51 protein-coding genes and 3 pseudogenes (1 of these 54 running past the window's edge) are annotated in these 57,091 nt (G+C 69.8%); 21 read left to right on the plus strand and 33 right to left on the minus strand.

Features of this window, described 5'->3' with window-relative positions:
- Positions 1-60 precede the first annotated feature (60 nt).
- The 5 genes from OG844_RS34140 (at position 61) to OG844_RS34160 (ending at position 3,038) form a co-directional block, all read left to right on the plus strand.
- Positions 61-267: a hypothetical protein gene (locus OG844_RS34140; protein ID WP_383789889.1), complete on the plus strand. Its 207-nt coding sequence runs from the start codon at positions 61-63 to the stop codon at positions 265-267.
- Positions 268-1,236: 969 nt separating this feature from the next.
- Positions 1,237-1,500, plus strand: a complete 264-nt coding sequence (locus tag OG844_RS34145; RefSeq protein ID WP_406395587.1) for a hypothetical protein — start codon at positions 1,237-1,239, stop codon at positions 1,498-1,500.
- 65 nt (positions 1,501-1,565) lie between these two features.
- On the plus strand, positions 1,566-1,943 hold the full coding sequence (locus tag OG844_RS34150; protein ID WP_406395588.1) for a hypothetical protein: 378 nt from the start codon (positions 1,566-1,568) through the stop codon (positions 1,941-1,943).
- 220 nt (positions 1,944-2,163) lie between these two features.
- The gene (locus OG844_RS34155; RefSeq protein ID WP_406395589.1) at positions 2,164-2,475 is read left to right on the plus strand and encodes a hypothetical protein; all 312 of its coding nucleotides are present in this window, start codon (positions 2,164-2,166) and stop codon (positions 2,473-2,475) included.
- Positions 2,433-3,038, plus strand: coding sequence for an alpha/beta fold hydrolase (locus tag OG844_RS34160; protein ID WP_406395590.1), 606 nt, complete (start codon positions 2,433-2,435; stop codon positions 3,036-3,038). The genes OG844_RS34155 and OG844_RS34160 overlap by 43 nt, the downstream gene beginning before the upstream one ends.
- Positions 3,039-3,742: 704 nt before the next feature.
- Here OG844_RS34160 and OG844_RS34165 read toward each other — a convergent pair.
- Positions 3,743-5,728 carry a galactose oxidase-like domain-containing protein gene (locus tag OG844_RS34165; protein WP_406395592.1) on the minus strand — a complete coding sequence of 662 codons (1,986 nt, stop codon included), beginning with the start codon at positions 5,726-5,728 and terminating at the stop codon, positions 3,743-3,745.
- A 343-nt stretch (positions 5,729-6,071) separates the two neighbouring features.
- On the opposite strand from OG844_RS34165, the gene OG844_RS34170 reads away from it, so the two are divergent.
- Entirely contained in the window at positions 6,072-8,336 is a 2,265-nt protein-coding gene (locus tag OG844_RS34170; RefSeq protein WP_406395593.1) for a Dyp-type peroxidase, read from the plus strand.
- A 117-nt stretch (positions 8,337-8,453) separates the two neighbouring features.
- Positions 8,454-8,927 (plus strand): Dps family protein, encoded by a 474-nt coding sequence (locus tag OG844_RS34175; protein WP_406395594.1) that lies wholly within the window; start codon positions 8,454-8,456, stop codon positions 8,925-8,927.
- Positions 8,928-9,576: 649 nt separating this feature from the next.
- On the opposite strand, the gene OG844_RS34180 is transcribed toward OG844_RS34175, so the two are convergent.
- Positions 9,577-10,806 (minus strand): amidohydrolase family protein, encoded by a 1,230-nt coding sequence (locus OG844_RS34180; RefSeq protein ID WP_406395596.1) that lies wholly within the window; start codon positions 10,804-10,806, stop codon positions 9,577-9,579.
- Positions 10,807-10,939: 133 nt separating this feature from the next.
- Here OG844_RS34180 and OG844_RS34185 point away from each other — a divergent pair, with 133 nt between their 5' ends.
- Entirely contained in the window at positions 10,940-11,410 is a 471-nt protein-coding gene (locus OG844_RS34185; RefSeq protein WP_406395598.1) for a MarR family winged helix-turn-helix transcriptional regulator, read from the plus strand.
- A gap of 82 nt (positions 11,411-11,492) precedes the next feature.
- Positions 11,493-11,989, plus strand: a pseudogene (locus OG844_RS34190) (transposase family protein); the annotation flags it as partial.
- A gap of 108 nt (positions 11,990-12,097) precedes the next feature.
- Here the strand turns inward: OG844_RS34190 and OG844_RS34195 are convergent.
- Positions 12,098-12,430 (minus strand): beta/gamma crystallin domain-containing protein, encoded by a 333-nt coding sequence (locus OG844_RS34195; protein ID WP_406395599.1) that lies wholly within the window; start codon positions 12,428-12,430, stop codon positions 12,098-12,100.
- A 579-nt stretch (positions 12,431-13,009) separates the two neighbouring features.
- Between OG844_RS34195 and OG844_RS34200 the strand changes: the two are divergent.
- Positions 13,010-13,129 (plus strand): annotated as a pseudogene (locus OG844_RS34200) (hypothetical protein); the annotation flags it as partial.
- Between the two features lie 133 nt (positions 13,130-13,262).
- Here OG844_RS34200 and OG844_RS34205 read toward each other — a convergent pair.
- The 5 genes from OG844_RS34205 to OG844_RS34225 form a co-directional block, all read right to left on the minus strand.
- Positions 13,263-13,796 (minus strand): hypothetical protein, encoded by a 534-nt coding sequence (locus OG844_RS34205; protein ID WP_406395600.1) that lies wholly within the window; start codon positions 13,794-13,796, stop codon positions 13,263-13,265.
- Between the two features lie 95 nt (positions 13,797-13,891).
- Positions 13,892-15,874 (minus strand): hypothetical protein, encoded by a 1,983-nt coding sequence (locus OG844_RS34210; RefSeq protein ID WP_406395602.1) that lies wholly within the window; start codon positions 15,872-15,874, stop codon positions 13,892-13,894.
- Positions 15,871-17,034 carry a purine phosphorylase gene (locus tag OG844_RS34215; protein ID WP_406395604.1) on the minus strand — a complete coding sequence of 388 codons (1,164 nt, stop codon included), beginning with the start codon at positions 17,032-17,034 and terminating at the stop codon, positions 15,871-15,873. The genes OG844_RS34210 and OG844_RS34215 overlap by 4 nt, the downstream gene beginning before the upstream one ends.
- Positions 17,035-17,778 carry an NUDIX hydrolase gene (locus OG844_RS34220; protein WP_406395606.1) on the minus strand — a complete coding sequence of 248 codons (744 nt, stop codon included), beginning with the start codon at positions 17,776-17,778 and terminating at the stop codon, positions 17,035-17,037. It abuts the gene before it with no gap.
- A 680-nt stretch (positions 17,779-18,458) separates the two neighbouring features.
- Positions 18,459-19,202 (minus strand): TetR/AcrR family transcriptional regulator, encoded by a 744-nt coding sequence (locus OG844_RS34225; protein ID WP_406395607.1) that lies wholly within the window; start codon positions 19,200-19,202, stop codon positions 18,459-18,461.
- A 128-nt stretch (positions 19,203-19,330) separates the two neighbouring features.
- On the opposite strand from OG844_RS34225, the gene OG844_RS34230 reads away from it, so the two are divergent.
- Positions 19,331-20,554 (plus strand): saccharopine dehydrogenase family protein, encoded by a 1,224-nt coding sequence (locus tag OG844_RS34230; RefSeq protein WP_406395608.1) that lies wholly within the window; start codon positions 19,331-19,333, stop codon positions 20,552-20,554.
- Between the two features lie 74 nt (positions 20,555-20,628).
- Here OG844_RS34230 and OG844_RS34235 read toward each other — a convergent pair whose 3' ends face one another.
- Positions 20,629-20,997 (minus strand): cupin domain-containing protein, encoded by a 369-nt coding sequence (locus OG844_RS34235; protein WP_406395609.1) that lies wholly within the window; start codon positions 20,995-20,997, stop codon positions 20,629-20,631.
- 163 nt (positions 20,998-21,160) lie between these two features.
- Between OG844_RS34235 and OG844_RS34240 the strand changes: the two genes are divergently transcribed.
- Positions 21,161-22,429: an MFS transporter gene (locus OG844_RS34240; protein WP_406395611.1), complete on the plus strand. Its 1,269-nt coding sequence runs from the start codon at positions 21,161-21,163 to the stop codon at positions 22,427-22,429.
- 30 nt (positions 22,430-22,459) lie between these two features.
- On the opposite strand, the gene OG844_RS34245 is transcribed toward OG844_RS34240, so the two are convergent.
- From OG844_RS34245 to OG844_RS34255, 3 genes are all read right to left on the minus strand, one after another.
- Positions 22,460-23,809 (minus strand): carboxyl transferase domain-containing protein, encoded by a 1,350-nt coding sequence (locus tag OG844_RS34245; protein WP_406396356.1) that lies wholly within the window; start codon positions 23,807-23,809, stop codon positions 22,460-22,462.
- A 19-nt stretch (positions 23,810-23,828) separates the two neighbouring features.
- On the minus strand, positions 23,829-25,286 hold the full coding sequence (locus OG844_RS34250) for an acyl-CoA synthetase (RefSeq protein ID WP_406395612.1): 1,458 nt from the start codon (positions 25,284-25,286) through the stop codon (positions 23,829-23,831).
- 117 nt (positions 25,287-25,403) lie between these two features.
- On the minus strand, positions 25,404-26,615 hold the full coding sequence (locus tag OG844_RS34255) for a nitrate/nitrite transporter (protein ID WP_406395614.1): 1,212 nt from the start codon (positions 26,613-26,615) through the stop codon (positions 25,404-25,406).
- Positions 26,616-26,775: 160 nt separating this feature from the next.
- On the opposite strand from OG844_RS34255, the gene OG844_RS34260 reads away from it, so the two are divergent.
- On the plus strand, positions 26,776-27,207 hold the full coding sequence (locus OG844_RS34260; protein ID WP_329211339.1) for an Lrp/AsnC family transcriptional regulator: 432 nt from the start codon (positions 26,776-26,778) through the stop codon (positions 27,205-27,207).
- On the opposite strand, the gene OG844_RS34265 is transcribed toward OG844_RS34260, so the two are convergent.
- The 3 genes from OG844_RS34265 to OG844_RS34275 form a co-directional block, all read right to left on the minus strand.
- A complete protein-coding gene (locus tag OG844_RS34265) occupies positions 27,185-28,690 on the minus strand; it encodes a GAF domain-containing protein (RefSeq protein WP_406395615.1) in 1,506 nt (501 codons plus the stop codon). The two genes, OG844_RS34260 and OG844_RS34265, sit on opposite strands and share 23 nt — an antisense overlap.
- Positions 28,691-28,708: 18 nt before the next feature.
- Positions 28,709-29,746, minus strand: a complete 1,038-nt coding sequence (locus OG844_RS34270; RefSeq protein ID WP_329211342.1) for a rod shape-determining protein — start codon at positions 29,744-29,746, stop codon at positions 28,709-28,711.
- Between the two features lie 132 nt (positions 29,747-29,878).
- Positions 29,879-30,451 carry a hypothetical protein gene (locus tag OG844_RS34275; protein WP_406395617.1) on the minus strand — a complete coding sequence of 191 codons (573 nt, stop codon included), beginning with the start codon at positions 30,449-30,451 and terminating at the stop codon, positions 29,879-29,881.
- 123 nt (positions 30,452-30,574) lie between these two features.
- Here OG844_RS34275 and OG844_RS34280 point away from each other — a divergent pair, with 123 nt between their 5' ends.
- On the plus strand, positions 30,575-31,270 hold the full coding sequence (locus tag OG844_RS34280; RefSeq protein ID WP_406395618.1) for a hypothetical protein: 696 nt from the start codon (positions 30,575-30,577) through the stop codon (positions 31,268-31,270).
- 36 nt (positions 31,271-31,306) lie between these two features.
- Here OG844_RS34280 and OG844_RS34285 read toward each other — a convergent pair whose 3' ends face one another.
- The gene (locus tag OG844_RS34285) at positions 31,307-31,789 is read right to left on the minus strand and encodes a MarR family winged helix-turn-helix transcriptional regulator (RefSeq protein ID WP_406395620.1); all 483 of its coding nucleotides are present in this window, start codon (positions 31,787-31,789) and stop codon (positions 31,307-31,309) included.
- A 114-nt stretch (positions 31,790-31,903) separates the two neighbouring features.
- On the opposite strand from OG844_RS34285, the gene OG844_RS34290 reads away from it, so the two are divergent.
- The 3 genes and pseudogenes from OG844_RS34290 to OG844_RS34300 all read left to right on the plus strand — a co-directional run bounded on the left by OG844_RS34290 (position 31,904) and on the right by OG844_RS34300 (position 35,176).
- Positions 31,904-32,932: an NADP-dependent oxidoreductase gene (locus OG844_RS34290; protein ID WP_406395622.1), complete on the plus strand. Its 1,029-nt coding sequence runs from the start codon at positions 31,904-31,906 to the stop codon at positions 32,930-32,932.
- A gap of 24 nt (positions 32,933-32,956) precedes the next feature.
- A pseudogene (locus tag OG844_RS34295) lies at positions 32,957-33,424 on the plus strand (organic hydroperoxide resistance protein).
- 234 nt (positions 33,425-33,658) lie between these two features.
- A complete protein-coding gene (locus OG844_RS34300) occupies positions 33,659-35,176 on the plus strand; it encodes an alpha-N-arabinofuranosidase (RefSeq protein ID WP_406395624.1) in 1,518 nt (505 codons plus the stop codon).
- Positions 35,177-35,299: 123 nt separating this feature from the next.
- On the opposite strand, the gene mmsB is transcribed toward OG844_RS34300, so the two are convergent.
- From mmsB to OG844_RS34330, 6 genes are all read right to left on the minus strand, one after another.
- Positions 35,300-36,541, minus strand: coding sequence for a multiple monosaccharide ABC transporter permease (gene mmsB / locus OG844_RS34305; protein ID WP_384606739.1), 1,242 nt, complete (start codon positions 36,539-36,541; stop codon positions 35,300-35,302).
- Between the two features lie 6 nt (positions 36,542-36,547).
- Positions 36,548-38,068 (minus strand): multiple monosaccharide ABC transporter ATP-binding protein, encoded by a 1,521-nt coding sequence (gene mmsA, locus OG844_RS34310; protein WP_351168349.1) that lies wholly within the window; start codon positions 38,066-38,068, stop codon positions 36,548-36,550.
- A gap of 35 nt (positions 38,069-38,103) precedes the next feature.
- Positions 38,104-39,210, minus strand: coding sequence for a multiple monosaccharide ABC transporter substrate-binding protein (gene chvE, locus OG844_RS34315; protein WP_356414538.1), 1,107 nt, complete (start codon positions 39,208-39,210; stop codon positions 38,104-38,106).
- Between the two features lie 2 nt (positions 39,211-39,212).
- A complete protein-coding gene (locus OG844_RS34320) occupies positions 39,213-40,202 on the minus strand; it encodes a hypothetical protein (protein WP_406395627.1) in 990 nt (329 codons plus the stop codon).
- A 91-nt stretch (positions 40,203-40,293) separates the two neighbouring features.
- Positions 40,294-41,313 carry a zinc-binding dehydrogenase gene (locus tag OG844_RS34325; RefSeq protein WP_406395629.1) on the minus strand — a complete coding sequence of 340 codons (1,020 nt, stop codon included), beginning with the start codon at positions 41,311-41,313 and terminating at the stop codon, positions 40,294-40,296.
- Positions 41,310-42,464 carry a mandelate racemase/muconate lactonizing enzyme family protein gene (locus tag OG844_RS34330; RefSeq protein WP_406395631.1) on the minus strand — a complete coding sequence of 385 codons (1,155 nt, stop codon included), beginning with the start codon at positions 42,462-42,464 and terminating at the stop codon, positions 41,310-41,312. Before OG844_RS34330 ends, OG844_RS34325 begins: the two co-directional genes overlap by 4 nt.
- Positions 42,465-42,575: 111 nt before the next feature.
- Between OG844_RS34330 and OG844_RS34335 the strand changes: the two genes are divergently transcribed.
- Both OG844_RS34335 and OG844_RS34340 read left to right on the plus strand, forming a co-directional pair.
- Positions 42,576-43,358, plus strand: coding sequence for an EI24 domain-containing protein (locus OG844_RS34335; protein WP_406395633.1), 783 nt, complete (start codon positions 42,576-42,578; stop codon positions 43,356-43,358).
- A gap of 13 nt (positions 43,359-43,371) precedes the next feature.
- The gene (locus OG844_RS34340) at positions 43,372-43,980 is read left to right on the plus strand and encodes a LysE family translocator (protein WP_406395635.1); all 609 of its coding nucleotides are present in this window, start codon (positions 43,372-43,374) and stop codon (positions 43,978-43,980) included.
- 15 nt (positions 43,981-43,995) lie between these two features.
- Here OG844_RS34340 and OG844_RS34345 read toward each other — a convergent pair whose 3' ends face one another.
- The 3 genes from OG844_RS34345 to OG844_RS34355 form a co-directional block, all read right to left on the minus strand.
- Positions 43,996-45,918, minus strand: a complete 1,923-nt coding sequence (locus OG844_RS34345) for a flavin monoamine oxidase family protein (RefSeq protein WP_406395637.1) — start codon at positions 45,916-45,918, stop codon at positions 43,996-43,998.
- Between the two features lie 125 nt (positions 45,919-46,043).
- Complete coding sequence (locus tag OG844_RS34350; protein ID WP_406395639.1) at positions 46,044-47,036, minus strand: aldose epimerase family protein; 993 nt, start codon at positions 47,034-47,036, stop codon at positions 46,044-46,046.
- A gap of 11 nt (positions 47,037-47,047) precedes the next feature.
- Positions 47,048-47,959, minus strand: a complete 912-nt coding sequence (locus OG844_RS34355; RefSeq protein ID WP_406395641.1) for an SGNH/GDSL hydrolase family protein — start codon at positions 47,957-47,959, stop codon at positions 47,048-47,050.
- Positions 47,960-48,320: 361 nt separating this feature from the next.
- Between OG844_RS34355 and OG844_RS34360 the strand changes: the two genes are divergently transcribed.
- Positions 48,321-48,815 (plus strand): DUF3145 domain-containing protein, encoded by a 495-nt coding sequence (locus OG844_RS34360; protein WP_351168275.1) that lies wholly within the window; start codon positions 48,321-48,323, stop codon positions 48,813-48,815.
- A gap of 86 nt (positions 48,816-48,901) precedes the next feature.
- On the opposite strand, the gene OG844_RS34365 is transcribed toward OG844_RS34360, so the two are convergent.
- The 6 genes from OG844_RS34365 to OG844_RS34390 form a co-directional block, all read right to left on the minus strand.
- Positions 48,902-49,297: a hypothetical protein gene (locus OG844_RS34365; protein ID WP_406395643.1), complete on the minus strand. Its 396-nt coding sequence runs from the start codon at positions 49,295-49,297 to the stop codon at positions 48,902-48,904.
- A 338-nt stretch (positions 49,298-49,635) separates the two neighbouring features.
- Entirely contained in the window at positions 49,636-50,898 is a 1,263-nt protein-coding gene (gene fabF / locus OG844_RS34370) for a beta-ketoacyl-ACP synthase II (protein WP_406395645.1), read from the minus strand.
- A 79-nt stretch (positions 50,899-50,977) separates the two neighbouring features.
- Positions 50,978-51,226: an acyl carrier protein gene (locus OG844_RS34375; protein ID WP_014045780.1), complete on the minus strand. Its 249-nt coding sequence runs from the start codon at positions 51,224-51,226 to the stop codon at positions 50,978-50,980.
- Between the two features lie 63 nt (positions 51,227-51,289).
- Positions 51,290-52,291: a ketoacyl-ACP synthase III gene (locus OG844_RS34380; RefSeq protein WP_406395646.1), complete on the minus strand. Its 1,002-nt coding sequence runs from the start codon at positions 52,289-52,291 to the stop codon at positions 51,290-51,292.
- 13 nt (positions 52,292-52,304) lie between these two features.
- On the minus strand, positions 52,305-53,219 hold the full coding sequence (locus OG844_RS34385) for an ACP S-malonyltransferase (RefSeq protein ID WP_406396358.1): 915 nt from the start codon (positions 53,217-53,219) through the stop codon (positions 52,305-52,307).
- An 89-nt stretch (positions 53,220-53,308) separates the two neighbouring features.
- Complete coding sequence (locus OG844_RS34390; RefSeq protein ID WP_406395648.1) at positions 53,309-54,508, minus strand: PucR family transcriptional regulator; 1,200 nt, start codon at positions 54,506-54,508, stop codon at positions 53,309-53,311.
- A gap of 81 nt (positions 54,509-54,589) precedes the next feature.
- Between OG844_RS34390 and OG844_RS34395 the strand changes: the two genes are divergently transcribed.
- Positions 54,590-55,258 (plus strand): pirin family protein, encoded by a 669-nt coding sequence (locus OG844_RS34395; protein WP_406396360.1) that lies wholly within the window; start codon positions 54,590-54,592, stop codon positions 55,256-55,258.
- Between the two features lie 12 nt (positions 55,259-55,270).
- On the opposite strand, the gene OG844_RS34400 is transcribed toward OG844_RS34395, so the two are convergent.
- Both OG844_RS34400 and OG844_RS34405 read right to left on the minus strand, forming a co-directional pair.
- Positions 55,271-55,927 carry a response regulator gene (locus OG844_RS34400; protein WP_406395650.1) on the minus strand — a complete coding sequence of 219 codons (657 nt, stop codon included), beginning with the start codon at positions 55,925-55,927 and terminating at the stop codon, positions 55,271-55,273.
- Between the two features lies 1 nt (position 55,928).
- Positions 55,929-57,091, minus strand: partial view of a sensor histidine kinase gene (locus OG844_RS34405; RefSeq protein ID WP_406395652.1) — the 3' portion only. 22 nt of this gene lie beyond the right edge of the window; 1,163 of the gene's 1,185 nt are visible here — the last part of the coding sequence; its start codon lies beyond the right edge, outside the window; its stop codon occupies positions 55,929-55,931.

The raw sequence follows: 57,091 nt of genomic DNA on the forward strand, positions 1-57,091 counted from the left end.
ACTGGCTGGCTTGCCCCTGCCTGGGGGCGAGCACCTGAAACGAAGGAAAGGGATTCATCCATGGCCAGGAACGCTGATCTCCGCGAGCTGCGCACGCTACTGGTACTGCTAGCCACGGCGGTGGGACTGCTCACCGCCGGAGCCGTCGTCTTCGTCACGTTTGCCTATCCGAGGCTGGCCGAACCACTTGCCGCAAGCGCTGCTGTCCTGACCTGCCTGGCGGGCTTCGTACGGTTGATCGTCAACGGGGCCGGGGATCGTCGCTGACTGCGATGCCCGGGAGTGCCGGTGCGGTGCCGCGTGCGGATCAGGCCTAGGGTGCCCGGGTGAACGACGAAACCTTGCTGGCCGAGTTGATCGCCAGCGATCGATGAAACTCGCCGGAGCTCTGCTGGCCCAGGGGGAGCTCGGCGATCGGACGTTGGGGTTGCTGAGGGACGCGCAGCGGATCCTCTCTGGAATCGGCGGCCTGGTACGGCCCGGCGAACTCGCGGAGGCGTGCACAGCGCGGCCGACGCGTTGCTGCTGCGGCTGCCCGGCGCGCTAGACGAGAGGAAACTGTCACTTCCCAGTGACCCTGCCAAGATCAACTACGGTTCAGGGCGCGCCTTCGATGCTCGGCCTCCAGGCGCCTGAGTCACACGGAGTGTGACTGACACGGGTAAGGGAGAGGGGTGGTGACCGAGTGCCCGGAGTGCACTCCGGGCAGGCCGTGACTCGCCCCTAAGCAGCAGATGCGTTTAAGCGAATCTCCTTCCCCTCCTGGCGCAAGGCCGACCTGCGGCCGTGCGGTACGTACCGCACGGCAGTGCCGTTTCCAGGGATCGAGGCGGACGCAGCGGGATCCAGCAGGATGTGAATGTCCGTCTCTGTGGTGTTTCCGCAGGTGAGGCGCGTCACTCGTTTGGGTTCGAGTCCCACCCGCCCCACCCAGCGTCCCCGGGCAGAATCGTTCTGACCTGGGGAAACGTGTTTTTCGAGGGCATTTTGCGTGTGGCGTTCGCCTCGCGGTAGCGCGGCGACCGCGGTTCCTCACCCTTTGAAGGCGAGCTCTGGGCGGCTTTGACCTGGAGTTTTGTGGCGACGTGGCCGTGGGAGCGTCGTGGAACGCTCCCACGACCGCCGACGCCATGAAGGTACGGGAGCATCCCTCGCCCCGACCGGCGCGGAAGGCGCGCGCACACGACTGGTGTCTACGCCCTCCGTGCGGGTGCGGCCTCGTGGCATACTTCGAGTATGGCGACTCGGAAGATCACGATCACGGTGCCGGATGAGCTGGTCGAATCGATCAAGGGGCGTGTCGATGCCCGGGGGGTGTCCGCCTACATCGCGGCAGCCGCGGCGCATCAGGATGCGATGGACCGGCTCCGGGAGCTGACGGATCGCTTGGAGGGCGAGTACGGCTCGGTCACGGCCGAGGAGGAGCGGGCGGCGCTGGAGCGCATCTCGGCCGTCGACGCTTGGCATGACGAGAAGCGCTCGCCCGGCGCCGCGGCGTGAACCGTTCGAAGCGCGCCGGTGTCTCATCGGCGCGTCGGCGTGCCTTCGTCCTCGACTCCCAGGCGTTGTCCAAGACAGTCCAGGGTGACCGTCAGATGGCGGCCTTGATCAAGGCGGCGCCAGGCCTGGACATCGCTGTCGTCACCAGCGCGCTCACCACGCTGGAGGCGTGGAACCCTCAACAGGGTGCACGCCAAGGGCTGTGGGACTGGGCGTTGTCCCGGATCGACGTGGAGCACACCGACGACAAGGTGATCTCCCTGGCCCGCAGCATGATGAAGACTGCTGGGCTGCACGGGCACAAGTACGCCATCGATGCCGTCTTGGCTGCCGTAGCCATCAAGACGGCGGAGCGCGGCTTCGAGGTCACTGTCTTCACCTCGGATGTCGACGACATGGACAAGTTCCTGGCGAACCATCCCATTCGGGTGGAAAGGGTCTGAGTGTCAGCGCCGGAGTCCTCCGCCTCAGGTGCGGCGGAGGGGCGAGGAATGTATCCCGGGTACCGTGAGGGCCGCGGTGACGACGGCTCGCGCCACCGGCAAGTTGTCCGCTATGGGCGGCTCCCCTTCGGCCAGACCCCGCGGGCTTTGGACGAGGCGCTCGCCGGCGGCACACGCGGCAAGGTCCTGGTCACCACCGACCCGAAGGCGGTGACCACCCGTGGCGGAGTCCAACGTCCGCCCCCGCCCGACCACGTGGGCCACGGCGCCCAACCGCCGCATCGTCGTAGGTTCGAACACGCTCGTCCACCGCGACCTCGGCCCCGAGAACGGCGTCCCGCTGGTCCTGCTCACTCACCTGGGCGCCACCCTCGACGAGTGGGATCCCCGATTTGTCGACGCGCTCGCCCGCGACCGCCGCATCGTCGCGCACTCGACCTCCCCTGGGTCGGCGGATCCACCGGCCGTGTCCCGGGCACCGTCGCTGCGATGGCGCGTGCGGCGGAGGGGTTCGTGGCCGCCCTCGGCCTGACCGGGATGGACCTGCTCGGATTCTCGCTCGGCGGCTTCGTCGCCCAGCAGGTGGCCCTCGATGCGCCGGGACTCGTGCGCCGCCTCGTTCTGGCCGGCACCGGCCCCGCCGGGGGCACCGGCATCGACCGTCCGACCGGAGGAGCCTACGTCTACTGGGACATGGCCCGTGCAGCGTTGGCCCGCACCGATGCCAAGGAGTTCCTGTTCTTTCCCCGCACCCCAGCGGGCAAGGCGGCAGCCAAGGCTTACCTCGCGCGCTTGCACGAGCGCGGCATGGACCGTGACGCCCCCATCACACGGGCGTCCTTCCACCGCCAGATCACCACCATCCGGGGCTGGGGCCGGGCTGAGCCGCAGGACCTCTCCCGCATCGGCGTCCCGACGCTCATAGCCAACGGCGACCACGACCGCATGGTCCCCACCGAGCTGTCCCACGACATGCACGCCCGCATCCCCGACAGCACGCTGATCATTTACCCAGGGGCCGGGCACGGCGGCGTCTTCCAATACGTCGACGAGTTCGTCGACGCCGTGCGAGCCCACCTGGACACCGACAGCTGACATCCTGCGGGGCACGCTCGCGCCCGGCGCAGCCCAGCGCAACCCTGGGTGACCGGCCGACTGGCCGAGGGACCACGCGGTGAGTCAGGAAACTGACTCGCCCCAACGGACTTCCAACCTATCCAGAGGCCAGCTGTAGCTCACCACGGGTCTACCGCGGATCGCCTTGTCCACCAAGTCCGTCCCGAGCCCCAATGCTCAGCGCGAGGTCGGCCTCGCTCAGCAGGTGAACCAGCGACGCCAGACGGCTCCGCGCCTCACCCGGCGGGCGACATCGTCACCGTACAGACCCCTGCCGCTCTCTATTTCGGGAATTACACCGTTCACCGTGCAGACCCCCGCCCTGCGCGATCGCAGACACCGCTAACCGGTCGCCGCCCGGACCCTCACCGCTGCCGCGATCTCGCTGCGTCGCAGGAGTGTCCGGTGCACCCTAGCCACAGGATATTCAGGCTTCCGGCGGGCTGCTCTTGGCATCTGCTGGGGACTTCACCGCACCGGCATTTCGTTACAGAGTGTGACTGGCCGCAGTGGGGTGAGCGGAAAGAGGGCAGGGCTGCCCGTCGAACCCCGGAGTGATTTGGAGATACTGAAGGGCGAGCGAGACCCGCCCGTACGCGATACCGGTGATGTGCGGTCCGCGGCGAGCCCCCAGCCGTGCCCGTGACCAGGCTGGGGGGTCGTCCCGGAGACGACAGCGGGTGTCAGCCGCCGGCCTTCACCTTGGCGGCGGTGGCACCTGTGGTCGTGGCGGCGGTCGTCGGGGGCTTGAGCTGGACCCAGCCGGCCTTGCTCGGTGCGCCCTCCTCGTTGAGGAGGAAGAGCATGTAGTGGCCGGGCGGGGCCGCAGCGGCGGTCGGGGGGGCCTGAAGCTCCAGGAAGTTGCCGCTGCGGCTCTTGATACGCAGTTCGAGGTGACGCTGGCTGGTGTTGATCGAGTGGGTCGCAGTGGTCGGGGCCAGCAGCACGGCGCGGGTGACGTCGCTGGGCGTGCTGGTGCTGACCGTGATTTTCTCGTTGTAGCCGACGCTGGGGTTGAAGATCAGGCCGAGCGAGGGGCGGCTGCCCTGGTGGAGGTAGGCCGGTTCGTAGATCTCGATGCTGCCGTTGTTGTCGTCGGTGATGTCGGGGTCGTTGGCGAGCTGCTGGAGCTCGTCGCCCGTGATCATGACGCGGCCGTCCGGGAGGACCACGCCGTTGGAGTGGTAGCCGCGTGGTAGCCGCTGGGCGGGGCCGAGCTTCCAGTCGCCGTTCTCGTCGCGGAGTTCGATCTGGCGGTACTTCAGGTCGGCGTTGGGGTTGTATGGTCCGTTGCCGTAGTCGCGGATGTCGAAGGCGCCGTTGACGGTGAGCAGGTTGCCGTCCGGCAGGAGCAGGGTGTCGTCCTGGGTACGGCCGAAGGCGCGGGGCTTCTCGGTGTTCCACTTGCCGCCGGCCAGACGGTAGGTGTTCGGGTCGTTGCGGTCGCCGCCGAGAACGAGGACCGAGTCGGGGCCTCTGAAGCCGGCTGGCAGGGGGACTGCGGAGCCGTAGTTGCGCCTCCACTCCCCGCCGTCCGGGCCGGGCTTGTCCTTGTTGATGTCCGGGCGGTTCGGCAGGTCGGTCTTGGAGTCGGCGACGGTGTCGAAGAGCCATTGCTGGTCCGTGGAGCGGCCGAGACCGTAGATCTTCCCGTCGCGCAGCGAGAACAGCTGCGGATAGTCCCACTTGAACGGAGCTTCGGTCTTGAGCGTGTCCATTCCCCAGCCGATCGGCTTGACCGACTTGTCGAAGGGCACCGGGTGGTTCGCGGCGGGGAAGCGCTCGACGACAGGGGTGGGGGTGCCCCAGCCGAGTTCCGACTGACCGGACATGATCACCTGACGTCCGTCGGCGCCGGTGACCACGCTCGGGTACCACCGGCCGACGGACATGTCCTTGTTCAGGTACCAATCCTCCGCCCAGGGGTCGAAGACCAGGGACAGTTTGGCGCCGGAGCCTCCGTTGCCGCCGAGGTTGCCGCCGAAGACGCCGAGCATGCCGTTGGGCAGGTAGGAGTGGCCGGCGCAGAAGAACGGGGCCGGGCGAGGCTCGTTCTTGCCGTCGGGCATGTTGATGACCGGCGGCTTCTTCTCGGAGAACGCGCTGGGGCCGGTCCCCTTGGTGGGGTCCCAGATCCAGGCGCGGCCGGCGTTCTCCTTGCCGATGGTGTCGGTGGGGGCGGGTTCCTTCTGCGGGTTGCTCTCGATCCGCTCGAAGGAGAACAACAGGACCTTGCCGGTGGGCAGCAGCGCGATATGGGCCGCGAAGTCCGGAGACTGGAAGTACTCGCGGAACCGGCCGAACTCGGCGGCGTCGAAGGACGCGTTGGTCTTCTCCTGGGAGGCGGTCAGCGCCTTGAGCCGCGCGGAACGGGTGGTCTGCGGGTACTCGCCGACGCCGGCCAAGGCCGCCCGGGTACGGGCGTGCTCCTCGGCGTGCTCCTTGCCGAGCGTCGCCGCCTCGTCCGGGTCGACGGTGGCCGGTGCGGTTGCCGCCCGGGATGCAGGGCCGTACGGAAAGGCATCGCCCTCCTCGCCGTGACCGGTGTGGGCGAGTACGGGGCCTGCCGACACCAGGGCCACTGACGCGGCCATCGCGGTGGCGGCGCAGACCGAGATCGCCGTGGCGAGCCGTCGACGGGTTGGCAGGGGTGGATTACTGCGGGACATGGGACTCCTTGCTGCGGAGAGGACGGCGCGGCGTTCCGACCGGGGTACGCGTCGGGGGACTGGCTGCGCCGGGACTGCCATACATTCACACACAGTGACGAGGTTCAGTGTTCCGGTGTGTCACCCGGCTGTCGCCCTGAGACATGCAGGCGGGTGATCCCGACCGCCCGAAAGCGCCCCAATGCACCTCACGCGCCGCTGACCAGTGCAGTCATGGACAGCGAACGGGTGACGGACGGCCTCATCGCCGGTCGGGCAGTGGAAGAGTATGCGAGTGCTGCGTACTTTATTGATTACTCTGCGCAACATCGGCGCGTGGAGGTGTCGATCTTCTGGAGAGAACATGGTGGACGGTCTCAAGCTGCGTGAGAGCGACGACATCCAGGGCGATGTGATCGCCGGCTTCAAGAAGGATCAGATGACCCTGCTGTTCCTCAAGTTCGAGGACCCGGCAAGGGCGCGCACCTGGGTCAAGGGACTGGAACCGCAGATCTCCACAACGAGGCAGGTGGCGACCTTCAACGCCGCCTTCAGCAAGGCCAGGAAGGCGTCGGTCGGCGACGACCCGAAGGCGCTGAAAGCCACCTGGATCAACGTCGGTTTCACCTGCGAGGGTCTGCGGGAGCTGACCGGAAAGGACCCGCTGCCCTCCGTCAAGCCCGGCAGCGGCCTGGAAGCCTTCAAACACGGCTCGGACAAGCGGGCGCTCGGGGACACGGGCGACAGCTCGCCGGAGATGTGGCTCTTCGGCAACGGCAAGGGCCAGGTCGTCCACGCCGTGCTCACCGTCGCCTCCGACACCGTCCAGGACCTCCAGGCGACGGTCAGACAGCAGCGCGAGGCGTGCGCCGCGGCCAAGATCGTGATCGTGTTCCAGCAGGACGCCGCCACACTGTCCGGCAGCCGGAGGGGCAAGGAGCACTTCGGCTTCAAGGACGGCGTCAGCGAGCCCGGCGTGATCGGCTTCGACGAGCCGGACCCCGTCAAGCCCGAGTACGTCAAGGGCCACCACGGCACCCGGCTGATCCCGCCCGGCGAGTTCGTCGTCGGCCACGACCGCATTGGCGGCGTGCCGCACGAGACGCCCGACTGGGCCGACAACGGCACCTTCCAGGTGGTGCGGCGGCTCGGCCAGGACGTCCCGGGCTTCTGGGCCCAGGTCGCCGGGCAGCTGAAGGTGCTCAAGGGGGCCAAGGTGGTGCCACGCGAGGCCACCTCGGAGTGGCTGGCGGCCCGCCTCGTCGGCCGCTGGCGATCGGGCACCCCTGTCGCCACGTGCCCCAACGCCGACAGGCCCTCCAACGCGCTGGCCGGCGACGACAACGACTTCGGCTACCGCAACGACCCCGAGGGCTTCATCACCCCGCTTTTCTCGCACCTGCGCAAGACCAACCCCCGGGACGGCCTGCAGGAGAAGCCCGGCGATCCGCCGTTCGACGAGAATCCGGTGATGGACCGCCGCCGGATCATCCGCCGCGGCGCCCCGTACGGCGCACCCTTCGACCCCGCCGCGGAGGGGCCCGGCGGGCCCGACGAGAAGCGCGGCCTGCTCTTCGTCTGCTACCAGTCGGACCTTGTGCAGCAGTTCGAGTTCATCCAGAAGGCGTGGATCGACAGCCCGGACTTTCCGCCCAACCGGCCCAACAAGCCCGGCCCCGACGCAATGGTCGGCGCCGCCGGAAAGCTCAGCTACGAGACCCCCGGCAAGACCACTCAGCTGAGCCTGAGCCAGTTCGTCGTCACCGAGGGGTCCGTCTACGCCTTCGTGCCCTCGCTGACCCTGCTGCGGCTGCTCGGTGACGGCCGGCTCACCGACATGCCGCCCGCCGACGTCCGGCCGACCGACGCCTTCCTGCCCGTCCCCGACATGCAGCGGGTCGAGGGCAAGAGCTGGTACTGGGCGTACGGGACAGGCAGCGACGGCGCCGTCTGCCGGACTATGTCCATCGCCGACGGGGACGAGCACAAGGACGTTCGTGAACGCCCCGACCGGCCGCTGACTACCTGGCCGTGTTACGCCGGGGTGGAGAAGGTCGACGCGATCCTGCCCGTTCCGGACGAGCAGCGGATCGACGGCCGCAGCCGGTTCTGGCTGTTCCATACCGTCGAAGGCCGGCAGGTCTACCGGAAGATCTCGATCGCCGACGGCGCCGAGTCCGGACTCCCGCCCGAGCGGACCGCCGCGATCGACCTCCCGGACCGCTCGCTCTCTGCCTGGGTCTCGTTCAACGGCATCGAGAGTGTGGACGCCTTCCTGCCGGTCCCCGACATGCAGCGGGTCGACGGCAAGAGCTGGTACTGGGTGTTCCACACCTTGATGGGCCGTCAGGTCTACCGCCTCATCTCGGTCGCCGATGGCAGGATGCACCGGGACAACCTCGAACGCGGCGACCGCGGCCTCGACCTGTGGCGATCGCTGGACGGGCTCACGCGGGTCGACGAATTCCTCGCGGTACCGGACATGCAGCGGATCAACGGTATGAGTCTGTTCTGGGTGTTCCACCAGGACAAGTACCGGATCATCGTGATCCGCGACGGCCATGGCCACGAGGACCAGGTCACGGTCGAGGACCGGCCGCTGACGATGTGGAGGTCCCTGACGGGCTGACCGGCCCCGGGGCTCATCACCGCCCCACAGAAACGAGCTGCGCACGTTTCTGCCAACGGCAGTCGCCGGCGTCCGCGACCAGGACGTCGGCGCCTCTCACGAAAGGACGGCACTCCTGTGCTGGTTATCAACAACCCTCTGCCGGAGCGCGACCGCGAAACCGCGGGTGCGGCACTGCAGGCGACCCTGGCCGACCTTCTCGATCTGTCCCTGGTGGCCAAGCAGGCCCACTGGAATGTGTACGGCCCGCGATTCCGCTCGGTTCACGTCCAGCTCGACGAGGCCGCCACTGTCGCCCGGAACCACGCCGACACGGTGGCCGAGCGCGCGGCCGCCCTGGGCGTCAGCCCGGACGGACGGGCCGGGACCATAGCGGGAACCAGCGGCGTGCCCGCCTTTCCGCCAGGCTGGACCAAGGACAGCGACGCCGTGGAGGCTTTGGTGCACGCGCTCTCCGCAGTGACCGAAAGACTGCGTGAGCGCATCGTCGAGATCGGCCCGGTGGACGTGGTCACCGAGGACCTCCTCATCGGGCTGACGGCTGATCTGGAGCAGCAGAGCTGGATGTTCCAGGCGGAGAACCGGGTCTGATCAGTCCCCGGTTCCTGCGAGGCGATCTCCGCCCTGCGCTCCTGGTGCGGGCGGAGATCGCCTCGCGGACAGGAGCGTCGGCGGCTCCAGGTCTGGTTCGCGGCATCGGTGCGAGGCCACAGTGGTGTTCGCCCTTGCCGACGTCCAGGCCGAGATGATGTCGATGTCGCCGGTGTCGATCACGTGCATCCTGCAGCCGTGCTTCCGCCCGGCCTTGTCCACGGCGCCGATCGCCACATGCACATGATGAAGAGCCTCCCGACCTGCGAAGAGCCGGTGGTCCTGCCCCTAATGGGCGGTCGGTCAGTGCCGCCGGGCTCGGTGACACACCCTCTCGGATCATGGTTGACAAGGGGGGAAGTCATGCCGAGCCCGGAGGTCGGCAGCCCCAGTGCGGGGCCACGAAAACGGGCACCGGGGCGGGTCGGCAGCGCGGCGACACTGCTGCCGAAGTAGTGGGTGTGCACGTCGATACGGGTGCCGGACACGCAATCGCCTTAACTGGGGACACGGGACAAGACGCGCCGAACATGCCCGCCGGGGACCGGCCCGCTCGCTGCGGCGGTCCCCGGCGGGCTCTGCCTTGTGCAGGGCGGCCCAGTCGGTGGATCTGCGCCGGCGGCATGGGGTGGTGGGCGGCAGTCGGCGGTCAGCTTTCGAGCCGGGTGCCGCGGCGCCATACGGCCCGGGTGTTGAGGGTGTCGCTGATGGTGGTGGTGGGGTCGCCGTCGACGAGGAGCAGGTCGGCGCGCAGGCCTTCGGCGATGCGGCCGCGGTCGGTCAGGGCGAAGCGCCGGGCGGTGGTGGAGGTGGCCGCGCGCAGGGCCTGTACCGGGGTGAGGCCGGCCCGTACGAGGTACTGCAGCTCGTGGTGGACACTGGCGCCGTGGGCGAGTCCGCCGAGGAACGGCAGCGCCATGGACACATCGGTCCCGGCCAGGATGTCGACCCCGGCGTCGTGCAGCGCGCGCACGGATGCCAGCACGTCGGTGATGTTCCCCTGCGGGTAGTGGTTGAAGCTGCTGCGCAGTGTCTTCGTCCAGGCCTTGTCCAGCCGGGACGCCACCCGCGGGTCATCGGCCAGCTCGTCACCGCTGATGCCCATCATCGAGGCGTCCAGAACGACGCAGGGCACGACGAAGGCTCCCGAGTCCCGGATCAGCGTGATGATCTCGTCGGTGTGCGGGCCGTCCATGAACAGGTGGACCAGGCCGTCGATGCCGGCCTCGATCGCCATGCGGGTCGCGTCGATCGTCAGTGTGTGGGCGACGGTGAGCATGCCGAGCCGCTTGGCCTCGGCGACGCCCGCGTCCAGGGTTGCCCGGTCGAGCATCGGCAGGCCGGGGTGGCCTTCGACCGAGCCGTCGTCGACCATGAACTTGATGTAGTCCGAGCCGCGTTCGATCAGCTGCGGAATGAACCCGACGGCTTGCTCGGGGGTGGTCGAGAACGGCATCAGCGGCGCCGGCCCGGCCGGCCGGGCCGCACCGGGCGGCGGGCCGGGACGGAAACCCTCGGGGAACAGTTCGCTGGGGTGGCCGCCGGGCGGGGTGATGCCGAATCCGGAGGAGCGCACGTCCGCCAGGGCATCGTTACCGGTGATGTGCGCACGGTTGTCGGCGGTGTTCGTCCCCTGCATCTCCAGCTCGGTCGTCACCCCGAACCGCAGTGCCAGAGCTAGAGACTCCGCATTGGTGTGGACGTGGGCGTCGATCAGGCCGGGCAGCAGCGTTCCGCCCTGCGCATCCACGATCTCGGCTCCCGCGGGCGCCTGCCCGCCGACCGCGAGGATCCCGGTGGCGTCGAGGACGACGGTGCTCGCCTCCAGCGTCCGGTCGCCGTCGAAAACCCGTGCGTTGATGATGGCCGTGGTGCTCATGGCTGTTTCCTGTCGTTGTCCGTCCGAAGCGGTCACCGGTCCTGCCGGCCCCACCAATCTCCTGCGAAAAGCAGATGCATGCATTATGGCATGCAATTGTTCTTCGCAGCGATCTAGGGCTACGCTGTCAGGTGTGACCAGGGGAAACGAGACTCAGGACGACGCACTGCTGGACGCGGTCGGCGCGGCGTTCGCCCGACTGCGCCGCCGCACCGCCCTGGTGGACGTCGATCCACCCGTCACGCGCAAGGACATGGCCCGCAACCAGGTCATCAACATCGTCGACGAGGCCGACGGAGAAATGACCGTGGGCGGCGTCGCCTACCAGCTCACCGTCGACTCCTCCGTCGCCAGCCGGATGGTGAGCGACTGCATCACCGCAGGTCTTCTCGTACGCGCCGCCTCCCAGCGTGACGGCCGCCGTACCGTGCTCCACCTCACACCCGCAGGCACCGCCCTGCGCGACCGCTTCAGCAGCCAGCACCGACAGGCCTTCGAGCACATCACCCACGACTGGCCCCAGGCCAAACGCCTCGAATTCGCCCGAATGCTCATCGACTACGCCGACGCCGCCGCCGAACTCGGCACCCGCACCACACCCTGAACGGCCACGGACACGCCCGGGAGAGTCCGCACCCTCACCAGTCCAGCCGTGGACACCGTCACCTCCGTGCGGCCCATCGTGGTATGCCACCGCCGTCGTGCGGCTCCTCGCCGATCGGACGCCGGTCCTGCTCGAACACTGCGCGAGCACGACCACGTACTGGCGGACGGCACCCTAAGCGAGTGCGACCGCCTGGGCGACGGAAGCGCCTATCGCGCCCACAAACACCGGCGCCACGGCGTGGACGCGAGGATCGTCACCGATCCCGAAGGGTCGGCCTTCTGTGGATCTCGCAGACCTCGCCGGGCCGCGCTCAGGAACTGACCGCCGCGCGCACCCACCGCCTCATCCGAATCCGCGAGCGCCAGGACGTTCCGATCGTCGCCGACCGCGCCTGCACCGGTGCTGACTCCTGGGCCGCGCCACCCGCTCAACGGCGAACTGTCACCGACCGTACGGACGCTGAAGCGGGCACTCGCCCAGGCCCGCGCACCTGTCGAACGAGGCGTCGGCCGCCGGAAGCCCCGGCGGATTCTCCACCGGAGCCGCCGCAGCCCGAGCCGCACGACGGACATCGCCGCCACGGCCCCGCGCTGGAGAGGCGACGCCGAAAGGACTCGATGGACCCAGCGCAGCGACGTCATCGCTGATGAGGACCCGCTGTCACCTCATTCGCGGCGACGGACGCTACCAGATCCGGATCTTCGTGATCTTGTGGATGGAGAGGTTTCCGAAATGCCACTTGTCCACGGTCCCGCTGGTCGCCGGCTCGCCCAGCCTCGGCACGTAATCGAACGTGACCTTGTTGTCTCCGGTCCAGATCCGGTCCACGCCGTAGATCGCCACGCTCTGCACGCCCGCGTTGGCGAAGCAGAGGTCGCCGCCTGCGTTGTGAAGCTTCAGGAGACCCAGTCCATTGCAATCGGTGCGGTTGATGGCGGACGCCGACGAGGCAGGCAGCACGACGGCCATAGCTCCGGCCGCCGCGACTACCGCGAGGCGTGTGATGAAGCGCTTCACCGGTGAGTTGTTCCTTCCATGGTGGTGTGGTGCCGCCGAGAGCCGCAGCGCACGGCGGCATCGCAGGGACGCATGCACGTCCCATCAGCGCAACGTGGAAAAGGGCGCTCCGGTTCACCACTTGAGCGTCCTACTCTGGGCGCGGTCGCGATCTCCCTCAGCCGTTCACGCGCCCGATTCAGACAGGCAGGATCGGCCACAGCGAACGCTGGGTGTCGTGCTCCTGCGGCGTGAGGGCGACTGCATCCGGGTGGATCCAACACCCTGCTCGGCGGGACCGTCCTGCCGGGCAACGTGGCTCCTCGGCCGCTGTCGGCGGCCACGGGATTCCCGCAGTGCCGACACGGCGCAAGGCGCACCCCGCGTAGCCAACTCACTCTTTCCGGGGGCCGGAGCAGCACTCCGGCCCTTACGGAACGGCGAGAAAGCGACAAGGTCTCGCCAGGGGATTCCGGCGAGTGTGTGAGCCGTTCGGCCGCGTATGCGGCTGAGCACGCCACGGAACACTGGGACAGGATCGAGCGCCACGCATGAACGGGATCATGGAAACGCGGACCACTGCCTCCGCTCCGACTTGGGTTGCCTGACTGGAACCTCGCATCCGATGGTGACTGCGAGGCCTTCGTCGGAGACATCTACGACCAGTACGGTCCTCTGCTCGTCCGGTACGCCGCGCGCCTGCTGGATGGTGACTGGCACAAGGGGGAGGACATCTTCCAGGAGACCGCGGCCCGCGCCTGGGAACACGCCCGGTTCCCGGGCACCCGCCACGTTACTCGGCCGTGCCGGTCGGGACGGCGAAACGAACGCGGAGTGCGGCCGCGGAGCAGCGCTACCGCTCCGCATAGCGCAGGAATTGCCAGCCCAGTACGGCCAGGGCAACTGTCTGCGCGAGGGAGACGATCACGAGTAGAGGCGGGACGGCGGGAGAGCACCAGAACGCGGTCACGCAGATCATCGGCAAGGCCACGTACGTGAACAGATCCACCGCGGTCTGTAGTCGCTTGCGCGTCGTGCGGCTCGCATCGTCGCGGTGGTAGATCTCCCAGCCGAATACTGTGCCGTGGGCGCCGCTGAGCTCGGCCAGCCGCGGTCCCAGCTGGTCGCGGATGTAGTAGCCGACCGCCGAGATCTTCTCGTCGTTGACCAGGTAGGTCCAGCCCAGGACCAGGCAGACCACGGGGGCGGCGAGCAGCAGTTGAGCCCGTCCGCTCTGGACGGTGATCGCCAGGACCGCCGTGGACGCGGCGAGCGTGAAGTAGAGCAGGTTGTCACGGAATCCTATTCGGGTTTTTTGCTCCTCTTTGATGCGGTCGTACTCGGCCAGCAGCAGTTTGCTCTCGGTGACGTCTTCTGTGGCGGCCACGGCCACTCCTAGGCTCGAGTCCCGGCTGGCTGATGAGTGGGCGGGCAGGGCTCCGGGGGCTCCGGCCCCTGCCCGCCCCTGAAGGTCCGGAAGGCTCAGTCGGCAGCGCGGAAGGACGGCAGGTTGTTGGGGTTGTTTCGTTCGATCCAACCCTTTCCGTCCGCCGCGATTCCTTCCAGGAGGCGGAAGGTGTGGATGAAACCAGCCGCATTGAGGTTGATTTCGGCGATTTCCTGGGCGTTTTCGTCCGGCGCCAATTGATGGGTGTCGGCATCTTTGACACGTATGTTCCTGGCCGGCCCGTTGGTGAGGACGAGCTCCAGGTCGTAGCCGGTACGGGTGTGTTCCGTGACCTGCACGGAGGACAACGCGTCGAACCGGTAGTTGCTTCGCTGCTCGTTCTCACGTTTTGCGTCGGTGAAGTCGAATTCCGTGCTGATTTCACGAACACCATCCTGCGTGACCAGGAAAAGACGGAAGCTGTAGCGCGAGTACCGCCAAGGTCCGCCCTTCACACGCCCTCGCATGTAGGGGCGTGCGGGCGTCGTCAGGATGGTGTGGGTGATCAAGTCGCGCCAGGTGAGCTGGTAGTGGCGGAGTGCTTCGTCGACGAAGAGCGTCTTGTCGCAGGTGAGCCAGGTCTCCATTTCCAGCTCACTGGGCCGCGTGGTGTCCAGGAACGACTTCCAGTGCTGGTAAGCGACTTGCCGCGCGGTCAGCCGCTCCTGGTATTGCTGGTTCTCCTCGGCCAGTCGGTGCTCTTCGCCCCGGACCTCCAGCCACGAGGACGCAGCCGCACGTCCGGACCAGACCGCACCGACGACGGCCAGGATGGCCAGCAGCACCTGCGACGCGCCGGCGCCTGAGGCCACTGTTCCGAGCAGGGCCAGAGTCGTGAAGCCGAGAGTGATGAGGGCCACCACGCACAGCGCTTTCGTCACCGCCGGCGTCCGGTTCTGGTGGCGGTGATCGAACAGAGTGCCTTTGTTGTGGCGGTCTCGGGCGTCTTCAGCGAGATGGCGGATCAGCCAGTTGACCCGGTCCACGCTGGTTCGGCTCTCCCGGTAGAGAAGCGTGATCTCGGCGACGAGGCTGTTGCGGATGTGGACGGTATGACCGAGCCATTCGTGCGGAGCGAATCCGTAGGGTACGCGGGTACCGAAGTAGTGATCGAACGAATGACGGACGCGGTTGGTGAACCCGTCCCCGGCAGAGGCGGGATCGCCCGGGTGCGGGAAATGGGATTCACGGTTCCTGGCCTTCAGCTGATGTTCCTGGTACCACCATGGGCGGCCGAAGTGAGCCGCGGTCAGGCCCGCACCGAGCCCCAGCAGTAGCTCGATGACTGCCGCAGCCGGAGCCGCGGTCAGCGCCAGGATCCAGAGGAATGCCGTGCCGAGGACGAACAGGCCGGCTCGGGCCGGAAGGGTTGCCCGGGCGGCAGCAGCGGTGCTCGGCCGGGGCGGCAGGGCCCGCGGCCCGATGGGGTCGGGTTCGAAATACGCCCAGACCCGTTGAACCCGGTCGTGGCCGAAGCGAGCTGTCTCGGCCCGCTCGCGGTTCTCGGTCCACAGGCTGTCCTTCAGCCCTCCGGTGAGTACGAGGTCGAGGTGGTGGAGGATCGCGTCACGCTGGCGAGGTGGCAGGGCCCGCAACCGCTCCAGCACGAGTCCTGCTTCGCCGTCCGCGGCGCGGAGCATCGCCAGCAGTTCGAAAGCGACGCGCAGTGCGTCTTTCCACTCCCCCTCGGCGTAGGTCCGTACGAGCCCGGAGGCTTGGTGCAGCCGCTGGAGTTCTTCGGTGCTGAGGTCGTGGTAGGCGCGTGCACTGAGCATGGCAAGCACCCAGTGGAAACGGACCTCCGCGTTGTCGTGTCGGTGGGCGATCGCGTCACTGATCATGTCGCGGGCACGGCTGGGGATGCCGTCTTCCAGGAACCGCACACCGACCTTGTACTTTTCCTGAGGCGATGCATCTGGCTGGACGACGTAGACGTTGGAGTTGTGTACGGTCTCGGCCTGGATTCCGACGGTGGAGCCGTATGCGGAATTGTGCGTGACGCCGCTGCCGTCGTTCATGACACGTCACCCGCCGCAACAACCAGTGGTGCCAGCCTGGCCGCCAGCTCGGGAACCTCTGCGATCAGACCGCGTAACCTCTTGAGTGCCATGGTCGCTCTCGTGGACGGTTCGGGAGTGTCCTCCCCTGCCGCCCGGCGGGCAAGGCCCAGCTCGGCCAGCGCCTCTTGGTAGGTGTCGTCGTCGAGGGCGCCCTCGACGTGGTGACGCTCCAGGTACTCACGGAAACCGTCAAGTTCCGCGACCAGGTCCGCCGGACTGGTCACCTTCGGATCCGCGTTCACGTAGACGCTGCTCTCCTTGACTGAGCCGGCCATGATGCCGACGATGCTGTTATGGGCGGTGTTGCTGACGTGCTCTTCGAGTCTGTCGGCCGTATGGGCCCTGTCTGCCTGGGACATCGCGATCTGCTCCTGTTCTCCCATCAGTTCCACGGCCAGCCGTGTGGCGAATGCCGCCGCGTTGGCCGCGGCCCGTGGTTGCCGGTTACGGTCCTTCGCGCTGCTCTTCGTACCGTCCGCCCGGTCGCTGATTCCCCGGATGATGGCCACCGGTGCCCCGTTGAGATGACCAGCCTGCGCCACGCCGGCGGCCTCCATCTCGATCGCGAGCGCGTCGTTGTAGTGCTGCCGGATCCACCGCGCCTCGGCCGAGATCTTCGAGTTCTGCACGACCTCGCCGGCGGCGATGGCGCCGAAGCGTACCTGTGGCGCGCGCCCATGACCGGGCGTGTCGTCCGCCCAGTCGTTCATACGGGCCAGATGCGAGCCGAGCTGGCTGATACCGTGCTCCGTCTCCCACACCCGGGGACGGGCCTTGAGGCCGTCGTCCTCGCTGGTCCCGCCGTGGTAGGCGTATACGTGCGTCGCCATCACCACGTCGCCCAGCCTGGCGGTGTCCCACAGGGCACCGGCGACGCCGACGAACAACACGGCCACCGGCGAAAACTCCTGTATCGCGCGCTCGGCGATCACCGCGGCGGAATGATTCCCTTTGTTCGTCAGTCCGAGTGCGACACGATATGAAGTGCCCTGCACGGTTCCCACCTCGAACCGCGTCCCACGCTCATGGCGGTGTACCTGTGGACCGGCCAGTTTCCGGCGCACGGCCTGGTACTCGAGATTCAAGGCGGTGAGAATCACCACCAGGTCTTTCGGCATCTATTTCCCTTCCTCCTTCGTGTCTTCTTCCGTCGTGGACGGCACAGGTCGGATCAGTGGTGGGAACAACACCGTCTTCGGCCCGGCCCGGTACAGCCGCGCAGGCCGTCCTCCCGTGGTTCTGCGCCCCGACCCGGCGGGGGTGATGAATCCCTTTACGGCCTGGACTTTCCGGTAGAAATTACGGGTGTCGAGTTCGGTACCCCAAACCGCCTCGTACACCTGCTGCAACTCGGCTATGGTGAAAAGTTCTTCACAGAATGCCGTGGCCAGCGCCGAGAATTCGAGCTTGGTACGCGCGCGTTCGATTCCGTCCCTTACGATCCGGCAGTGATCGAAGGCCAGTTCCAGCTCACCGGACAGGACGGCTTCCGCGGGAACCCACGCAGCATCCGTGGCGTCCGTTCCCGCGACCGGTTCGGGGAGTCCCGGAGCGATCGCCAAGTGGGCCACGGAAACGACTCGTCCCCGTGGATCACGTCCTGCGTTTCCGTAAGTGGCCAACTGTTCAAGATGCATCCACCCGGCGACCAGAGCGGTTTCCTCACTCAACTCGCGGTGGGCGGCATCCAGAACCTCCTCATCAGCGTGACTGAGGAATCCGCCAGGCAGGGCAAGCACGCCCCGAAAAGGATCTTCCCCCCGCTCCACGAGCAGGACACACAGTCGCCCCTCGCGCAGTGTCAGGATCACGAGATCGACCGTCAGCAGCACGGGCGTGGGTGACCACACGTCAACTTGCATACTACGCACGGTACTTCGGTTCCTGTCATTTTGACAAGAATGGCGACGCGGGGGCCGCGGCGCTGTAGGGCGGAGGCGTTCCGAGCGGTCAATTCGTCGTCCGCCCAGCAGCCAGGCGTGGGCCGATCGTGGCCTGCTGGTTCGGTGGTGTCTCGAAGCGGCTCGGTAACGGGCGCTTGCGTTCCAGGGGGGCGTGGAGGCCAACGGTCGGACGGACGGGGGTGTGTCCAGGTCGGCGAGGCGGAACCAGGCAATGTCCTCGCCCGCCGCCAGGCGACGGCGCATGTCAGGGTGCCCAGCTGGGCGCAGCGGGAGCGGTGGTCGACGGGGACGGCTCGGGCAGTTGCGAGGGTCAGCGGTGGTGGAGTGTGGAGGCCGGGGCCATGCCGGTGGTTGCCCGGAACCGGGAGTGAGTGGCCTTCGTCAGTTCTTCGATGGGTAGGGATTCCGTCTCGTGCCTCACTGAGCGGAGGTGGAGGCTTCGGGAGCGACGCAGCTCGAATGTCTTCGTTCATCCGGACGGGACCGGTCTGTCCACCGGCGACCTACAGCAGGGTGGTGAGCCGATCGACAGCGAGTCCGAGCGTGCGGTACAAGGGAAACGCGCTTTTCGGGGGCATTTGCGGCAGGTGGACGCCGCGCGGTCCGGTTGTGTGGCGACGGACCGCGCTCCCACTCCGTCAGTGCCGCGGTTCGTCCTCGGCGCGGGGGTTCCCCCGGTCGCGGGTCCGCGTGAGCTGCCCGGCCGCGCCGTTCAGCAGCGTCTCGAGGACCACGGGGTAGGCGCTCTGTGTCATCCGCCCGGCCAGGAGGCGCGCGGTGGCGGCGATGTGCGGGTGGGTGTCGGCGGACAGTTCGGCGTAAGTGGAATCCCACATCTCCTCGTCCGCCGCGCGGGCCTCGTCCGTCAGCGCCAGTGACCCGGCGTCCAGGGCGGCGAACGCCAGACTCAGGTCGATGAACGCGTGGTAGACGACGACCGCGTCCGCGTCCGGGAAGCCCGCGTCGCGCAGGATCCCGAGGATCGTCTCGTCCACGGCGATCTCCCGCGGACGGCCGGTGACGCGGCTGGCGGTGAGCACGGCGGCCTGGGGGTGGGCGAGATAGGAGGCGTGGATGGCCCGGCCGAGGGACCGCAGGTCGGACTGCCACTCCCCGGTGGCCGTCCAGGTGTCCAGCGCCTGTCCCATCAGTTCCTCGCCGATGGCTCTGGTCAGATCGTCCAGCCCGGCGAAGTACCGGTAGAGGGTGCTGGGGTCGGCGCCCAACGCCGTGCCCAGCCTGCGTGCCGTCAGTCCGGTGCTTCCGTGTTCGCGCAGCATCCGCAGCGCGGTCTGCACGATGACCTTCTCGGACAGGACCGTGCCCTGCCGCGTCGGCCTGCGCCTGCGTCGTTCCGCCTCCGGCACCACGTGCTTCGCCACGTCGACCCTCCCTGCCCGTCGTACCTCGGGACCCTTATGCCAACGCCGTTGACCTTACCCCCGGCTGTCCCGTTGCATCGTGCCCAGCGCGGGAGACATCCGTTCCCGGCAACCGAAAGGTGTGAGAGATGCGAGTTCTTCTCGTGGGAGCGGGCGGCGTGGGCACGGCCGTCACCCGGATCGCGGCCCGCCGCGACTTCCTGACCCACATGGTCGTCGCGGACTACGACCTCGCACGTGCGGAGGCGGCCGTCGGCGCGCTCCGGGAGCATGGCGGCCGGTTCAGCGCGAGGCGCCTGGACGCCTCCGACGAGGACGCGGTACGCCAGGTGCTCGCCGAGGAGAAGTGCGACGCCCTGCTCAACGCGACCGATCCGAGGTTCGTGATGCCGCTGTTCAACGCGGCGCGCGCGGCGGGCACGCACTATCTCGACATGGCGATGTCCCTGTCGGCGCCGCACGCGACCCATCCGCACGAGCGGTGCGGTGTGAAGCTCGGCGACGCGCAGTTCGAACAGGCCGACTCCTGGGAGCGTTCCGGACGGCTGGCCCTCGTCGGCATGGGCGTGGAGCCGGGTCTCTCGGACGTCTTCGCCCGCTACGCGGCCGACGAACTCTTCGACGAGATCGAGGAGATCGGCGTCCGCGACGGAGCCGACCTGACGGTCGAGGGCTACGACTTCGCCCCGTCCTTCAGCATCTGGACGACCATCGAGGAGTGCCTCAATCCCCCGGTGGTCTACGAGAAGGACCGCGGCTGGTTCACCACCGCGCCGTTCAGCGAACCGGAGGTGTTCGACTTCCCCGAGGGCATCGGCCCGGTGGAGTGCGTCAACGTCGAGCACGAGGAGGTCCTGCTCATCCCGCGCTGGATCGACGCCCGCCGGGTCACGTTCAAGTACGGTCTCGGCGACGACTTCATCGCCAAGCTGAAGACCCTGCACGAGCTGGGCCTGGACTCCACCGAGAAGGTCACCGTCCCCTCTGCCACCGGGCCCGTGGAGGTCTCCCCGCGTGACGTGGTCGCGGCCTGCCTCCCCGACCCGGCCACCCTGGGCGACCGCATGACCGGCAAGACCTGCGCGGGCACCTGGGTCAAGGGCACCAGGGACGGTTCGCCGCGCGAGGTCTACCTCTACCACGTCGTCGACAACCAGTGGTCGATGCGCGAGTACGGATCCCAGGCCGTGGTGTGGCAGACGGCCGTCAACCCCGTCGTCGCCCTCGAACTCGTCGCGAGCGGAGCCTGGTCGGGCAGCGGCATCCTCGGCCCCGAAGCCTTGCCGCCCCGGCCGTTCCTCGACCTGCTCACCGAGTACGGCTCGCCGTGGGGCCTGCGCGAGGAGGGCTGACCGACAGAGGCCGGCCGGGCGAGGGCCTCGCCCGGCCGACGGCACCGCGGCGGAGGCCCTGTTCACGGCAGCCCTCAGGACGACGTGGCCAGTTCCTCCCCGAGATCGATCGCGTACGCCTTGCGCAGCGTCTCGTGCACCGTCCAGGTCGTGCGGTCGCCCTTGTGCAGCACGGCGAGGTCTCCCGGGCCGACCGTCAGTGTCCGCCCGCCCTCCACCTCGATGGTGGCCGAGCCGCTGAGTACGACGAACATCTCGTCCTCCTCGGTGTCGGTGACGATCCCCGGCGTGATCTGCCAGACGCCCCGCAGCCGGCGGCCGTCCGCGGACTCCCAGACGACCTTGCCGGTCACCTCCGGTGTGCCGGAGAGTATCTGCGCGGGGGAGAGCGGCTCGGGTTCGAGCTCGGTGTCGGGCACGTGGACGACAAGGCTGTGAGTCATCCGGCGACGCTAGCCGGGGCGCACGGTGCTCCGGGAGTGACAAGGTGTGGCGCTTTCCGTGGGGCGTCCGGACACTTCGTCGCGCTCGTGGCCCGCACCGCGCTCCGGCCGGCCAGGAGCCCGCCCGGGACACGCCGAAACGGGGCGGTCGCTACCATCCCCTGTGACCGAAACGGCCGAACAACCTGTACCCCGCACACGCATACTCGCCGACCTGACCCCCCTGCGGAGCTCGCCGGACTACCGGCGGCTGTGGTTCGGGAACACCGTCTCCTGGATCGGGCAGGGCATGACGGCGCTGGCTGTCTCGCTCCAGGTCTACGACATCACCGGGTCCGCGTTCTCCGTCGGACTCATCGGCCTCTGCTCACTCGTCCCGCTGGTGCTCCTCGGGCTGTACAGCGGGGCCGTTGCGGACACCGTCGACCGGCGCAAGCTGGGCCTCTCCAGCGCGGCCGGGTCGTTCGTGCTCTCCGTCGGACTGGCCGCCGTGACCTTTGCCGGAGTGGAACACGTAGGGCTGCTCTACGCGGTGGTCGCCCTCCAGTCCGTGTGCTTCGCGCTCAACTCCCCGGCCCGCAGCTCCATGATCGCCCGACTGCTGCCGGCCGAGCAGTTGCCCTCCGCCAACGCCCTCAACGCCATGACCTCCACCACGGGCGGCCTGGTCGGGCCGATGCTCGGCGGCCTCATCGTCGGCTGGTGGGGGTACCGCGCCGCGTACACCGTCGACGCGGTCACGTTCACGGCCTCGCTGTACGCGATGTGGCGCCTGCCCTCGATGTTTCCGGACCGGGCGGAAGGCGACGAGGGTGCCAAGCGGGCGTCCGTCGTGGACGGGCTCCGCTTCCTCGGTACCCGGCCCAATCTGCGGATGACCTTCTTCACCGACCTGAGCGCCATGGTGCTCGCCCAACCGCGCGCCCTGTTCCCGGTGGTCGCCGTGGTCTGGTTCGGCGGCGACGCGAAGACCACCGGCCTGCTCGTCGCCGCCCCGGCGCTGGGGGCGCTCCTGGGGAGTGTGTTCTCCGGGTGGCTCGGGCAGATCCGCCGGCACGGGCTGGCGGTGCTCGTCTCCGTGAGCTGCTGGGGCACCGCCATCGCCGTGTTCGGGCTGACCCGGCAGCTGTGGCTCGGGCTGATCCTCCTGGCGCTCGCCGGGTGCGCGGACTCCATCTCGATGGTCTTCCGCAACACCATGCTCCAGGCGGCGGTGCCGGACGAGATGCGCGGACGGCTGCAGGGCGTGTTCATCGTGGTCGTGGCGGGCGGCCCGCGACTCGGCGACCTGATGGCAGGCTCCGTCGCCGACCTGACCTCACCGGCCCTGGCGGTGACCGGGGGCGGGATCGCGTGCGTGCTGGTGGTCTGCCTGCTGGGGCTGCGGTGGCGCGCCTTCGCGAGGTACGACGCCCGGGACCCGCAGCCCTAGAACCCTCCGCCGTCGTCGGCGTCCGCCACCTCACGACGGTCGTCCGTTCCCCGCCTTCCCCACCGGGCCCACGACCGAACGGGCGATGCCCAGCTCCACCAGATCCTGCGGGCGCAGCCGGAGCTGATCGGCGGTGGGACGTACCTGGTCCGGACCGCGCTTCAGGATCGCCGCCGCCAACTCCGGTGCGATCACCGAGAAGTAGCTGTCCGCGGTGAGATGGGTGTTGTCCGGCGCCGCCAGCGCGAGCGCACCGCCCGAGCCGCCCTCGCCGATCACCAGAGTCGTCACCGGGACCCGGGCGGAGGCGACAGCCGCGAACGTGTCGGCGATGGCCGCGCCCGCGCCTGCCCGTTCCGCCTCCGCGTCGTTGGCCGCGCCAGGGGTGTCGATCAGGGTCAGCACGGGAAGGCCGAGCCGGTCCGCGAGCCGGATCACCCGCGCCGCCGTGCGGTAGCCGGCCGGACGGGTCGCGGTGCCGCACTGGGCGACATACGCCACCGGTTGCCCGCCGTGGAGTCCCACGCCACTGAGCAGCCCCGGATCCGTACCGCCGCAGCGGTCGCCGTTCAGCGGCAGCCGGTGGTCGAAGTACGCGTCCAGGTACGCCACGGCCCGCGGCCGCGCCGCCGAGCGGGCCTGCTCCACCGCGTCCCAGCCGGTCTCCGGCAGCCCCGTGGCCGAGAGCGCGGCCGGTACCGGAGCCGCCTGCGCCGGACCGGGGACCGTCAGGGCCCGCAGCCAGCGGCTCAGGGTCCGTGGCAGTTCCCCGGCGGGCACGATCGCGTCGATCTGGCCCGCTGCCAGCTGCCCCTCGGCGCTGTACGCGTACGGATCGGCGTCGGGAGGCCGTACCCGGGACCCGGCGAAACCGATCTGTGCGCCGGGCAGCGCCAGCACCACATCGGCGCCCGCACCCACCGTCGCCCAGCCGCCCCCGGTCGTCGGATCGCGCAGGACCGCGATCTGCGGCAGTCCCGCCGCCCGCAGCAGTGCCGAGGCGGCGGCCACCCGCTGGAGCTGGACCAGGGCGATCATGCCCTCCTGCATCCGGCTGCCGCCGGTCGCGACGAGTGAGACGAGGGGCAGCCGCTGTTCACCGGCCAGTGCGTACGCGGCCTCCAGCCGGTCACCGGTGCGTGCGCCCAAGGAGCCACCCAGGAAACCGAATTCGAAGGAGACCAGGACACAGGAGAGGCCGTCGACGACGGCCACCCCGTGGAGCACCGATTCCTCCTCGCCCGTGCGGTCCGTGGCGCGGGACCTGGAGTCCGCGTAACCGGTCCAGCCGAGCGGGCCGTCCGAAGGAGCCTGGTCCATCGGCAGGTGGTGCTCGGTGAAGCTCGCGGTGACGGCGGCGATGGCTTCCCGCGCCGACATGCGGCCGCAGCCCTGGGCGCTAGGCACCGAGCGACCTCTTCATGATCTTGCCCAGCTCGTTGCGGGGCAGGACATCCAGAAAGCGGACGACGCGCGGGCGCTTGTGCGGGGCGAGCAGGCCCGCCACATGATCGGCCAGCTCCCTCTCGCCGGGCGGTGACTCCGGGTCGGCCGGCACGACCCAGGCGACGATCCGCTCGCCGAGGTCGTCGTCGGGCTCACCGGTGACGGCCGCCTCGCGCACACCTGGATGGTCCAGCAGGGCGTTCTCGATCTCGCCCGCGCCGATCTTGTAGCCGCCGCTCTTGATCAGGTCGGTGGCCTTGCGCCCGACGATCCGCACATAGCCGTCGGCGTCGATCGTGGCCATGTCACCCGTACGGAACCAGCCGTCCTCGGTGAATGCGCCGGCCGTCGCCTCGGGCCGGTTCAGATAGCCGGTGAAGAGGTTCGGTCCGCGTACCTGGATCTCGCCGATCGAGACGGTGTCGTCGAGCACGGTGCCGTCCTCCTCGACGAGCCTGAGGTCCACGCCGGACAGCGGCGGCCCGACCGTCCCCGGGCGTGGCTCTCCGTCGGCCCGCACCCCCGTGTTCATCAGGGTCTCCGTCATTCCGTACCGCTCGATCACCCGGCGGCCGGTGGCGGCGGCGATCCGCTCGTGGTCGTGGACCGGGAGAGCCGCCGAGCCCGAAACCAGCAGACGGGCGCCCGCGAGAGCCTTCGTCAGGCCCCCGGAGCCTGCGGGATCGCCCAGAGCCCCGGCCAGCCGGTGGTACATGGTGGGGACGCCGAACAGCATCGTGCCCCCCGAGGCGAGCTCCCTGGTCACGCCTTCGGTGGTGAAGCGGCCGAGGTGGCGCACCGAACCGCCCCGGCGCAGCGGGCCGAGGACACCCAGGATCAGTCCGTGCACATGGAACAGCGGCAGGGCGTGGACGAGGACGTCGTCGGCGGTCCACCGCCAGGCGTCCTCCAGCGCGTCCAGCGACGCGGCGATGGCCCTGCGGGGCAGGACCGCGCCCTTGGGCGGGCCCGTCGTGCCGGAGGTGTAGACGATCAGAGCGGGCGATTCGGGGGAGGGCTCGGGCGGAGGCGGGTCGGTGGCCGCAGCGGCGGTATCGACGTCCAGCCGCTCCAGGCCGCCCAGCGCGGGCGGAAGCGCGTCGCCCGCCCCGGCGAGCACCACCGAGGGCGCGCTGTCGGCGATGATGTGCGCCAGTTCCCGCTCGCCCGTCCTCGGGTTGAGCGGTACGGCGGGCACGCCCGCCAGCAACGCGGCCACCACCGCCACCACCGTCTCCGGGGTGGACGTGGCCCAGACGGCGACCCGCCCCGCGCCCGCGATCCGGCCCGCGAGGGAGGTGGACGCGTCGGCCAGCCGTGCGTAGGTCAGGACGTGTTCGCCGAACCGGACGGCTTCCCGGGAAGCCGTGGGGCCGGATGTCTCGTGCAGCGCAGGCAGAAGAGAGATCACGTTCCGAGCCTAGGGCCAACCGCCTCCGGCGCCAGGGGAATCGGGCTGGAGATGGGTGCACGGAGCACGTCGCACGGTGGTCTCCCGGCGGGGACGCGCGGGGAGGCCGCCGTGAGCTCAGCTCGACGGCCGCAGGGTCCGCATCCGTCCGTACGCGTACACACAGCCGGCCAGCGCCAGGTCGGACAGCAGCATGAAACCGATCGAGTACGAGTCCTTGGCGCTGTAGATCGCGCCCATCACCAGTGGGGGTACGAAGCCGCCGAGACCGCCCATCGCGCCGACGATGCCCGTCACGCTGCCCACCTTGGCCTGCGGTGTCACCTGCGAGACGAGCGCGAAGACGCTGCCGCTCGCCGTGCCGAGCCCCGCCGCCATGCAGAGCAGCGCGATCGTGCCGACCGGATCCAGACCGGGGTCGAAGGCCTGGACGATCGCCATGAGTGCCGCGACCAGCAGCGCCGCCGCCGTGACCAGGGCCGGGTGGACCCGGTCGGAGAGCCAGCCGCCCGCCGGCCGGAAGATCACCGTGACCAGGGCGAACCCGGCCGCCTTGGTGCCGGCCTCGGTCGGCGACATCTCGTACCAGGTCTTCAGGTACGTCGGCAGGTAGACGCCGAACGCGACGATGCCGCCGAAGCCGATCGCGTACAGGGCGGACAGCTCCCAGGTGACCCGCAGCCGGCCCGCCTGCCCCAGCCGGTGCCCGAGCGAGTCGGTCGGCACCTGCCGGCCCGGGCGGTCCGTGATCAGGACCGCGGCGAGCAGCGAGTACACCACGAGCGCCCCGGCGACGATCAGGAACGGCAGGTCGTCACCGTGCTTCGCGATGCGCGGGGTGAAGTAGCCGGACAGGGCGACGCCGCCCATGCCCATCCCGAACACACCCAGGGCGAGACCCCGCTTCGCGGGCGGGAACCACGAGTTGACCAGCGGGATGCCGATCGCGAACGTCGTACCGCCCAGACCGAGCAGGAAGCCGACGGCGAGCATCGCCCCGTAGGAGTCCTTCGCCGGGATCAGCAGGAGGACGGGGACGATCGTCAGCGCCGACACCACGGGGAACATCAGCCGGGCGCCGAACTTGTCGGTCAGCGCGCCCACCGGGATCCGGCCCAGCGAACCGACGAGCACCGGCACCGCGACGAGGAGCGACTGCTGGAACGAGTCGAGCCCGAGTCGTTCCTTGTAGTCCCCGGACATCGGGGCGATCAGGTTCCACGCCCAGAAGGTCAGGGTGAAGCCGACAGTGGCCACGATCAGGTTGCGGTACGCGGCCGCCGACTGTTCGCGGTCCGGGGCGGGGGCCTGCTCGGCAGCTGTATCCACACGTCAAGTCAAGTGCTCACCGGAGGGCGGGGCCCGTCGGACTGCTCCATACGGGGAAGGCATCTCCCCGTAGGCGCCCCTTGGCACAACGGCGCTCCCGGGCCCCCGCCGGGCATCGCTCGCCCACCGCTTCCGGGCCGGGGCTGCGACAATCGCTGGTATGGACCGGCTGGACAGAGAGATCCTCGGCATTCTCCAGGAGGACGCCCGGATCTCGTACCGCGATCTGGGCGTACGCGTCGGGCTCAGCGCCAACGCCGCGGGCGACCGCGTACGCCACATGCGCCGTGACGGGGTGATCCGCGGCTTCACCGTCATCGTCGACCCGGCCGCCGACACCCGTTCGGGCCTCGTCGTCTTCATCGACGTGACGCTGCGCCTCGACACGACGAACGAGGAGTTCGAACGCTCCGTCCTCATGCTGCCCGGCATCACCGAGGTGGTGCACGTGACGGGCAGCCACGACTACCTCGTACGGGCCACGGCCGCCGACCCCGGCTCCCTGGACGCGCTGCTGCGCCGGCTCAAACGGGACGCGGGTGTCGCCCACTCCAACACCCGGATCGCACTCAGAGCGGCGCCTGCCAAATGACGGTCGGCGACCGCGTGCCGTCCTCGGCACGCCCGTCGTCGGCCACCACGAGGCGAACCGCCGCGCGCCCGTCGGGCTCCCGCGCCGTCGCGTCCACCTCGACCTCGATGGCCGACACCGCCGCACGCCGGTGCGCGGTGGCCAGCGCCCCGCGCAGCATGGTGAGCAGGGGTTCCTCCACCGTTTCCGGCACCAGCGCGTCCACCGCCCCCGCGAAGTGCACCGACGGCTGGAAGCCCAGCACCGCCGCCGCACCGCCGGTCTCGCGCAGCACCTTGCCGCGGAAGGTGGTGGGGGCGTCGGCGGGCGGCTGCTGGAGCGCGAAGATCGCCGTCCTGACCTCCTGGATGGTGGAGTCCAGTTCGTCGACGGCCCTGCCGAGCAGCTCATCGGTCCCGCTGTCCCCCGACACGTCCTTGCGGCGGGTCGACTCCAGCATCATCTCCGTGGCGAACAGCCGTTGCACGACGAGGTCGTGGAGATCGCGGGCGATCCGGTCACGGTCCTCGTAGACCGCGAGCTGCTCCCGGTAGTGCTGGGCGTCCGCCATCACCAGGGCCAGGGCCGCCTGGGAGGCGAACTGCGACGCCAGCAGCCGGTCCACCGCCGTGTACGGGCGGTCGCCGCGCCGCCGGGGGAGGGCGAGTGTGCCGATCAGCCGGCCGCCGCTCTGCAGCGGCAGCATCATGCTGGGTCCGAAGCGGGAGCGCACGTGCGTCGTCATCCGCGGGTCGGTGGCCGAATCCTCGATGAAGACCTCCTCACCGCCCAGCAACTGGACGAGGACGGGGGAGCCGCGCTCGATGACCGTGCCGACGAGACCGGCCGGATCATCGAGCGTGGAGGCGACGACGATCTCCATTCCGCCGTCCCCGGTCGGCTGGAGGATCACCCCGGCCGATGCCCCTGCCAGCATCCTGGCCCGTTCGGCGACCGTCGTCAGGGCGTCCGCCGTGGCGGTGCCGGTCAGCAGCGCCCGGGTGACCGCGGCGGACCCTTCGATCCACCGCTCCCGCTGCCGCGCCGACTCGTACAGATGGGCACCGCCGATCGCCGCACCGGCCTGGGAGGCGAGCAGCCTCAGCAGCGCCAGATCCGTGTCGGTGAAGCGCCCCGAGCCCCGCTCGGTGACGACGAGGCTGCCGAGCACCTCGGAGTGCACCCGGACGGGGGCCCCGAGGAGGGAGCGCATCGGAGGGTGTCCGGGCGGCATGCCCGAGGAGCGCGGATCGGCCGTCAGATCGTCCAGGCGCAGTGGCTGCGGATCGTCGACGAGTACACCCAGGATTCCCGTGTGACCGTCCGGAAGACGGCCGATCCTGAGGCGCTCGGCGTCGGTCAGCCCGGTGGTGAACAGGTCGGTGACCCGGCGGTGTTCGGGTTCGAGGATGCTCAGGGCGCCGTACCGTGCCCCGGTCAGTGCCGCGGCGGTGTCCACGATGTGCTGGAGCGTGGTGCGCAGTTCGAGTTCTGCCTCGGCCACAGGGAACCCCGTCGGCGCTCAGCCGACGAGCGGGCTGAGGACCAGCGGCTGGACCTTGCCGTCCAGCATGGCGCCGAGGCCGAGCACGGAGCACACATCGGGCCGCTCGGCGATGTGCACGGGCACCCCGGTGGCGTCGCGCAGCATCTGGTCGAGCCCGGGAAGAAGGGCGCTGCCGCCGACCATCATGATCCCGGAGTCCGCGATGTCCGCCACGAGATCGGGCGGGCAGTCGCGCAGCACCTTGCCCAGGCCGTCGAGCACGGCGGTGAGCGGGGCGTGGATCGCCTTGCGTACGGCGGCGGTGTCGACCTGCACCGATCGGGCCAGGCCGGTGGCCACGTCACGGCCGTGGATCTCCGTCGTCTCCGGGCCGTTCAGGGTCAGACCGTTGCCGCTGAGCGCCACCTGCAGGGGCCGCACGGACTGGCTGGGCAGCATCAGCTCGTGGTACTGGCGCAGGTGCTGGATCACCGCGTGGTCGATGGCCTCGCCGCCGATCGGGATGCGTACGGCCGTCACGATCGAGCCGAGCGAGAGCACCGCGATCTGGGTGGTCGCCGCCCCGCACACAATGATCATGGTGGCGGTGGGCTGTTCCACCGGCAGCCCGCAGCCGACGGCCGCCGCGATCAGGGTGTCGACCAGCTCCACCCGGCGCGCACCGAGCCCGACGAGGGTCTCGACGGTGGCTCTCTGGGCCAGCGGATCGGCGTCGTGCGGGGTGCAGGCGGCCGCGCGCAGCCGCGGCTTGCGGCGCAGCTGGCGGCGGAGCTTCTCGCCGAGGAGGTGGCGCAGCATGCGCTGGGCCATCTCGATGTCGACGACGGTCCCGCCGGAGACCGGGCGGACCACCCGGATGTACGCGGGCGTACGGCCGGTCATCTGTTCGGCGAGGGCGCCGACGGCGATGAGGGATCCGGTACGGGTGTTCACGGCGGCGACACTGGGCTCGTCGACGACGAGACCCACTCCCTTGATGTACACGCGGGTCCTCGCGGCCCCGAGGTCGACGGCGACATGGCAACGGCGCAACTGCTCAAGACTGACGGTCACGGCAGGTTCTCCCGAGAGCGCTGACGGGGGTACCGGCGGCAGCCGGCTCTCCTGGCATCGTCGCGCCGGGGAGGGCGCCGCGCGCGCTGGGTGAGCCGTAGGGGGGACCCGGTGCTGACGGGTCGCCAGACCTCAGGCGAGGCCGGGGAGCAGCCGTTGGAACAGGCCCCAGGTGAACTCGGCGACGTACGGCCGGTGGTCGACGGGGTCGGTGACGGCGAGGGCCCACCGGGTCGGTGCGCTGCCCTCCATCGGACGGACCGGAGCGAAGGCGCGGGCCACCTCGTCCACGGTGCACGACCAGGGGCGCAGGTCCCCGGTCGTGCGCAGCTCGGGCCCGGCCGCCCCAGGGGCCCGGACCAGCCATTCGTTCCATACGGCCCCGCCGGGACCCGCCATCACCTCGAACCGCAGATCAGGCCAGAGGGGCAGCGGCCAGAACATCGCGTCGCACTCCAGGTCTCCGACCTTGCGGCGTACCGAGCTCTCGGGCTCGCCGAGCACCGAGCGGTAGCGGCGCAGCGCGCCCCGGCCGCGGGGGGCGCGGAGCATGGCCTGCCAGCGCCGGTTCGCCTCCCGCATGTCGGCGAGCGAGGCGCTCAGCTCATGGCGGGCGTCCTCCACCAGATCCGGCTGGTGATCGGCCATCCGGCGCAGCAGGACGAGCTGGAACTGGAGCGGCCCGAACGGGGCGGGAGCGGTCATGGCGCCCATCCTGCCGCGTCTCACGCGTATCGGGCGGCGCGCTTCGGAATCAGAGCTTCCACACAGGATCCTCACCTGAGCGGCTTCCTCCGTTGTTCCTCGCGCGTCTAGTCTGCGGGCGCCATGGATTACTGCCACCCGTGCCGACGGCACCTCAACGGCGCCCTGGCCTGCGCCGGTTGCGGAACACCCGCCGACGCGCCGGCCCCCTACGCCGACCCGCTCCACTCCGGTCACGAGCCGGAACAGCCGGGCGAAACCCTCGAGACCTACGGGTCCGGAGGGCACCGCCGCCGTACCCGCGTCGCCGCCGCCCAAGGGCGTGGCCGTCGTGCACGCCGCCGCCGCGGCCGCGGGATCCTGCTGACCGGGATCGGCGTCGTGCTCGCCGTCGGCGCGCTGAGCCTGGCCGAGCTGGCCATCGAACCGGACGGCGACGACGGCGCCGCCGACTACGTGAGCGAGTCGACGACCGCCGCGGTCGACTCCGTCCCGGAACTGCGGGCGAGCGAGGTGCCCGGCGACGCGGCGCCGGTGGACAGCTCCCCCGTGATCCCGGCCGGTGACTCCCACAGCGACGGAGCCGGCGAGGAACCGAGCGGCTCCCCCTCACCGGAGAAGTCCGCGTCGGCCTCCGCTCCGGCGGACACCCCGCCCTCCCCGTCGCCCCCGGATCCGGACGACACCGAGGCGCCGGCCGATCCGTCGAGTCCCGGGGAGCCGACATCCGGCCCGGCGCAGCCGGAACCCACGAAGGACGCCGCCCCCACCCCGTCACCGTCCGAGACGTGCACCCGGTGGCTGTGGTTCTGCACCTGAGGCACCGCAGGCCTCGCGCCAGGCCCTGACGAAGCACTACAGGGCCGCGGCCCCGGAGTCCCCGGTCGCGTCCGAGCCCGTGTCCGCGTCCGCGTCCGTCCCGAGCATCCGGCGCAGCAGGTCCCGCAGCACCGACCGCTCCGCGTCCGACAGCTCGGCGAGCGGTTCCCTGGCGAAGTCGAGCGCGTCCCGCAGCTGCCTCGCCGTCCGGATGCCGTCCTCCGTCGGGGCGGCCAGCTTCACCCGCCGGTCGGACGGGTCGGGGCGGCGCTCCACCAGGCCGCGGAGCTCCAGACGGTCGACGATGCCCGTGATGTTCGACGGTTCGCACTTGAGTTTCTGGGCGATCCTGCGCATGGGCATCGGCTGGAGGGAGAGGAGCCCGAGGACCCTGGCCTGCGCACCGGTCAGCGTGTGTGTCGCCGCGGCCCTGTCGTACTCCTCGTGGTAGCGCGCCACGACGCCACCGATGAGCTCGATGACTTCGAGGGTCAGAGGATCCGTACGTGAGGTGGCCATGACGTCCAGGATACGCAATTACTTGACAAGGTGAAATATCTGGGCGCATGGTTGTTTCATGTCATGAAGCATTTTCTGCTTCCCGTCCCGTGAGCGCCGAGGAGAACCCGAGCCATGTCTGCAGCACTTCCCACGACCAGTCGTGAATGGCACCTTGTCGCCCGCCCGCACGGCTGGCCCGAGGCCAAGGACTTCGCGCTGCGCGAGGCGCCGGTGACTGCTCCCGGTGAGGGCCGCGTCCTCGTCCGCAACCTGCACTTCTCGGTCGACCCCTACATGCGGGGCCGGATGAACGACGTGAAGTCGTACACCCCGCCCTTCAAGCTCGACCACCCGATGGACGGCGGCGCGGTCGGCGAGGTCATCGCCTCCGAGGCTGAGGGATTCGCGGTCGGCGACCACGTCCTGCACGGCCTCGGCTGGCGTGAGTACGCCTCGGTCCCGGCCAGGCACGCGGTGAAGGTCGACGCCTCGCTCGCCCCGCTCTCCGCCTACCTCGGCGTGCTCGGCATGCCTGGGCTCACCGCCTACGCGGGCCTGTTCGAGGTCGCCTCCTTCAAGGAGGGCGACGCCGTGTTCGTCTCCGGCGCCGCCGGTGCGGTCGGCAGCCAGGTCGGCCAGATGGCGAAGATCAAGGGCGCCTCCCGGGTCATCGGTTCGGCCGGCTCCGACGAGAAGGTCAAGCTCCTCGTCGAGGAGTACGGCTTCGACGCGGCCTTCAACTACAAGAACGGCCCCGTCAGGGACCAGCTCCGCGAGGCCGCCCCGGACGGCATCGACGTCTACTTCGACAACGTCGGCGGCGAGCACCTGGAGGCCGCGCTCTCCTCGTTCAACGTGCACGGCCGCGCCACCATCTGCGGAATGATCGCGCAGTACAACGCCACCGAGCCCACCCCCGCCCCGCGCAACCTCGCCCTCGTCATCGGCAAGCGGCTGCGCCTGCAGGGCATCCTCGTCGGCGATCACGCCGCGCTCCAGCCGCAGTTCGTCCAGGAGGTCGCCGGCTGGCTCGCCTCCGGTGAGCTCAAGTACAACGAGACGAAGGTCGAGGGCATCGAGAACGGCTTCGACGCGTTCCTCGGCCTCCTGCGCGGCGAGAACACCGGCAAGATGATCGTCTCGCTCGACACCACCCGTTAGTCTCGGTGCAGGTCGCCGCGGTCCGTGGGTGCGAGTCGCGGCGCATCGACAAGGGATTCCCCGGGGCATGACCATGAGCACATAGACGTGGCCAACACCGCTGTCGCCACCCGCGGAAAACGGCCGTGACGGCCGCGTCTCCTCCGACGACGGCAACCTCGACGTCGTCGTCAACCCGCCGGCGATGGGCGGCAGCAGCGCGGGCACCGACCCCGAGCAGCTCTTCGCGGCCGGCTACAGCGCCTGCTTCCAGGGAGCGCCAGGCGTGGTCGCCCGCAAGGAGATGGCGGACATCACCGGCTCGACGGTGACCGCGTCGGTCTCCGTCGGCAGGACCGCAGCCGGCGGATTCGGCCTGGAGGTGGCGATCACCGCCTCCATCCGGACGTCGACCGGGTCACCGCCCAGTCGCTCGTCGAGAAGGCGCACCAGGTGTGCCCGTACTCGAACGCCACCCGCGGCAACATCAAGGTCGAGCTGTCCGTCGCCTGACCAGGTACCGCACGTACGACCGAGGGCCGCATCCCGTGAAGGGGTGCGGCCCTCGGCCGTTGACGGGGGTCGTCCGCCCCGGCCGTGTCCGGCTGTCCGGCCGTGTCCGGCCGTGTCCGGCCGTGGAAACGCGCAAGAGCATTGACCTTCACGGAGCGTGGACCCTACGGTCCGTTCGAAGTTACGAGCACCATTCGATATATCGAACAAGACCGGTCGACCCGTGAGGAAGTCATGACCCGCACCGCGCGCTTCACCCTCGACCCCGCCTTCACCGTCGGCGAGGTCGACCCCCGGCTCTTCGGATCCTTCGTCGAACACCTCGGCCGCTGCGTCTACGACGGCATCCACGAGCCGGGCCACCCGTCCGCGGACGGGGCCGGGCTGCGCACCGACGTCCTGGACCTCGTCCGCGAGCTCGGCGTCACCGCCATCCGGTACCCGGGCGGCAACTTCGTGTCCGGCTACCTCTGGGAGGACAGCGTCGGCCCCGTCGACGAGCGGCCCCGCCGCCTCGATCTGGCCTGGCGCTCCACCGAGACGAACCGCTTCGGACTCTCCGAGTACATCGGCTTCCTCCGGAAGGTCGGCCCGCAGGCCGAGCCTATGCTCGCCGTCAACCTCGGCACCCGCGGCGTCCAGGAAGCCATCCAGCTCCAGGAGTACGCCAACCACCCGTCCGGCACCGAACTGTCCGACCGACGCATCGCGCACGGCGACAAGGACCCCTTCGGGATCAAACTGTGGTGCCTGGGCAACGAGATGGACGGCCCCTGGCAGACCGGCCACAAGACCGCGGAGGAGTACGGGCGCCTCGCGGCCGAGACGGCCCGCGCGATGCGCCAGATCGACCCGTCCGTCGAACTCGTCGCCTGCGGCTCCTCCAGCCGCTCCATGCCGACGTTCGCGGCATGGGAGGCGACGGTGCTGGCCGAGACGTACGACCTCGTCGACTACGTCTCCCTGCACGCCTACTACGAGGAGACCGACGGCGACCGCGGCTCCTTCCTCGCCTCGGCCGTGGACATGGAGTCCTTCATCGAGAGCGTCGTCGCCACCTGCGACCACATCGGTGCCCGCCTCAAGTCGACGAAGAAGATCAATCTCTCCTTCGACGAGTGGAACGTCTGGTACATGGCCCGCTTCCAGCAGGACGCGGCGGAGAACCCGCTCGACTGGCCCGAGGCCCCGCGGCTGCTGGAGGACAACTACAGCGTCACGGACGCAGTCGTCCTCGGCAGCCTCCTCATCGCGCTGCTGCGCCACGCCGACCGGGTCACCGTCGCCTGCCTCGCCCAGCTGGTCAACGTGATCGCTCCGATCATGACCGAGCCCGGCGGTCCCGCCTGGCGCCAGACGACCTTCTTCCCCTTCGCCCAGGCCGCGCGGCACGGACGGGGCCAGGTCCTGGACGTACGGGTGGACTCACCCACGTACGCGACGGCGAAGTACGGCGAGGCGGATCTGCTGCACGCCACCGCCGTGCGCGACCCCGGCTCCGGGGCGGTCACCGTCTTCGCGGTCAACCGCAGCCAGGACACCGCCCTGCCGCTCGAAGTGGCCCTGGCGGGACTGGGCCTGGAGCAGGTCGCCGAGCACCTGGTCGTCGCCGACGCGGACCCGGAGGCCCGCAACACCCTCGCCGAGCCCGAGCGGGTCGCCCCGCACGCCGCCGAAGGCACCGTGCTCGCCGGCGGCACGCTCAGGGCCACCCTGGAACCGATGTCCTGGAACATGATCCGGCTGGCCTGACAGCAAGGAGCGGCGCCCCGCAGCGGGGCGCCGCTCCAGGTGCGGCGGTACGTGTCACCGGGACACGGCGCCTGCGCGTCCGCCGGTGCGGTTCACGAGGCAACTCCCTCTCGAAGGAGGGTGCTACGAGCCGACCTTGCGCTTGTTCCAGACGTCGAAGCCGACCGCGGCCAGCAGTACGAAGCCCTTGATCACCTGCTGGTAGTCAGTACCGATGCCCACCAGGGACATGCCGTTGTTCAGTACGCCGAGGACCAGGCCGCCGATGACCGCGCCGAAGACCGTGCCGACGCCGCCGCTCATCGAGGCGCCGCCGATGAACGCGGCGGCGATGGCCTCCAGTTCGAAGTTGGTGCCTGCCTGCGGGACGCCCGCGTTCAGCCGGGCCGCGTAGACGACTCCGGCCAGCGCGGCCAGGACGCCCATGTTGACGAAGACCAGGAAGATGACCCGCTTGTCCTTGACCCCGGAGAGCTTTGCCGCAGCCTGGTTGCCGCCGAGCGCGTACACATGGCGGCCGATGACCGCGTTGCGCATGAGGTATCCGAAGCCGATGAGCAGCACGGCGAGCAGCAGCAGGACGACCGGGACACCGCGGTAGCTGGCCAGCGTCATGGTGAACGCCAGGACGGCCGCCGCGATGGCGACGCACTTGGCCAGGAAGATGTTGCGGGGCAGGACCTCGAGCGCGTACTCCTTCTGCCGGTTGCGGTCGCGGACCTCCTGGAGCAGCGCCACGGCCAGCACGATGAACCCGAGGACCAGCGTCAGGTTGTGGTAGTTGGTCTCCGGGCCGAGCTCCGGCAGGTATCCGGTGGATATCTTCTGGAAGCCTTCGGGGAACGGTCCGATGGAGCGGCTGCCGAGCAGGATCTGGGTGCCGCCGCGGAAGAGCAGCATCCCGGCGAGCGTCACGATGAACGACGGGATGCCCACGTACGCGATCCAGAAGCCCTGCCACGCGCCCGCGACGGCTCCCAGGAGGAGCGCGAGGACCAGGGCGAGGACCCACGGCACATCGTGCTCGACCATCATCACGGCGCAGGCCGCCGACACGAAGGCCGCCAGGGAGCCGACGGACAGGTCGATGTGGCCGGCGATGATCACGATCATCATGCCGATGGCCAGGACCAGGATGTAGCTGTTCTGGAGGACCAGGTTGGTGACGTTGTTCGGCCTGAGCAGGACGCCGTCGGTCCATATCCCGAACAGCGCGACGATCAGGCCGAGCGCGATGAGCATGCCGTACTGGCGCATGTTGCGCCGGGCGGCGTCCAGGAGCAGTGCGCGCGTGGACGACGCGGAACCGGACCCGGGCCGGGACGGCCCCGGGCTCTTCGGTGTTTCGGTGGTGGCCGTGGACATGTTCCGTTACCTCTTGTCGCTGGTCATGTGGCGCATCAGAACCTCCTGGGTGGCCTCCGCACGCGGGACCTCCCCGGTGAGCCGGCCTGCGGACATCGTGTAGATGCGGTCGCACATGCCGAGCAGTTCAGGCAGTTCCGAGGAGATGAGGACGACCGCCCGCCCTTCGGCGGCGAGCTTGTCGATGACGGTGTAGATCTCGAACTTCGCGCCGACGTCGATGCCCCGGGTCGGCTCGTCCAGGATCAGCACATCGGGACCCGCGAAGATCCACTTGCTGAGGACGACCTTCTGCTGGTTGCCGCCGGAGAGCCGGCCCACCTGCTCGAAGACGGTCGGGGCCTTGATGTTCATCGAGGTGCGGTACGACTCGGCGACCCGGGTCTCCTCGTGCTCGTCGACGATGCCGCGCCGCCCCACCTTCCCCAGGGCGCTGAGGCTGATGTTGCGGCCGATGGTGTCGATGAGGTTGAGGCCGTACTGCTTGCGGTCCTCGGTGACGTACGCGATGCCGTGCTTGATGGCCTCGGGAACCGTACGGGTGCGGATCTCCCGGCCGTCCTTCAGGACCCGGCCGCTGATGCCGCGGCCGTAGGACCGGCCGAAGACGCTCATCGCGAGCTCGGTCCGGCCGGCGCCCATCAGTCCGGCGATCCCGACGATCTCGCCGCGCCGGACCTCCACGGAGACACCGTCGACGACCTTGCGGTGCTGGTCGATGGGGTGGTGCACCGTCCAGTCGCGTATCTCCAGGGCGGGGTGGGCCCCGGACTCGCCCTCGTACGGAGAACGGGGCGGGAAGCGGTGGTCGAGATCGCGCCCGACCATGCCGCGGATGATCCGGTCCTCGGTGGTCGACTCCGCCGCCACGTCCAGGGTCTCGACCGTGCGGCCGTCCCGGATGACGGTCACCGAGTCGGCCACGGCGGCGATCTCGCCCAGTTTGTGCGAGATGATGATCGAGGTGATGCCCTGGCCCTTCAGCTCCTTGATCAGCCGGATGAGCCGTTCGCTGTCCGAGTCGTTGAGCGCGGCGGTCGGCTCGTCCAGGATCAGCAGCCGCACCTCCTTGGCCAGCGCCTTCGCGATCTCCACGAGCTGCTGCTTGCCGACCCCGAGGTCGGCGACCCGCGTCTGCGGGTGCTCGTCCAGACCGACCCGCTTCAGCAGCGCCGCCGCGTGCCGGAGCGTCTCGTTCCAGTCGATGACGCCGCGGCGCGCGTGCTCGTTGCCGAGGAAGAGGTTCTCGGCGATGGAGAGGTACGGCACCAGGGCGAGTTCCTGGTGGATGATCACGATGCCGCGCGCCTCGCTGGCCCGGATGTCCTTGAAGGCGCAGGGCTCGCCGCGGAAGAGGATGTCCCCCTCGTAACTGCCGTGCGGGTGCACGCCGCTGAGGACCTTCATCAGGGTCGACTTGCCGGCCCCGTTCTCCCCGCAGATCGCGTGCACCTCGCCCTCGGCGACGGTCAGCGAGACATCGGAGAGGGCCCTGACCCCGGGGAAGGTCTTGACGATGGACCGCATCTGAAGGACGGGTCCGCTGCCGCCCGTTGGCCCGCTCACTTGAGGTCGCTCTCCTTGATGTAGCCCGAGTCCACCAGCTCGGCCTGGTAGTTGGTCTTGTCGACGCTCACCGGGTCGAGCAGGAAGGACGGCACGACCTTCTTCTCGTTGTTGTACGTGGTGGTGTCGTTGACCTCGGGCTTCTTGTCGTTCAGCACGGCGTCCGCCATCTGCACGGCCTGCTTGGCGAGCGCCCGGGTGTCCTTGTAGACGGTCTGCGTCTGCTGGCCCGCGATGATCGACTTCACCGAGGCGACCTCGGCGTCCTGTCCGGTGACCACCGGGTAGGGCTTGGCCTTCGTGCCGTAACCGTCCGACTTGAGCGCGGAGATGATGCCGATCGAGATGCCGTCGTACGGCGAGAGCACCGCGTCCACCTGGGCCGAGGAGTACGCGCTGGTGAGCAGGTCGTCCATGCGCTTCTGGGCGGTGCCGCCGTCCCAGCGCAGGGTGGTGACCTGGTCGAGCTTCGTCTGCTTGGAGCGGACGACGATCTGCTTCTTGTCGATGTACGGCTTGAGGGTCTTCCAGGCGCCCTGGAAGAAGTACCGGGTGTTGTTGTCGTCCGGCGACCCGGCGAACAGCTCGACGTTGAAGGGGCCCTTCGCGCTGCCGTCCTTCAGTCCGAGCTTCTCGATGATGTACCCGGCCTGCAGCTCGCCGACCTTCTCGTTGTCGAAGGAGGCGTAGTACGCGATGTCCTCGGTGCCGAGGATCAGCCGGTCGTAGGAGATGACCTTGACGCCCTGCTCTCCCGCCTGGCGCAGCACGTCACCCAGCGCGCGGCCGTCGATGGCCGCGACCACCAGGACGTCCACACCCTTGGTGATCATGTTCTCGATCTGCGAGACCTGCTGGTCGACGTCGTCCTCGCCGTACTGCAGATCGGTCTTGTAGCCGAGCTTCTTGAACTCGGCGGCCATGTTCTTGCCGTCGGCTATCCAGCGCTCGGAGGACTTGGTCGGCATCGCGATGCCGACGGTGGATCCCTCGCCGCCCTTCTTCTCCTCCTTGCTGCCGCCCTCGCCGCTCTGCCCGCAGGCGGCGAGAGCGAGGGAGAGTGCGATGACGGTTGCTGCAGCTGCGGCTCGTGTGGTGCGCATGGTCAGTCCTTCGGGGTGAGAGGGAACCGGTTGAGCCGGCCGGGAAGGCGGGAGCCGAGCGGCGACATGTCGCCGTCGGCGCCGTGCCGGGCCAGCAGATCGAGGGCGAGGCGGCCGCGCCGGACGCGCTCGCGGGCGGAGTTCAGTGCGACGTCGCGCAGCTGATGGCCGTAGGGGTAGATGCCGGGGGTCCTGGAGAGGCCGAACTTCAGGTAGATGGGGGCGCCGCGGCGTACCAGCTCGGCCGCCTCGTACATCCGCACGTAGCCGCCGAGGTCGTCCGGTGCCTCGATGTAGAGGTCCATCGGGGCCCGGGAGACCCGGCGGATCTCGGTGAACTGGGCGAGCGACAGGTCGGACGGAATGTTGATCGAGTCCGCGCCGAGCTGCTCGAACACGGCGTACGAGGCGGGATTCACCGGTCCGATCAGGGCAGACACCTTGAACGTGGTGTCGGCGGGCAGGAGGCCCTGCTCACGCATCCGGTGCAAGGTCCACAGGACCCCCTCGTCGGCCACGAGCAGGCAGGTGACTCCCAGCCCGGTGGCGCGCAGGGCGTCCTCGACACAGCCGGCCAGGGCGTCGTGGCCCCGGGAGCGCAGCCCGGCGCCGCCGGAGTCGGTACGGACCGAGGCGCCGGTGTCCCAGGTGCCTCGCGGACCGGTGAACAGGCAGAGCTCGATGTCGCGTTCGGCGCAGCCCTCCACCATCTCGGTGATCTCCGCGTCCGTCAGCATCCAGATGCCGCTGCCCTGACTGATGCGGTGCACGGGGACGCCGAGACGGGCGGACTCCTTCAGGACGACACCGAGGGCCTCCGGCCCCTCCACGGACGGCACCTCGGTGCGCCAGCTCCCGCCGTCGGGGAAGGAGTGGGGAGAGGCGTCGGCGGGGGACAGGGGCGCGGCGCCGAGTCCGAGCGCGGTGAGTACGGCGTCGCCGGGACGGCGCGGGCCGATGGCACCAGGGGAAGAGACTGAGACGTCGTTCACGACTGGTCCTTCATGTTCGGTGTTTCGGACGAAGTTCGGATCATGGAGTGTGCCGGTACGCGCGGGTTCGGGGCGTCCAGAGGCGGAACCGTCACGGGCGCAGCAGTACCTTCCCGGTCTCCGGACCCCCGGCGCCGACCAGCGCCACCGCCTCGGCGAACCGCTCCAGCGGGAACTCATGGGTGATCAGCGGCGCCGGATCGAGAAGCCCGGCCGTGAACGCCCGCACCGCGTACGACCAGGCGGCCGACGGCGCCCCGAAGACACTGCGCACGGTGAGCTGGCTCAGCGAGAGGTGCACCGGATCGATGCCCACGGCCCCCGGGGCGAACATACCGGTGAGCACCACCCGCCCGCCGCGCCGTGCGAGCAGGCACGCGTCGGCAGCGGTGGACGGGGCGCCGGCGGTCTCCACGACCAGGTCGTAGCGGCCCCGCACCTCCTCCGCCTCCTTCGGAGTGCGGGCCTCGCCCGCCCCGAAGTCCAGCGCCAGGGAAGCCCGTTCCTCCCGCGGGTCGATCACGGTCAACTCCGAGGGCGACACCGCCGCCAGCAGTTGGACCGCGAGCAGCCCCAGCGTCCCCGCCCCCAGTACCGCGATTCGCTCACCGGGCTCGGGATCCCCGGCCCGCACCGCCGCCGCGATCACCGCGGCGGGCTCCAGCAGAGCCGCGGCCCGCAGATCGGCGTCGTCGGAGAGCAGGTGCAGCAGCCGGGCCGGGACCACCACATGGTCGGCGAACGCGCCGGGCCGGGTGAACCCCGTCTCGTCGTACCCCTCCGTGCACAGGGAGGTCTCCCCGTACCGGCACCGCTCGCAGCGCCCGCAGGACCGGAAGCCCTCGGCGACCGTGCGCCGCTCGAGCAGCGCGGGATCGACACCCTCGCCCACCGCGTCGACGGTCCCCGACCATTCGTGACCGGGCACGACCGGATAGCGCACATAGGCCGGGTCCCGGTGGCCGTCGTACACCTCGCGGTCGCTCATGCAGATTCCGGCCGCGGCGACCCGCACCCGGACCTCGCCGGGGCCCGGCTCCAGGACGGGCCCCTCGGAGAGCCGGTGGCTGCCGGGCCGCTCGATGGTCAACGAGCGCGAGAGCGGGGTCACTTCGGCTGCCTCTTCTCCCAGCCGTCCGCCCACAGGTCGAACCGCGCCTGCTGCTGCGGGAATTCGGCAGCGGCGTCCACATCCAGCTCCACGCCGAGCCCGGGGGCGTGGGAGAGTTCGAAACAGCCCGTGGCGGGATCGACGTGCGGTGCGCCCTTGACGACCTTCTTGATGTCGGCGTCCGCGAAGTCGTTGAAGTGCTCGAGGATCTTGAAGTTGGGTGTGCAGCCGGCCAGTTGGAGGCTGGCCGCCGTCAGTACGGAGCCGCCCACGTTGTGCGGGGCGATCAGCGTGTAGTGGGTCTCGGCGGTCGCGGCGAGCTTGCGGGCCTCCAGGATGCCGCCGATGTGGCCCACGTCGGGCTGGATGATGTCGACGGCCTGCGACTCGAAGAGCTCACGGAACTCGGTCCGGTCGTGGATGCGCTCACCGGTCGCGATCGGCAGATCGACCTTCTCCGCCACCTTGCTCAGCGCCTTGAGGTTCTCCGGCGGCACCGGCTCCTCCAGCCAGGCGGGCTCGAAGGGCGCCATCTCATGGGCGATCCGCACCGCCGTCGACGGGCTGAACCTCCCGTGCATCTCGAGCATCAGCTCGGTGTCGGGCCCGATGGCGTCCCGTACGGCCTCGATCAGGGACACCGCGTACCGGGTCTCCTCCTGGCCGAGCTCGAAGTGCCCCGTACCGAAGGGGTCGATCTTCAGGGCGCGGTAGCCGCGCTCGACGACCGCCTGGGCCGCTTCGTGGTACGCCTCGGGGGTGCGCTCGGTGGTGTACCAGCCGTTCGCGTACGCCTTGACCCGGTCGGTGACCTTCCCGCCGAGCAGCTGCCAGACCGGGACCCCGAGGGCCTTGCCCTTGATGTCCCAGCACGCCATCTCGATGACCGCGATGCCGGACATCACGATCTCCCCGGCCCGCCCGAAGTCGCCGTACTTCATGCGGCGCACGAGGTCCTCCACCGCGAAAGGATCGGACCCGGTGATGTGATTGGCCGAGGCCTCGCGCAGATAACCGAGCAGCGCATCCGTGCGCCCCAGCATCCGCGTCTCGCCGACACCGGTGAGCCCCTCATCGGTGTGAACCTGGACATAGGTGAGGTTGCGCCAGGGCGTGCCGACGACATGCGTGCTGATTCCGGTGATACGCACGGCTGTTACCTCTCGACTGTTCGGTATTTCGTCACTCGTTCGAAATGCTGGCGTGACGGTAATGACGGGCCCGGGCCAGTGTCAATGGTTCGCGCAAGTACGCTGACGCGTATGAGTGATCTCGGGGCGGGTTTCGGCTACTTGATAAAGGGACAGCGCTGGGCCTTCGGGCACGGCCGGTGGTTCGGATTCGGTCTGCTGCCCGGCCTCGTCACCCTTGTCGTGTACGCGGGCGCACTCGTCGGACTCGGCTACGGCGGCGACGACCTCGTCGCCTGGGCCACCCCCTTCGCCGACGACTGGTCCTCGCCGTGGCTGGGGCTGCTGCGCAACACCCTGGTCGTCCTGGTCTTCGTCCTCGGACTGTTCCTGGCGGTCATCACCTTCACCGCGGTGACGCTCCTGGTCGGCCAGCCGTTCTACGAGTCGCTCTCCGAGGAGGTCGACCGCAGCGAGGGCGGCGAGGTGCCCGAGTCCGGGCTGCCGCTCTGGCGCGAGCTGTGGATCTCCGCCTGCGACTCCGTCCGCATCCTGCTGCGCGTCGCGCTGTACGGGGTGCTGCTCTTCGCCCTCGGATTCATCCCGGTCATCGGGCAGACCGTGGTCCCCGCCCTGGGGTTCTGCGTCACCGGGTACTTCCTCGCCCAGGAGCTCACCGCCGTGGCACTCCAGCGCCGCGGCATGGTCCTGAAGGACCGGCTCGCGATGCTGCGCGGGCGTCGCATGCTGGTGCTCGGCTTCGGTGTCCCGCTCGCACTGTCCTTCCTGGTCCCGTTCGTCGCCGTCCTCCTGATGCCCGGAGCCGTCGCCGGGGCCACGCTGCTGGCCCGCGACCTCACGGTGCCCCCCGCCCAGGACCCCGCCCCGTCGCCGTACACCCTTCACAAGAACTGAGGAGCAACCGGCCATGACCGAGATCGTTGCCGTCGCCCTCATCACCGTGCTCGCGGTCATCAGCCCGGGCGCGGACTTCGCGATGGTCGTCCGCAACAGTTACCTCTACGGCCGTCCGACCGGCCTGCTCGCGGCCACCGGAGTCGCCGCGGGCGTCCTGGTCCACGTCACGTACACCATGCTCGGCGTCGGCCTGCTGATCGCCTCGTCCACCGCCCTGTTCACCGCGATCAAGCTGGCAGGTGCCGCCTACCTCGTCTACATCGGCGTCCGCACCTTCCTGGACCGCGGCGACCTCACCGTCGACCTGGGCGAGAAGCGAAGCCTGAGCGGACTCGGGGCCCTGCGCACCGGCTTCCTCACCAATGTGCTGAACCCCAAGACCACGCTCTTCGTCGTGTCCACCTTCACCCAGGTCGTCGGGCCGGACACGGCCCTGTGGCAGCAGGCGGGCTACGGGCTGTTCATGTCGCTCGCCCACCTCGGGTGGTTCGGTCTGGTGGCACTGTTCTTCTCCCACTCACACCTGCGCACCGCGATGCTGCGCCGCCAGAAGGCCCTGAACCGCACGATCGGCTCGGTCCTGGTCGGCCTCGGCGTCACCCTGGGCCTGGCCCGCTGAGCCGTTCCCGGCGGGTCAGCCGCCATGGACCTCCAGGGCGGTCCTGACGGCCGACTCCAGTGCGCCCTCGATCCAGGCGGGCTTGATGGACGTGTGGCAGCCCGCGAAGTGCAGCGGCCCCTCCGGGGTGCGCACATCGGGGAACAGCTCGGTGTGCTGGCCGGGCAGGAGTACCGAGGCCTCGCCGTACGCGTACGGGTCGCGCATCCATGACTGGGTGCGTCCCATGCCCGTGTAGAAGACCTCGATGCGCTGCCCGTACACGTCCTGGACTCCTCCCAGCGTGCGCGGGTAGCGCTCGTCGTCGTCCAGCGAGTCCCACTTCAGGGCGTCGTCGGCCCAGCTGTACGAGGCGAGCAGGACCCCGCCGTCGCTGCCCTCCACGGGGTGCGAGGGCTGGTACATGAAGCGGTTGGCGTTGTCGGTCACCGAGCCGCCGCCGATGACGTGCGCCGCCTCGGGCTGGTTGCGTGCGGTTGCCCGGCAGGCCGCGTAGTGCACCCGCTGGTCGGGCGGGATGTGGCCGGCGGGCACGGACGGGTGGGCGCCCAGCAGCGAACCGTCGGCCGGCGCCCTGCCCAGCCGGTAGTCGTCGTACAGGCCGGGGCGGACCGTCTCCAGCTCCCGCCTCCAGTCCGACTCGTCGAACTCCCACCAGCGGCGGCTGAATTCGAGGAGCACCTTGGTCGCCGCGTCGTAGTGGACCTCGGTGATCGCGCGCCGCTTGCCGTAGGAGAGCGCGGGCGTGACCGGGATGTGCCGCAGCCCGGAGAAGGGCACCGTGACGATCGCCCGGTCGCCGGTGAAGGTCTCCCGGACGACGGGACCGCCCCGGCCCTCCGAGACCGTCTCGACGCTCACGCCGTCCTCGGTGCGGCTGATCCGGGTGGCCCGGCGGTCCAGGTGGACCAGGTCCTCGACCTTCGCGTACATGGCGTCGGCCAGCGTGGCGGTGCCGTCGGGCAGCTCGAAGAACGAGGTGGCCGGGCTGATCAGCGAGGCCCCGATGAAGCTGTGCAGGAAGGCGAGGTGGAGGCGCGAGGTCATGTTCTCGACCGTGCCGATGAGGTCGACGGTGCGCTCGTCGAGCTTGGCCACCTCGGTCAGGTACCGGAACATCGAGAAGTGCCCGTACCGCTGGAGCACCGTCGCCCAGCCCTCGACCAGGGCACTGCCCTCCTTGCCCTCGATCTCCTCGCGTACAGGAGCGAACGCGTCCCGGACGATCTGCGAGGCGGGCGTGCTCTCGTACGCCGCGGGCACACCGAACGACCTGTTGACCGCCTGCGGCTTCGCCGCGTAGTCGGCGCGACGGACCCGGACACCGTTGACATGGATCCACGTGCGGTTGGCGGGCCGCCCCTCGCCGCCCACGTCGACCAGGTGGAAGCGGCGGGTCTTCAGCCCGAGGGCGGCCATCAGTCCGGTGACCAGCGGGTGGCTGTCCGGGATGCGCATCGCGCCGGCCTCGGCGTACTGCTTCGGATCGGCGAAGGGCTGCTCCGCGTTCTCGTGGCCGCCCGTCCGGAAGGTCTTGATGCGGCCGCCGACGCGGTTGCCGTTGGCCTCGATCACGGTGACCGTGTGACCGGCCTCGTGGAGCAGCCGCGCCGCGGTGAGCCCGGCCGGTCCCGCGCCGATGACCAGGACCTTCTTACGCGCGGCCGCGGTGCGGGGCAGACCCTTCCCCAGCAGGACCTCACGATAACCAGGCACCAGGTCACGGTCGTTCTCGTCCCGTACGAGGATGGCGCGGGCGACGGTGAGGCAGGCCTCCCGGTCGGATCCGGGCGCGGCGGCTGTCGCCCGCGGCGCCGCGGCACCCGCGGACGGGGCCGCGGCGGTCACGGCGAGGGCCGCGGCGCCGGCGGTGGCGCCCGCGATCAGGGAGCGGCGGGAAGGCAGGACGGGAGAGGAATCAGCAGTGGGTAACGTCATGGTGATCACCCTGCTGCGTGAGGCGGTCCGGGGGAGTCGCGGACGCGCCCCCACGGCCCCGATTCACCCGCCGGTGATCTTGTCGAATCGGTGTTGACGCAGGTCATCACGGTGTGAGCCGGGTGTCAGCGCACAGAGAAGCCGTACACCGTCGTGGATGCGAACTCCTCGCCCGGCCGCAGCACCGTGCTCGGGAACTCCGGACGGTTGGGGGAGTCGGGGAAGTGCTGGGTCTCCAGCGCGATCCCGGCGCACGCCACGAACGGACGCCCCTCGAAGTGGTCGGCGGTGTACAGCTGCAGACCCGGCTCCGTCGTACGGACCGTCAGCAGCCTTCCCGAGCCGGCGTCGTACAGCTCGGCGACCGGCTCCGCACCGGTCTCGTCGAGCACGTAGTTGGTGTCGTACCCCGGGCCCACCGGCTTCGCCTCCCGGAAGTCGAACCGGGTCCCGTCCACCGGAGCGAACTCGCCCGTCGGAATGGACTCGGCGTCCGAGGGCGTGATCCGCCCGGCCGCGAGCCGCAGTTCGTGCCCGAGCGCGCTCCCGCTGTCCGCGCCGGCCAGGTTCCAGTACGTGTGATTCGTCAGGTTCACCACGGTCGGCGCGTCGGTCGTCGCCCGGTAGGCGATCCGCAGTGCCCCGCCCTCGTCCAGGGTGTACGTCACCGAAACCGCCAGCCGGCCCGGGAAGCCCTCCTCGCCGTCCTCGGCGACCAGGGAGAGCCGCACGCCGCCCGGTACCTCCTCGGCGTCCCACACCCGCTTGTCGAAGCCGCGGGTCCCGCCGTGCACGTGGTTGCGGCCCTCGTTCGGCGTCACCCGGTGCGTCTGCCCGTCGAGCACGAAGGCGGCGCCCCCGATCCGGTTCGCGTACCGCCCGACCAGGGCGCCGAAGTAGGGCCCGGTGTACTTCTCGTAGTCCGCGACGTCCGGCAGCCCGAGTGCCACCCCGGCCCGGGTGCCGTCCCGGCCGGGCACCTCCACCGACTGCACGACGGCGCCGTACGTCAGCACACGGACCCGGGTGCCGTCCCGCTCCAGGGTCCAGCGCCGTACGGCGGTGCCGTCCGCGAGGGTGGAGAAGTCTTCGCCGTGTGCCGCTGTACCCGTCGTCATGATCACAAACTTTACGCGGGGGGTCCGGCCGCAGTGACATTGCGGTAGGCGATCTCGGCCAGCCTGGCCTGGCCGTCACGGCCGGGGTGGAACCAGTCCCACCGGCTGAGCTGCTCGCCGGTGAACCGGTAGTCGAACACCGCCCCGCCGTCGTACCGGCAGCGCAGGTCCTTCGCGCAGACATCCCTCAGGACCTCGTTGTACGCGACGACCCGATCCTGCACCGCGTCGCGCCGCGCGACGGCCGCCGTGCCCATGTCGTCCGCGTCGCCCAGCATCGACCGGCAGATCCCGAGCTTCCAGATCTGCTTGCCCAGCGCGTTGCCGCGCCCGGTCGACCAGAGCCGTTTGAGGTCCGGCACGCTCGACACGTACACCTGGGACTTCGGCGCCGCACCGCGCAACTGCCGCATCGACGCCTCGAACGAGGCCCGGAAGTCCGCCACCGGGGTCATGAGCCGTACCGAGTCCCGGCAGGCGTCATTGGCGCCGATCATCACCGTCACCAGGTCCGGCCTCTCCTTCGAGGCCAGCGCCATCTGCTCCGGCAGCTGGGCCATCCGGGCTCCCGACACGGCATGGTTCCAGCTGTGCGAAGGCGCCTTCGCCGCGCCGAGCAGCCGTACCGCGAGACTGTTGACCCCGTCGTCCGTGCCGGTCGCCCACGACACCTCCGGGCAGTCGGCGAACACCGAGCAGGCGTCGAAGCCCCGGGTGATGGAGTCCCCCACGGCGGCGATGGACGCCGGGCTCACATCCCACACCCGTACCGGCGAGGGGGACGGGCTCTGCGGCCTGGCCGCGCCCTTCGTGGTCGCGGACGAACCACCGGTGCAGCCCGTCAGCACGGCACCGAGGAACGAAAGAGCCGTCAGCGCGGCGGCGGCACCGCGGACACGACGGCGTGACGAACACTCAGGCATCCCAGTCTCCCCTCCGGTCACACGGGTGATTGTGCCCCTGGCACAACCCACAGCCCCAGGTGGCGGGCCCGCGCGCCCTCGCGGGTGAATGCTGGGGGAATCATGGGCCGGGACCGACGGTACGTCACACGCCCGGCCCCGGCGCACGGTAGCTTTTCCCCGTCGAACCAGTGACGCCTTGCCGGCCCGCATGCGAGACGGGCAGCTCCGGTAAGTTATCTCACGTCACATACTGTCCCTTTTCAGGAGATTCACTCCCGATGCTGTTTACTGTTGACAACCTCGGGAACCGGCCGGGAAGAGGCGGTACGGGCGCGAGGCCGCTGGGGAAGGCGAACCTCGTCCCACACTGGAGGTCCCGGTGACGACACGTGGAGTCCTGTACGTTCACTCCGCACCGCGCGCGCTGTGCCCGCACATCGAATGGGCGGTGGCGGGCGTACTCGGTGTGCGGGTCCAGCTCGACTGGATCAGACAGCCGGCCGCCCCCGGTACCTGGCGGTCCGAATTCTCCTGGAAGGGCAGAGCCGGCACCGCGTCCGAGCTCGCCTCGGCACTCCGTGGCTGGGACCTGCTCCGCTTCGAGGTGACGGCGGAGCCGTGCCCCACGGCGGAGGGCGAGCGCTACAGCTCCACGCCCGGCCTCGGCATCTTCCACGCGGTCACCGGAATGCACGGCGACATCCTGATCCCCGAGGACCGGCTGCGGGCCGCGCTGGCCAGGTCCGTGAGCGGCGAGACGGATCTGGAGGCGGAGGTCGCCAAGCTCCTGGGCAAGCCCTGGGACGACGAGCTGGAGTCCTTCCGCCACGCCGGCGAGGGCGCGCCCGTCCGCTGGCTCCACCAGGTGGTGTGACCGCGCCCCGGCCAGGCCTGCCCCGGGACAGGCCTGGCTGAAACGTTTGTCCTCCCGGTGCCGGCCCGGGGCCGAGCCCGCCCCGCTCAGGCCTGGGACTCGGCCCAGAAGCCGAAGATCCTCGAGAGGCCGGCCCGTACGGCTCCGCGCCGCGTCAGCACGGACCGGTCGACTCCGGAGAAGACAGCCGCCAGGGAGACGTCGCCGGGCAGGACCCGGCCCGTCGCCCGCACGGTCACCTTCCTGCCGCTCCCGATGCCCGACTGCCGCACCCTGATGACGGCGCCGGGGTCGTCGGAGTCGGGCTGCCGGAACAGGTCGTACGCCCGGCGGTCGATCGCCGTGAGCCGGTACGCGTCGCCCAGATACGTCATGTGCAGGGAGCGCCCCCGGTGCGTGGGCGCCCACCGGTTCCGATGCATGCGCACCAGTGCGTCACCCACACGGAGCGTCGAACGGTTGAGGGTCGGCATGGACGCCACGTCCGCGTGCTACGCCGCGCGTCTCGAACGTGGAAGCGGGGATCAGGCCGCCACGTACCTCCGTGACGAGTGCGTTCGTCATGTCCGGGCCCGCCGGGTACACCACTCGGATGTCGCCGAACTCCGGAGAAGTGCCCTGCCGGCCGACCTTCGTGCGCCCGTGAGGCTTCTTCTCCTTGAAGCGGGCAAGTGAGAACGGACTGATGGTCGTGTGCATGTCCTTACCTCGCTGGTCGAACGGATGGTCCGGGAAGGCGGCCCGGTGGCCCTTTCCCCACCTGCAATGCGGGAGGCCCGCCTCCCGGGGTGGGAAGCGGGCCTCGCGGCAGTGACACGGGTCAGACCGAGCGGAACGCCAGGACGACGTTGTGGCCGCCGAAGCCGAACGAGTTGTTGATCGCGGCGATCGGTCCCTCGGGCAGTGCCCTCGGTTCGCCGCGCACGACGTCCGCCTCGATCGCCTCGTCGAGGTTGTCGACGTTGATGGTCGGCGGCGCCAGCCGGTGGTGCAGCGCCAGCACCGTCGCCACGGTCTCGATGCCGCCCGCGCCACCCAGCAGGTGACCGGTCATCGACTTCGTGGCGGAGATCGCCACATGGTCCAGGTCGTCGCCCAGCACCGCACGCAGTGCCTTGATCTCCGCGATGTCACCCTGCGGCGTGGACGTGGCATGCGCGTTCAGGTGCACGACCTCCGACGGCTTCAGGTCCGTGGCGTCCAGCAGGTTCTGCATCGCGGCGGCGATGCCCCGGCCGGTCGGCTCGGGCTGCGCGATGTGGTGGGCGTCCGCGGACAGGCCCTGGCCCAGCACCTCGCAGTAGACCTTGGCGCCTCGAGCGGCGGCGTGCTCCGCGGACTCGAGGATCACGACTCCGGCACCCTCGCCGAGGACGAAGCCGTCACGGCCCGTGTCGTACGGACGTGAGGCCTTCTCGGGCTCGTCGTTGCTCTTGGACATCGCCATCATGTTGGCGAACGCGGCGATCGGCAGCGGGTGGATCGCCGCCTCGGTGCCACCGGCGACGACCACATCGGCACGGCCGGTGCGGATCATCTCGACGGCGTACCCGATGGCCTCGGCCCCCGACGCGCAGGCGGAGACCGGGGTGTGGACACCGGCCTGGGCGTTGACCTCGAGGCCGACGTTGGCCGCCGGGCCGTTGGGCATGAGCATGGGAACGGTGTGCGGGGAGACGCGGCGTACGCCCTTCTCCTTCAGCACGTCGTACTGGTCGAGCAGGGTGATCACGCCGCCGATACCGGAGGCGATGACCGAGCCCAGACGCTCGGGCTGGATCTTCTCGTCCTCACCGGCCCTGCCGGTGAAACCGGCGTCCGCCCACGCCTCACGGGCCGCGATCAGCGCGAACTGCGCCGAGCGGTCCAGCTTGCGGGCGAGGGGGCGGGGCAGGACGTCGCCCGGGTCGACAGCCGCGAGGGCGGCGATCCGGACAGGCAGTTCGGCGAAACGTTCGCCCTCGAGGGGCTTGACGCCGGAACGACCGGCCATCAGACCTTCCCAGGTCGATGCGGAGTCGCCACCCAGCGGAGTGGTTGCGCCGATACCGGTGACGACCACGGTGCGATTGGTCGGGCTCACTGGAAAATCTTCTCCACGTGTAGAGGGTCGTGAATCAGCGGCGCCACCGCCGGGTGGCGACACACGGGACGGGCTGGGATCAGCCCTGGTGCTTCAGGATGTAGTCGGCAGCGTCGCCGACCGTCTTGAGGTTCTTGACGTCCTCGTCGGGGATCTTGACGTCGAAGCGCTCCTCGGCGGCGACGACGACCTCGACCATGGACAGCGAGTCGACGTCCAGGTCGTCGGTGAAGGACTTGTCCAGCTGGACGTCCTCGACCGGGATACCGGCGATCTCGTTGACGATCTCGGCGAGACCGGTGACGATCTCTTCCTGAGTGGCGGCCATGTTGGCGCTCCTTCGATGTGTTTCTACGGGGTTCGGGTGTACGGACCGAAAGGTCCGGTGTGCCTAGGGGAGGGTAACGACCGTCGCGGCGTAGACGAGACCCGCCCCGAAGCCGATGACGAGCGCCGTGTCGCCGCTCTTGGCCTGACCGGTCGCCAGAAGCCGCTCCATTGCGAGCGGAATCGAGGCGGCCGACGTATTGCCGGTGGTTTCCACGTCACGCGCGACCGTGACGTGCTCCGGCAGCTTGAGAGTCTTCACCATCGAGTCGATGATCCGCATGTTGGCCTGGTGCGGAATGAAGACGTCCAGGTCTTCCGGAGCGATCCCGGCCGCCTCCAGCGCCTGCTGGGCGACCTTGGCCATCTCGAAGACGGCCCAGCGGAAGACCGCCTGACCCTCCTGCGTGATCGCCGGGAACTTCTCGGGACGGTCGGCGTGGAAGACGTCCCACGCCACCGTCTGCTTGATCGTTCCGGACTTGTCGCCCTCGGAGCCCCAGACCGTGGGGCCAATGGCCGGCTCCTTGGCGGGGCCGACGACGACCGCACCCGCACCGTCGCCGAACAGGAAGGCCGTCGCGCGGTCCTCCAGGTCGGTGAGGTCGCTGAGGCGCTCGACACCGATGACGAGGACGTACTCCGCGGAACCCTCGACGATCATGCCCTTGGCGAGCGTGAGGCCGTAGCCGAAGCCCGCGCAGCCGGCCGAGATGTCGAAGGCGGCAGGCTTGCCCGCGCCGATCTTGTGGGCGATGTCGGTCGCGATCGCCGGGGTCTGCTGGAAGTGCGAGACGGTGGAGACGACCACGGCGCCGATCTGCTCGGGAGTGATCCCGGCGTCGGCGATCGCCTTGCCTGCGGCCTCCACGGACATGGCCGACACGGTCTCCTCGGGGGAGGCCCAGTGACGGGTGGCGATACCGGAGCGGGAGCGAATCCACTCGTCGGACGAGTCGATCGTCTCGAGGATCACCTCGTTCGGCACGACACGGGTCGGGCGGTAGCCGCCGACACCCATGATCCGTGCGTACGGGGCGCCCTTGCTGGGCTTGATCTTCGACATGCTCTCGGGCTCCTTAGGCGCCTGCGTGCTCGGAGATGAGCGCGCGGGCCGCGTCGAGGTCGTCGGGGGTCTTGAGCGCGAGGGTCTTCACGCCGGGCAGCGCGCGCTTGGCGAGGCCGACGAGGGTGCCTCCGGGGGCGGCCTCGATGACGGCCGTGACCCCGAGCTCCTTGAAGGTCTCCATGCACAGGTCCCAGCGGACCGGGTTGGCGACCTGGCCGACGAGCCGCGAGATGACCTCGGCGCCGTCGGCGACCGTCTTCCCGTCGGCGTTCGACACGTACGTGACCTTCGGGTCGGCGACCGTCAGGGCATCGGCGGCGGCACGCAGCTTCTCCACGGCCGGAGCCATGTGGTGCGTGTGGAAGGCGCCGGCCACCTTGAGCGCGACCACGCGGCGCACACCCTCGGGCATGTCCTCGGCCAGTGCGGCGATCTGTGCCGCGGTGCCCGCTGCGACGATCTGCCCGCCACCGTTGACGTTGGCCGGGGTGAGCCCCAGCTTCTCCAGATGGGGGACCGTTACGGCAGGGTCGCCGCCGAGCAGAGCGGCCATGCCCGTCTCGGTGACCGCGGCGGCCTCGGCCATGCCCAGTCCCCGGGTCCGTACGAAACGGAGCGCGGCCTCGTCGTCGATGACGCCGGCGAGCGCCGCGGCGGTGATCTCACCGACACTGTGGCCGGCGACGACGCCGGGCGAGGCGTCGAGAGCAGCCGCCGACAGGAGACCTGCGGCGACGAGCAGCGGCTGGGCCACCGCCGTGTCGCGGATCTCGTCCGCATCGGCCTTCGTGCCGTAGTGGGCAAGGTCGAGCCCGATGGCGTCGGACCAGGCCGCGATGCGGTCGGTGGCACCGGGGAGTTCGAGCCAGGGAGTCAGGAAGCCGGGCGTCTGAGCGCCTTGGCCGGGAGCGACGAGTACGAGCACACTCACACTCTCTCTTGTGGACGGCTCCTCACGCCCGTGGGGACAGGGACGAAGAACCGTCAGGGGAATTGTTGAAGTCCGACAAAAGTCTAGGACTGAGGATCTCCGGCGGCCAAGCGCCCCAGGATGAGGGCGATCCGCAGTGTGAACGCGGAGCGGACGTCGGAGGGGGACCAGCCGGTGACGTCGGTCACACGTCGCAGCCGGTAGCGCACGGTATTGGGGTGCACGAACAGCATCCTGGCGGCGCCCTCAAGGCTACTCGCCTGCTCCAGATAGACACTCAGCGTCTCCAGTAGCGCCGAACCGGCCTCTTCGAGCGGTCTGTAGATCTCCTCCACCAACTGATCCCGCGCCGCGGGGTCGCCCGCCATCGCACGCTCCGGAAGGAGATCGTCGGACAGTACCGGCCGCGGCGCGTCCTGCCACGCCGAGCACGCCTTGAGTCCGGCGGCGGCGGCCTGCGCGGACCGGGTGGCGGCGAGCAGGTCGGGCACCACCGGCCCGGCGACGACGGGACCGGCCGCATACGGGCCGATCAGGGACTTCGCGACGTTCAACGGGTTGTCGCTGCCCCCCGCGATGACGACCAGGCGGCTGCCCAGCACCCCGGTCAGGACCTGGAGCTTGGCGTGCCGGGCCGCCCGCCGGATCGCCTCCACGGTGAGCTCGCTGTCCCCGTCCGGAGCGGTGCCGAGGAGGACGCAGACGTGTTCGGGGGAGTTCCAGCCGAGAGCCGCGGCCCGCGACACGGCACCCTCGTCGGCCTCACCGGACAGCACCGCGTTCACCACGAGCGACTCCAGGCGTGCGTCCCACGCGCCGCGCGCCTCGGCGGCCTGGGCGTACACCTGGGCGGTCGCGAAGGCGATCTCCCGGGCGTAGACGAGAAGCGCCTCGCGCAGCACCGACTCGTCGCCGGGAGCCGCCACCTCCTCGATCGCGGTCTCCATCACCTCGATCGTCGTGCGCACCATCTCGACGGTCTGCCGCAGTGTGATCGCCCGGGTCAGCTCGCGCGGAGCCGTACCGAACACATCGGTGGAGATGGCCTGCGGTGCCTCCGGGTGCCGGAACCATTCGGTGAACGCGGCGATTCCGGCCTGGGCGACCAGACCGATCCAGGAGCGGTTCTCCGGTGGCATCGCCCGGTACCACGGCAGCGTCTCGTCCATGCGGGCGATGGCGTTGGCGGAAAGCCGGCCGGAGGCCTGCTCGAGCCGCTTCAGGGTCGCGGCATGCAGATGGGCGGCGTTCGCGGCGGGCAGCTCAGGATCGGGTCGGGGCACGGACACAAGACTGCCTTATCGGGGCAGCGGTGCGGAGGGGCGGGGCCGCGGGTCGCCCCGCAGGGCTACCGTGGAGCCGTGATGGACGTACGCCGCTCCGGCGACCGCTTCCGCGGTGGGGACCCGGCCCCGGGTGTCTCCGTGGGCATCGAGACGCTGCACGCTTTCTCCTTCGGGCGCTTCTACGACCCCGACAACCTGCGCTTCGGGCCGGTCCTGGCCTGCAACGAGGAGCGTCTCGCCCCGGGGGCCGGCTTCGACGAGCATCCGCACAGCCACACCGAGATCGTCACCTGGGTGGTCGAGGGCGAGCTCACCCACCGTGACTCGGCCGGCCACGCCACCGTCGTACGGGCGGGTGACGTCCAGCACCTGAGCTCGGCCGGCGGGGTGCGGCATGTCGAACGCAATGACGGGGAATGCCCGCTGACGTTCGTTCAGATGTGGCTGTCCCCGCTGGCACCCGGCGGGGAGCCCTCGTACACGCATGTCGCCGGGATCGCCGACTCCACCCCGTACGCCCTCCCGGAGGCGCGCGCGATGCTCCATGTCCGCAGGCAGGCCGAGGGCGAGCGCACCGCCGTGCCCGACGCGGCGGGCGTCTACGTCCACGTCGTACGGGGCGAGGTGCGCCTCGACGGCGAGGAGCTGGCGGCCGGCGACTCGGCGCGGATCACGGATTCCCGGGGGCTGGAACTGCTGGCGCTGACGGCCGCCGAGGTGCTGATGTGGGAGCTCGGGCAGGTGTGACGAGCGGCGGGCCTACGGGCGTCGCTCCAGCAGCCCGAGATCGAGGGCCTTGACCACCGCGTGCGTACGGTCGCCGACGTCGAGTTTGGCGAAGACCCGCAGCAGATGCGTCTTCACCGTCGCCTCCGCGATGACGAGCCGCCGGCCGATCTCCACATTGGACAGGCCGTCGGCGACCGCGCCCAGCACATCGACCTCCCGCCTGGTCAGCGCCACCGGGGCGGGCCTGCGCATACGGGCGACCAGGCGCGCAGCGACCCGCGGGGCAAGAACGGTCTCGCCCCGGGACGCGGAGTGGATGGCGTCCACCAGCTGCTCACGCGTGGTGTCCTTCAGCAGGTAGCCGACCGCGCCGGCCTCGACCGCGCGCTCGATCTCCGCATCGGTGTCGTACGTGGTCAGGATCAGCACCCGGGTCCGGGCCCGCCCCGCGACGATCTCGGCGGTCGCACTCGTCCCGTCGAGGACGGGCATCCGCAGATCGACCAGCGCCACGTCGGGCTCCAGCCGCTCCACGAGTTCGACGGCCGCCCGGCCGTCGTCGGCCTCGCCGACGATGTCGATCGTGGGCTCGTCGGCCAGCAGGGCGACGACCCCGGCGCGCATCACCGTATGGTCGTCCACCACGACGACGCGGAGCCTGTTCCCCGGCACTGCACCTGTCGCCATGTCAGACCTGCCCGTTCGTAGGAATCATGGCGAGCACGCGGGTGCCGTCGCCGACCGAGCTGGTGACGGTGAGCTCACCGCCGAGTTCGGCAAGGCGTTTGCGCATGCCGTTCAGTCCGAAGCCGTGGGAGTCCTCGGTCACGAAGCCGCGGCCGTCGTCGGTGATCTCCAGTTCCACGCCGTACGGCTGCGCCGTGAGCACCACCTCCACGGTGGAGGCCGCCGCGTGCTTGCGGATGTTCGCGAGGGACTCCTGTGTGCAGCGAAGGAGGGCGATCCGGGTCTGCTGGTCGCAGGCGACGTCCGGCAGCTCCGAGGCGAGGCCTATCCCGGTGTCCTCCGTGAACCGGTCCAGGGTCCGGCGAAGGGTGTCCGCCACCGAGCCGTTCGCGACACCGCTCTGCGGCGCCGCACCGACGAGGACGCGTGCCTCGGTGAGGTTCTCGCGTGCGGTGTTCTCGATCGCGAGCAACTGCCGCGCACTCCTGCCGGGATCGGTCCCCAGACCGGACCGGGCCGCCTCCGCGAGCACGACGATGGACGCGAAGCCCTGGGCCAGGGTGTCGTGGATCTCCCGGGCGAGCCGTTCGCGCTCGTCCGCCGCCCCCTGGCGCTGGTGCGCCTCGGCCAGCCGGAGCCGGGCGCCCTCCAGTTCGGCGCCGAGCCGGCGGGCACGCTCGTCGCCGTCCTCGGCGATGCGGCGCAGCCCCAGTCCGACCAGGACGCCCGCCGCATAGCCGATCAGCGTGAAGACGACGTTGCCGGTGAAGAACTCCCCGTCCCAGCCCTGCCGTACGACGTTGCCGGCCACCACTCCCGCGCACGCGAGGCCACTGACGGCGATCGCGGCCCGCGTGCTCGTGGCGTAGATCCAGAAGTGCGGCAACGTCACGACGAAGAGCGCCGCGCCACCGTCGAGCAGGTACGACATCGCGCCGAGGCCCACGACGAGTACGTACAGGTACGGAAGCGGGCGCAGGACGGGGTTGCCCGGGAACAGCCCCACCGCTCCGTAACACAGCGCGAGCACGGCCAGCAGCGCCAGCGTCGGGTACCTCGTCGTCCCGGGTGCGTCAGCGACTGCGATGGCCGGAGGCACCACACCCAGCAGCACCCACAGGACGGCGTTCCACCGGTGCAGTGACGGTACGGGCAACTCGTCCT

The sequence above is a fragment of the Streptomyces sp. NBC_00887 genome, assembly GCF_045207585.1.

What these genes read in the sequence shown, in the direction of transcription:
- OG844_RS34140 (WP_383789889.1), top strand. Translation starts at nt 61, where the DNA reads ATGGCCAGGAACGCTGATCTCCGCGAGCTGCGCACGCTACTGGTACTG.
- OG844_RS34145 (WP_406395587.1), top strand. Translation starts at nt 1,237, where the DNA reads ATGGCGACTCGGAAGATCACGATCACGGTGCCGGATGAGCTGGTCGAA.
- OG844_RS34160 (WP_406395590.1), top strand. Translation starts at nt 2,433, where the DNA reads ATGGCGCGTGCGGCGGAGGGGTTCGTGGCCGCCCTCGGCCTGACCGGG.
- OG844_RS34165 (WP_406395592.1), bottom strand. Translation starts at nt 5,728, where the DNA reads ATGTCCCGCAGTAATCCACCCCTGCCAACCCGTCGACGGCTCGCCACG.
- OG844_RS34170 (WP_406395593.1), top strand. Translation starts at nt 6,072, where the DNA reads ATGGTGGACGGTCTCAAGCTGCGTGAGAGCGACGACATCCAGGGCGAT.
- OG844_RS34180 (WP_406395596.1), bottom strand. Translation starts at nt 10,806, where the DNA reads ATGAGCACCACGGCCATCATCAACGCACGGGTTTTCGACGGCGACCGG.
- OG844_RS34210 (WP_406395602.1), bottom strand. Translation starts at nt 15,874, where the DNA reads ATGAACGACGGCAGCGGCGTCACGCACAATTCCGCATACGGCTCCACC.
- OG844_RS34215 (WP_406395604.1), bottom strand. Translation starts at nt 17,034, where the DNA reads ATGCCGAAAGACCTGGTGGTGATTCTCACCGCCTTGAATCTCGAGTAC.
- OG844_RS34220 (WP_406395606.1), bottom strand. Translation starts at nt 17,778, where the DNA reads ATGCAAGTTGACGTGTGGTCACCCACGCCCGTGCTGCTGACGGTCGAT.
- OG844_RS34230 (WP_406395608.1), top strand. Translation starts at nt 19,331, where the DNA reads ATGCGAGTTCTTCTCGTGGGAGCGGGCGGCGTGGGCACGGCCGTCACC.
- OG844_RS34235 (WP_406395609.1), bottom strand. Translation starts at nt 20,997, where the DNA reads ATGACTCACAGCCTTGTCGTCCACGTGCCCGACACCGAGCTCGAACCC.
- OG844_RS34245 (WP_406396356.1), bottom strand. Translation starts at nt 23,809, where the DNA reads ATGTCGGCGCGGGAAGCCATCGCCGCCGTCACCGCGAGCTTCACCGAG.
- OG844_RS34260 (WP_329211339.1), top strand. Translation starts at nt 26,776, where the DNA reads ATGGACCGGCTGGACAGAGAGATCCTCGGCATTCTCCAGGAGGACGCC.
- OG844_RS34275 (WP_406395617.1), bottom strand. Translation starts at nt 30,451, where the DNA reads ATGACCGCTCCCGCCCCGTTCGGGCCGCTCCAGTTCCAGCTCGTCCTG.
- OG844_RS34280 (WP_406395618.1), top strand. Translation starts at nt 30,575, where the DNA reads ATGGATTACTGCCACCCGTGCCGACGGCACCTCAACGGCGCCCTGGCC.
- OG844_RS34285 (WP_406395620.1), bottom strand. Translation starts at nt 31,789, where the DNA reads ATGGCCACCTCACGTACGGATCCTCTGACCCTCGAAGTCATCGAGCTC.
- OG844_RS34290 (WP_406395622.1), top strand. Translation starts at nt 31,904, where the DNA reads ATGTCTGCAGCACTTCCCACGACCAGTCGTGAATGGCACCTTGTCGCC.
- OG844_RS34300 (WP_406395624.1), top strand. Translation starts at nt 33,659, where the DNA reads ATGACCCGCACCGCGCGCTTCACCCTCGACCCCGCCTTCACCGTCGGC.
- mmsB (WP_384606739.1), bottom strand. Translation starts at nt 36,541, where the DNA reads ATGTCCACGGCCACCACCGAAACACCGAAGAGCCCGGGGCCGTCCCGG.
- mmsA (WP_351168349.1), bottom strand. Translation starts at nt 38,068, where the DNA reads ATGCGGTCCATCGTCAAGACCTTCCCCGGGGTCAGGGCCCTCTCCGAT.
- chvE (WP_356414538.1), bottom strand. Translation starts at nt 39,210, where the DNA reads ATGCGCACCACACGAGCCGCAGCTGCAGCAACCGTCATCGCACTCTCC.
- OG844_RS34335 (WP_406395633.1), top strand. Translation starts at nt 42,576, where the DNA reads ATGAGTGATCTCGGGGCGGGTTTCGGCTACTTGATAAAGGGACAGCGC.
- OG844_RS34340 (WP_406395635.1), top strand. Translation starts at nt 43,372, where the DNA reads ATGACCGAGATCGTTGCCGTCGCCCTCATCACCGTGCTCGCGGTCATC.
- OG844_RS34345 (WP_406395637.1), bottom strand. Translation starts at nt 45,918, where the DNA reads ATGACGTTACCCACTGCTGATTCCTCTCCCGTCCTGCCTTCCCGCCGC.
- OG844_RS34350 (WP_406395639.1), bottom strand. Translation starts at nt 47,036, where the DNA reads ATGACGACGGGTACAGCGGCACACGGCGAAGACTTCTCCACCCTCGCG.
- OG844_RS34355 (WP_406395641.1), bottom strand. Translation starts at nt 47,959, where the DNA reads ATGCCTGAGTGTTCGTCACGCCGTCGTGTCCGCGGTGCCGCCGCCGCG.
- OG844_RS34375 (WP_014045780.1), bottom strand. Translation starts at nt 51,226, where the DNA reads ATGGCCGCCACTCAGGAAGAGATCGTCACCGGTCTCGCCGAGATCGTC.
- OG844_RS34380 (WP_406395646.1), bottom strand. Translation starts at nt 52,291, where the DNA reads ATGTCGAAGATCAAGCCCAGCAAGGGCGCCCCGTACGCACGGATCATG.
- OG844_RS34395 (WP_406396360.1), top strand. Translation starts at nt 54,590, where the DNA reads ATGGACGTACGCCGCTCCGGCGACCGCTTCCGCGGTGGGGACCCGGCC.
- OG844_RS34400 (WP_406395650.1), bottom strand. Translation starts at nt 55,927, where the DNA reads ATGGCGACAGGTGCAGTGCCGGGGAACAGGCTCCGCGTCGTCGTGGTG.